We start from the raw sequence: 41,970 nt of genomic DNA on the forward strand, positions 1-41,970 counted from the left end.
GTGGGAGGGTGGGCCAGCGTGAACCGGGGAGCAGCAAAGCTGCGACACGGAACCGCAGCGATGCCGCACTCCCCGGGGACAATCCTTACCGGGCCGCCAGAGGCGAATTTGACCCACACTTGAAAACGTCGACGTTATGGCGCGAACATTCAAGTTCCGGAAACCGCAGCCGCCGCTGCTACGCAACGGGTTGGGCAAAGCTGTGACACCCGACCGCAGCCGATCAACTCTTCACCGATTAGCTCAGGCGCCCCCATCGAGGCGCCGCGGTTACTGCGAGCCGGTGCTCTCTGCCATTACGGCCTGCGTGGCGGCGAGCTTGCTTAGCGCCTGTTGGTCGGCCAGTGCGATCGCCAGCTCGCCCGCGGTGTTCGGGTGCATCGGCGCGCTGTCGTGGAGGCCCTGGACGAAGGGCTGGCCGGTGCACAGTTCGTGCCCGGTGAAGTCGGGCTGCACCGTGCTGAAGCTGAAGGTCTTGGCGCCGTCGGCGAGGACCTGGTTGAGGGTGGCGAGCCGGGAGAGCAGGATGTCGGACTTGGCTGCGGTTATCCCCTCGGAGGCCAGGCAGCTCACGTTCGCGCCGAACGGCTTGAAGTACTCGTTAATCAGCACGTGCGGATGGGCCGGGAGCGCGGCCAGGTCGTGCAGCAGTTGGAAGTAGTTCTGGGTGAAGGTCGCGAGGTTCGCCTGGAACATGGCGCCGGTGGCCTGGTCGTCGCACGACGGGCCCATCGCACACATTGCGGCCATCGCCTGCCACTGCAGGTCGTTGGCGCCGATGCTGACGATCACGACCGAGGCGTGCGAGGCCTGCTCCAGCACGCCGAACTGCGGCGCGGCGATCGCGGTGCTGAGGGTCTGCGCGCCGAGGATTCCGTCTGCCACGGTCGCTCCGCTGCATGCCAGGTTCAGCACGTTCCAGCCGTTGACCGCCGCCAGGTCCGCAGCGTAGGCATCGCCGCTGCGCCCGCAGGCCCGGTCGAGCGCGCTCGGGTTCTTCACCAGCGGATTGCCGAGCCCCGCCGCCGTTGAGTCGCCGAGGACGACGGCCTGCACACCGGGCAGGCTGGCGCCGACGGGCTTCGGTGCGGCGCCGACCGGGCTGCTGCCGACGAGGTCCTCGAGCGAGTGCACCCGGCGCAGCGTTCCCGGGGCGCCGGCAGCGAACGCGACGACGAATCCGACGTTGATCGCGACTGCGGCCATCGTGCCGAACGCGACGATCTTGATCGTCGTCCGGTGCGGATACCGGCGCACGCCCGCGACCGCGAGCAGCAGCACGACGGCGAAGGCCCCGGCGATAAGCGTCTGCCAGGCGAAGTAGTGCTCCCAGCCGTTGACCAGTACCGAGCTCAGGTCGCCGGTTGCGTTGTGCTTGCTCGCGGAAACCTGGACAAATTGGGCCAATTGGTTGTCGAGCGAAATGTGCGTCAGTTCGAGCTTGGGCCGAATGAGGCCGTTGAACTGCAGGACCGTCGGCATGCTCTGCCCGAACAGGTCCAGTTCTCCGGGCCCGGAGAGCGCCAGGGTCGGCTGCGCGGCGCCGACCTGGATCGTCTGACCCGCCGTCGAAACGCTCTGCGCGGGCGTGACGAGCAGCGCCAGCCACGAGGCGACCGTGGCCAGCGCTAGCAGGGCGACCCCGCCGAGCAGCAACCGGCGGACGCGGCGGCGCCGTCGCTGATCGAGGAACGGAAGATGCAGGTGCGGATAGGGGAGTCGCTTCACGCGGCTACCTCCCGGTCAAGCAGGGCCCGGAAGTCCGGCAGGGCAGCTCATCATCTCATAGACCGGGAGGTATCCGAACAATCGGACTGATGTGGTGTGAGCCGCCGGGCTGGCCCCTCGTGGACCGGGAAGTATCTGGGCTATTGGGCTGATGCGCTGGGGGCAGTCGGGCTGGCCCCTCGTGGACCGGGAAGTATCTGGGCTATCGGGCTGATGCGCTGGGGGCAGTCGGGCTGGCCCCTCGTGGACCGGGAGGTATCCGGACTATCGGGCTGATGTGGTGTGGGCAGTCGGGCTGGCCCCTCGTGGGCCGGGAGGTATCCGAACTATCGGGCTGATGTGGTGTGGGCAGTCGGGCTGGCCTCTCGTGGGCCGGGAGGTATCCGAACGATCGGACTGATGTGCTGTGAGGCCGTCCGGCCGGGCTCGCTGAGCGGCCGTCGGACGGAATCCATCCGAACCATGGCTCTGATTCACCGGCCGGCGCTACCGTGCGAGGTGCGGACCCACCGCATCTCCACCCACCACACGGGAGATGACATGCGCTTGTACGCCTTCGCCCGGAACCGGTTCCGGACCGGCGTCGCCGCCTTCGCGACCGTCCTGCTGACCGTCGCCTTGGGCCTGACCGCGGCCGGACCGGCCCGGGCCCTGGACTACGGCTCGCTCCAGCTGGACCAGGCCACGTCGGTCGGCATTCACAACACCTACGACAACTCCTCCTACCCCTACCTGGCCGACGCCCTGGACTCCGGCGCCACGCTGATCGAGCTTGACGCCTGGGTCAACCCGTTCACCCACCAGTGGGACGTGAGCCACTCGGACCCGCTCGGCAGCTCCAATAACTGCAACTACGCCCCCGTCCCGGCCGACCTCTACACCGGCAAGACCAGCCAGGACCTCGACAGCTGCCTCGGCGACATCGCGACCTGGCTGAGCGTGCACCCGAACGCCAACCCGATCATGGTCAAGCTGGAGATGAAGGACGGCTTCGACGCGACGATCGGGATGGGCCCGGCCGAGCTCGACTCCTATGTCGCAGCGCACATCGGCAACTATGTCTACAAGCCCGTCGACCTGCTGACGAAGTCCGACGGGACGCAGTACGCGAACCTCGACGCCGCCGCGAAGGCGGACAACTGGCCGACTCGGCAGCAGCTGCAGGGCAAGGTGATCATCGAGGCCATCCCGGGCACTTTCGAGCAGGCCAACCCCTTCGACCACCTGTGGACGGACACCGAGTACGCCGACTACCTCTCCGGCCTCGAGTCCTCCGGGCAGATCGCGAACGCCGAGATCTTCCCGAGCGTCCTCGGCGCGCAGACCGGGGACCCGCGCACCCGGTACGCGGCTGCGATCCAGCCCTGGTTCGTGGTTTTCGACGGCGACGCCGCCACGTACGTCGCCGACGGGAACACCGAGTGGTACAACGCGAACCACTACCTGGTCGTCGCCACGGATGCCGAGAACGTCTCGCCGGCCCTGTCCGATACCGCTCCCTCGCTCTCCGACGCCCAGGCCCGGGTCGCTCTGCTCGCTGCCGACTCGGTCTCGTTCGTCTCGACGGACTGGAGTAATTCGCCCGGCGACGGGGTCCTGTCCGAGGTGCTGCCGCGCGGCTAGCCAGAAGCGCGGTGTGCCAGGCCGGTCAGGCGCGCCGGATGAGTCCGGTGCGCTTGGCCGTGGCCAGCAGCGGCGTGATCTCGACCCCGGTGACCTGGCTCAGCGGGCCGATCGTCGCGGTCAGGAACGCGTACAGGGCGTTGAGGTCGGCCGCGGCGACCGCGATCAGCAGGTTCGCCGATCCCGTGGTTGCCGCGGTGAACCGCACCTGCGGATGGCCGCTGAGGATCTGCGCCGTCTCCTCCAGCGCCCCGGGCTGCACGGTGATCCAGAGGAGCGCCTCGGCGTGGATGCCGAGCAGCGCCAGATCGACCTCCGTGGCCAGCCGGACGACCTGCCCGCGCACGATTGCTTCGAGGCGGCGGCGGGCCGTCAGCGGTGTGATGCCCGCGCGGCGGCCGAGATCTGTGTACGTGGCGCGGCCGTCCTCCGTCAGCGCTGTGATCAGCGGCTCGTCGATCGGCAGCGGCGCCGGTGCGCCGGCCGGCGGTGGCGGCATGAGCCGGGCCGTCTCCTCGGCTGTAAGAAGTCCGGCGGTCCAGCGGAAGGAACTGGGGAACACGCGCAGCAGCGTGTAGGCACTCCATGATCTGACGGCGTCCGTCGCGGGCAGGTCGCGCAGCAGCAGATTGTTGCGCGCCTCGGCGCCCTCGAGGAAGAAGATCGCCGAGATTTCGTCGCCCGAGCCGAGGACGTCGACCCAGGTGGTGTCGGGCCTGCGTGCCAGCGCCCGCGCGACCTGCTGGATCTTCGTCGGACGGCAGTCGATGCGCAGGGCCAGCGGGATCACGTCCGGAACGTGCGCGGGATTCAGCACCGCCGTCGCGCGCAGTGTGCCGTCGGCGTACAGGGGAGCGGCGCGGCGGACGACGGTGCGTTCCGACAGCTCGAGGCTCGCGGCGACCTCTCGCCAGCTCGCACGCGGAGAGGCGAGCAGCGCGGCCGCGATCCGACGGTCCGTTTCGTCGAGGGTTTGGCGCATGATCTGCCTTCAGGAGTGCTGTACTGGCGCACTATCTGCATATCGTGGCCAGAAGAGTGCGTCAATCGGCACGCGGTCCTATCACTGAGTCATGACTCACAACGGTGCTGATCTGATCATCCGGGCCGCAGCGATCCACACGCAGGTGCCGGGCCTACCCGTACAGCGGGCGCTCGCCGTGCGCGGCGATCGCGTGATCGCGCTCTCCGCGGACCCGAACGGCCTCGACGACCTGTTGACCGCGCGGACCACGGTCCACGACCTGGCCGGGGCCGCGGTCCTTCCCGCGTTCGACGACACGCACACGCACCTGATCTTCGCCGGCCACAGCGCGCACGACGTGCCGGTGCATCGGGCCCGCACGATCCCGGAGTTCCTCGACCTGATCCGGCAGCGCGCCGCCGCCACGCCCGAGGGGGAGTGGATCCGCACGACGACGAACTGGCAGGAGCTCAACCTCGCCGAGCGCCGCATGCCGACCGCCGACGAGCTCGACCAGGCCACGGACCGGCACCCCGTGCTGGTCAAGCGCGGCGGCCACAACGACGTCGTCAACCACTTCGCGCTGCGCCTCGCGGGCATCACCGAGGACACCCCGACCCCGCCCGGCGGCTCGATCGGCCGCGACGAGAACGGCCGCCTGAACGGTCGACTTATCGACAATGCGCTCGCCCTGCTGGAGCGCAACGTGCCCGCGCCGGACCGTGCGCGGCGCATAGACGGCCTGCGCATCGCCACCGCTCAGTACGCTGCGACGGGCATCGGGACCGTCCGGGACTGCGCGGTCACCCTCGACGACTACGCGAGCCTGCGCGCGGCACACGGGGAGGGCGCGCTCTCGACCCGAGTCCGCGCGCTCATCTCGGCGCTCGGTCTGACCAGTGCGGACGAAGTCGAGCACCTGCTCGACGCGATGGAGGACCTGCGCTACGGCGCCGACCCGTGGCTCGGGGTCTGGGGCGTGAAGTTCGGCATGGACGGCGGACTCGAGGCCGGGGCCACCGAGGAGCCCTACGCCTGCGACCACGCCTACTCCGGCATGCTGATCTGGGAGCCGGACGAGATGGTGAGGGCGATCGGCGCCGTGGTTCGCCGCGGCTGGCGTGTGGGTACTCACGCGTACGGCGATCGTGCCGTGCGGATCCTGCTCGATGTCTACGAGCGGGTTCTCGCCGAGAACCCCGGACTGCCCGCGGGCGCCCTCGTCATGGAGCACGGCGGCCTGGCCGGCGCCGAGCAGCGGGCCCGTGCGGTCAGGCTCGGCGTCCCGGTGACCATCCAGCAGCCGCTGCTGCACGACACCGCCGAGGTCGAGGAGGGGTTCTGGGGCCCGGAGCGGGTCGCCGCGCTCTTCCCGGCACGTTCCTGGATCGACCTCGGCGCCCAGGTCAGCGCGGGATCCGACTTCCCGGTCGGGCAGTTCGGCGCGATGCGCTCGGTGTGGGGGATGACCACCCGGCAGACCGTGATCGGCGTGAAGGGTCCGGAGCACGCCATCGGCTACGAGGAGGCTGTCACCCTGCACACCGTGAACGCCGCCTGGCTCACTGGCGAGGCGCACCTGCGCGGCTCGCTCGCCCCCGGCCGCCTGGCCGACCTAACCGTCTGGGACCGCGATCCCGCCGACCTGCCGACCGAGGCCCGGCGCGACCTGAACCCGACCCGCACGATGCTCGGCGGCCGGTTCGTCACCGGCCCCGACGCGCACTGAGCCGATCGCCGCCGCGCCGGACCGCTGCACGCAACAGTTACACGTCGGACCGCTGGGCGTTGAACGTCGGACCGCTACACGCCGGACCTGTGCGCGCCGGACCGCTGTGCGCAACCGTTACTACACGTCGGACGGCTACACGTCGGACCGCTGGGCGCCCGACCGCTACCCGCCGGGCCGCTACACGTCGGGCCGCTACACGCCGGGCCGCTACACGCCGGGCCGCTACACGTCGGACCGATGTGCGTCGGACTGCTGCCCGTCGGACCGCTGCCCGCCGGACCGCAACACGCCGAACCGCTGCGCGCCCAACCCCCGCGCGCCCGACTGCTTATTACTTGTTCACCAGCGTCGTCTCGAACGCGTAGAGGTCCGGCCGGTAGCAGTGATGCCCGTACTCGATGGCCTTGCCGTTGTTGCTGAAGGCGGTGCGGTCCATGGTCAGCACGGGGCCGCGCGCCCTGATGTCCAGCAACTTGCTTTCCTCGAGCGTGGCCGAGCGGGCGCCGATCCGCTGCCGGGCCACGCTCATCGTCGTGCCCCGGGCGCGAAGCAGCTGGTAGAGGCCGCGGGAGCGCAGGTCCTCGGCCGAGATGTCGACGAACTCGGCCGGCAGGAAGTTCTCCAGCACGGCGAGCGGCACCTCGTCGGCCGAGCGCAGCCGGCGGATGTGCAGGATCGGCGAGCCCGGCTCCACGGACAGGATCTCCGCGATCCGCTCGTCGGCGCCGATCTCCGCGCGCGAGAGCAGCTCCGTCGCCGGGTGCCGGCTGCCCTGCTGCAGGTCGTCGTACAGGCTGGTGAGCTCGACCTTCCGGGTCAGCGGCCGCTGCACCACCTGGGTGCCGAGCCCGCGGCGGCGCACCAGCAGGCCCTTGGCCACCAGCTCCTGGATCGCCCGGCGCACGGTCGGCCGGGACAGCCCCAGCCGGTCCCCGAGCGCGATCTCGTTCTCCAGCCGCGCGCCCGGGCGCAGCGTGCCGTCGCCGATCGCCTGCTCGATCCGGCTGGCGAGCTGGAAGTACAGCGGGACCGGGCTGGCGCGGTCGATGTCCATGAACAGCTCCACGGGCAGGCTCGCCGCCTCGGCTGCGCTCTCGGCCACCGTGGCCCCCTTCGTTCTATCGATCTGACATGGCTCGACGCTTGTCACAAGATTATGACAACCTGACCGCCCTCCGCCGCCGCATGCCCCGGCCGCCCCGCGGGCATCACATCGATCATGCGACGCGGCGCTCCGGCCCTGGGTCTTGACCTGGCCCCGACTTGTTAGTTTGATAGAACAAATGCCCGGCGCGGACGAAGGAGTGGCGACGGCATGACGACGCGGCCCCCGGACCCTCCGTTCGACCTGATCACGATCGGCCGGATCGGAGTGGACCTCTACCCGCTGCAGGACGGCGTGCGCCTGGAGGACGCCGCGACCTTCGGCAAGTACCTCGGCGGCAGCGCCACCAACGTGGCGATCGCCGCGGCCCGGCACGGGCTGCGCGCCGCCGTCGTCACCGCGACCGGGGCCGACCCCTTCGGCCGCTACGCCCGCCGCGAACTGGCCCGGCTCGGCGTCGACGACCGCTTCGTCGGCACCGTGCCGCGGCTCAAGACCCCGGTCACCTTCTGCGAGATCTTCCCGCCGGACGACTTCCCGCTCTACTTCTACCGGGACCCGCTGGCCCCGGACCTGGCGATCACCCCGGGCGACCTGGACCTGGACGCGATCCGCGGCGCCCGGATCTTCTGGGCGACGGTCACCGGCCTGTCCCGGGAGCCGAGCCGCGCCGCGCACCTGGCCGCCTGGGAGGCCCGCGGCCGCGCGCCGCTGACGATCCTCGACCTCGACTACCGGCCGATGTTCTGGCCCTCGCCCGAAGCGGCCACCGCAGCGGTCGACAAGGCGCTCGGGCAGGTGACCGTCGCCGTCGGCAACCGCGAGGAGTGCGAGATCGCGGTCGGCGAGACCGAGCCGGCGCGCGCGGCCGACGCCCTGCTGGAGCGCGGCGTGGAACTCGCCGTCGTCAAGCAGGGGCCGCGCGGGGTGCTGGCCAAGACCCGCGAGCGGACCGTCGAGGTGCCGCCGTACCGGGTCGAGGTGGTCAACGGGCTCGGTGCCGGCGACGGCTTCGGCGGCGCGCTGTGCCACGGACTGCTGCGCGGCTGGCCGCTGGAACGCACCCTGTGCTTCGCGAACGTCGCCGGCGCGATCGTCGCCACCCGCCGCGAATGCTCGACCGCCATGCCGGCCACCGCCGAGGTCGAAGACATCATGAAGGAGCTCGAACGTGTACACCCCTGACGTCGTCGACGTGGGATCCCCGCTGATCAGCGAGGAGGCCTTCGCGAGGCTGCGCGCCGCGCGGCACGGCGACCCCGACTCGATCCCCGCCGCGCTCGCCACCCGGACCCGCCGTCCGCTGGTGCGCGGCGACGGCCGGCTGTTCATCGTCGCGGCGGACCACCCGGCCCGCGGCGCCCTGGGCGTGCGCAAGGACCCGATGGCCATGGCCAGCCGCTACGAGCTGCTGCAGCGGCTCGCGCTCGCGCTCTCCCGGCCCGGCGTGGACGGAGTGCTCGGCACGCCCGACGTCATCGAGGACCTCGCGCTGCTCGGCCTGCTCGACGACCGGATCGCCGTCGGCTCGATGAACCGCGGCGGCCTGCGCGGCGCCGTCTTCGAGATGGACGACCGCTACACCGGCTACGACGTGGAGTCCATGGTGGACTCCCGGCTCGACGCCGCCAAGCTGCTGGTCCGGATCAACCTGAAGGACCCGGCCACCGCCGCGACGATGGAGGCCACGGCCAGGGCGGTGACCGCGTCGGCGAAGGCCCGGCTGCCGATCATGCTCGAACCGTTCATCAGCGAGTGGGTCGACGGAAGGGTCGTCAACGACCTGTCGACCGAGGCCGTGATCAGCTCTGTCGCGATCGCCTCCGGCCTCGGCGCGGCCTCCGCGTACAGCTGGATGAAGCTCCCGGTCGTCCCGGACATGGCACGCGTCATGGAGGCGACGACGCTGCCCACGCTGCTGCTCGGCGGCGACTCCGAGGGCGATCCAGAAGCGATGTACGTCTCGTGGGCGAACGCGCTCCAGCTGCCCGGCGTACACGGCCTGATCGTCGGCCGCACGCTGCTCTACCCCCAGGACGACGACGTGGCCAAGGCCGTCGACATCGCCGCGTCGCTCGTCCACGGCAACTGACCAGGAGAGAGGGCGGCCGAACCATGGCAGTGCGCAACGAGTGGTTCCACCCGCGCGGCACCCTGGCCCGGGAGGGCTGGGAGTCGGTGGTGGACTCCGCCATCCCGGGCTGGCGGCACACCGGCATCCGCGTCGCGGCCCTCGGCGGCGGCACCGTCGCCCTGCCCGCCGGGGACGTCGAGCGGATCGTGGTCCCGCTGGCCGGTTCCTTCCGGGTCGAGCACGAGGGCGCGACCACGAAGCTGGAGGGCCGCGCGAGCGTCTTCGACGGGCCGACCGACGTGGTCTACGTCGGCGCGGGGCAGGCGCTCGCGGTCTCCGGCTCCGGCCGGGTCGCGGTCGCCGAGGCGGCGACCGCCGCGCGCAAGCCGAGCCGGTACCTGGCCAAGGACGAGATCCCGGTGGAGATCCGCGGCGCGGGCCGGGACACCCGGCAGGTGCACAACTTCGGCACGCCGGACGCGCTGGACGCGGCCGCCTTCATCGTGTGCGAGGTGATCACCCCCGGCGGAAACTGGTCCTCGCACCCGGCGCACAAGCACGACGAGCACGTCCCCGGGCACGAGTCCCGGCTCGAGGAGATCTACTACTTCGAGGCGGCGCCGGTGCGCGGCTCGCACGCTCCCGCGGAGGCCGAAGCCTTCGGCGGTTTCGCCACGTACACCTCGGCGGCCGGCGAGATCGAGACCAACGCGCTGGTGCGCACCGGCGATATCGCGCTGGTCCCGTTCGGCTACCACGGCCCGGCCGTCGCCGCTCCCGAGTACGACCTCTACTACCTCAACGTGATGGCCGGCCCCGACCCCGAGCGGGTCTGGCTGGTCTCCGACGACCCGCGGCAGGCCTGGATCCGCTCGACCTGGCCGCGGCAGGCCCTCGACGCCCGGCTGCCCTATCTGCCCCCGAACGGAGGAGCCCGGTCATGACGACGCGCAGGATGACGGTCGGGCAGGCGCTCGTGGAGTTCCTGGCCAGGCAGTACACCGTGGACGGCCCGATCCGCGAGCGCACGGTCCCGGGAATGTTCGGCATCTTCGGCCACGGAAACGTCGCCGGACTCGGGCAGGCGCTCAAGCAGTACAACGTGACCGACCCGGAACTGATGCCGTATCACCAGGCGCGCAACGAGCAGGCGATGGTGCATCAGGCTGTCGGCTACGCCCGGATGCGCCGCCGCCGCGCCACGCTCGCGTCGACCGCCTCGGTCGGCCCCGGCGCGGCGAACATGCTCACCGGCGCCGCGCTCGCCACGGCGAACCGGATGCCCGCGCTGCTGCTGCCCTCGGACACCTTCGCGACCCGCGTCGCGGATCCGGTGCTCCAGCAGCTCGAACTCCCGCACGACATCGGCATCCAGGTCACGGACGCGTTCCGGCCGCTGTCCCGGTTCTTCGACCGCGTCCAGCGGCCCGAGCAGCTGTACTCGATCGCGCTCGCCGCGATGCGCGTGCTGACCGACCCGGGTGAGACCGGCGCCGTGACGATCGCGCTGCCGGAGGACGTGCAGGCCGAGGCCGTGGACGTGCCTGTGGAGTTCCTCCAGGAGCGCGATTGGCACATCCGCCGCCCCGCGCCGGAGAGGTGGGCGCTGGAGGCGGCGATCGCCGCGATCCGCAACGCCCGCAAGCCTTTCATCGTCGCGGGCGGCGGCGTGATCTACTCCGGCGCGGAGGAGTCTCTGCGGCGCCTCGTCGAGGCCGCCGGCATCCCGGTCGGCACCAGCCAGGCCGGCGGCGGCTCGCTGAACTGGGACCACCCGCAGTACGTCGGGGGCGTGGGCGCGACCGGCACCACCGCGGCGAACCGGCTCGCCGCCGAGGCGGACGTCGTCATCGGCATCGGCACCCGGTACAGCGACTTCACCACCGCCAGCCGCACCGCGTTCCAGAACCCCGACGTGACCTTCGTCAACGTCAACATCGCGTCCTTCGACGCCTACAAGCACGGGTCGCGGCTCCCGGTGATCGCCGACGCGCGCGAGACCCTGGACGCCCTCCGCGCCGGGCTGGAGCGCTTCCGCGTCTCCGACGAGTACGCGGGCCGGATCGCCGCCGAGAAGCGCGGCTGGGACGCGGTCGCGGAGGCCGCCCTCGCGCCGACCGGGGCCGAACTGCCCGGCCAGGCGGAGATCATCGGCGCGGTGCAGGCCGCGAGCGATCCGAAGGACGTCGTCGTGCAGGCCGCCGGCTCCCTCCCGGGCGACCTGCACAAGCTGTGGCGGGTCCGCGACCCGCTCGGCTACCACGTCGAGTACGCGTTCTCCTGCATGGGCTACGAGATTGCCGGCGGCCTCGGCGCCAAGCGCGCCCTCGACGCGCTCGGCGACGACCGCGACGTGATCGTCATGGTCGGCGACGGCTCGTACCTCATGCTGCACAGCGAACTCGCCACCGCCGCCGCCGAGGGCATCAAGCTCATCCTGGTGCTGATCCAGAACGAGGGCTACGCCTCGATCGGCCACCTGTCCGAGACCATCGGCTCCGAGCGCTACGGCACCCGCTACCCGGCAGGCCCGGACCTCGCGGCCAACGCGCGCAGCTACGGGCTCGACGTCGTCGAGATCCGCCCGGGCAAGGCCGCGACCGAGCAGCTCGCCGCCGCGGTCAAGGCCGCCAAGGCGAGTACCGCCTCGACGCTGATCCACATCGACTCGGACCCCTTGCGCTACGCCCCCGACGGCGAGGGCTGGTGGGACGTCCCGGTCGCGCAGGTCTCCGAACTCGGCAGCACGCGGCAGGCCCGCGCCGAGTACATCGAGCAGCGCAGGAGGCAGCGCCCCCTCCTCGGCTGAACCCCCGGGCATCCGAACGCTCAGGGATCTTAATCCCAGGAGCCCGAACGCTCCGGAATCCGAACCCTCAGGAATCAAGGTAAGGACGAAGATGACCGACACCACGGCCGCCGCCCCGCAGGGGCTGCGCATCGGCAGCGCCCCCGACTCCTGGGGCGTGTGGTTCCCCGACCACCCCCGGCAGACCCCCTGGGAGCGCTTCCTCGACGAGGTCGCCGAGGCCGGCTACCACTGGATCGAGCTCGGCCCCTACGGCTATCTGCCCACCGACCCGGAGCGGCTGCGCGACGAGCTCGGCAAGCGCGACCTCGAACTGTCCGCCGGCACCGTGTTCACCGGCTTCCACAAGGGCCAGGACGAATGGCAGCGGGCCTGGGACCAGGCTGTGAGGGTCGCCGGACTCGCGAGCGCGATGGGCGCGGAGCACATCGTCGTCATTCCGGACCTGTGGCGCTCCGACGAGACCGGCGAGGCGCTCGAAGCCCGCACCCTGACGGACGAGCAGTGGGACCGGCTCGCCGCCGGCCACGACCGGCTCGGCAAGGCGCTGCTGGAGGAATTCGGCGTGCACCAGCAGTTCCACTCGCACGCCGACAGCCACATCGGCACGTACCGCGAGGTGGAGCGGCTGCTCGAAACGACCGACCCCCGGTACCTCAACCTGTGCCTGGACACCGGCCACTTCGCCTACTACGGCGGCGACAACCTCAAGATGATCAAGGCCCACCCGGACCGGATCGGCTACCTGCACCTGAAGCAGATCGACCCCGAGTACCGCTTCGAAGTGCTCAAGAACGACATCGCCTTCGCGGACTGCGCGGGCGAGGTGATGATCGAGCCGCCGAACGGCGTGCCCGATTTCGCGCCCATCATCGAGGCCGTCTCGGCGATCGACCCGCAGACCTTCGCCATCGTCGAGCAGGACATGCCCGGCGTGGACATCGAGATCCCGCTCGGCATCGCCACCCGCACCCGGCGGCACATCTTCGGCTGCACGCCGCTGACCCGCGTCCGCTGATCCCGGTCCCGCCGACCGGTCAACCCGCGTCCGCCGATCCCGGTCCCGCCGGCCGGCCAGCGATCAGCACGCTTCGACGACGAAGGAAGAGGACTCCGACTCCATGAGCACCAGCAACACCACCGAGCTGCGCGTCGGCGTCGTCGGCGCCGGCATCATGGGCGCCGACCACGTGGCCCGGCTGACCGGCACCACCACCGGCGCGCACGTCTCGGCGATCGTCGAGCCGGACGCCGCGCGCGCCGCCGCGGCCGCCCGGCTCGCCCCCGGCGCCAAGCTCTTCAGCCGTGTCGAGGACGCGCTCGCCGCCGACGCCGCGGACGCGGTCGTCATCGCCACCCCCGGCCGATTCCACGAGCCGGTCCTGCTGCCGGTGCTCGAGGCGGGGCTGCCGATCCTCTGCGAGAAGCCGCTGACCCAGGACCCCGAGTCCTCCTGGCGGATCGTCGAGGCCGAGCAGAAAGCGGGTCGGAAGCTCATCCAGGTCGGGTTCATGCGTCGCTTCGACCCGCAGTACCGCCAGTTGCGCGACCTGATCGCCTCCGGCCGCGCCGGCGAGCTGCTGATGCTGCACGGCGTGCACCGCAATCCGTCCGTGCCCGACGGCTACACGCAGCCGATGCTCATCAACGACTCGGTCGTGCACGAGTTCGACGTCGTGCCCTGGCTGGCCGGCGCCTCGATCACCTCGGTCGAGGTCAAGTACGCCAAGCGCAACGCCCTGAGCCCCGCGCACCTGCGCGAGCCGATCCTCGTGCTGATGGAGCTCGACAACGGCGTGCTCGTGGACGTCGAGATGAACGTGAGCGTCCAGTTCGGCTACCAGGTCGCCACCGAGGCCGTCTTCCAGCGCGGCGTCGCCCGCATCGGCCAGCCGGAGGGCCTGCAGCTGTGGCAGGACGCGCGCTTCGCGCTGAACGAGCACACCAGCTACGTGACCCGGTTCAAGCAGGCCTATGACATCGAGGTGCAGGACTGGGTCGACGCGGCCAGGCGCGGGGCGATCGCCGGCCCGTCGGCGTGGGACGGCTTCAAGGTCGCGGTCGCGTGCGCCGCCGGGGTGAAGGCCCTCGACACCGCTGGCCCGGTCCCGGTCGAGCTGCCCGAGACCCCCGAGTTCTACGCCGTCTGACGAGGAATCACCGGGACGGGGAATGCCTGGAATTCCGCCCCTGACCCCACGTCGTGGCACGAACCCTGCATCACCGATCGGGTCGCATCCGCGTCCCTATCGGCGTCAACCTCACATGTTAGAATGTAAGTACAAACTCATTCAAGGAAGGGGGCTCCATGTCGCTCGTCCGAGTCGACCCGGCCGAAGGGCGGTCGGCCGCCTCGCCTGCCTCGCCGTCCCCCGTCGAAAGCGTCGATTCCCCCCTGAATCGCGCCACCCGCCAGTTCCCGCAGACCGCCCTGTGGAACGACTCCGCCGACCCCGACGAGCTCGCCCGCTCCATCGCCTTCGGCGCAGTCGGCGCGACCTGCAACCCGGTGATCGCCTACACCGCCATCAGCAAGCGCCTCGACGTCTGGGCGCCGCGCATCTCGCGGATCGCCGCCGAGAACCCCACCTGGGGCGAGTCGCGGATCGGCTGGCGCGCCGTCGAAGAACTCTCCATCGAGGCCGCGCGCCTGCTCGAGCCCGCGTTCCGCGCCTCGGGCGGCCGCAACGGTCGCCTGTCAGTGCAGACCGACCCGCGCCACCACCGCGACGCCGACGCGCTCGTCGAGCAGGCCGTGCGCTTCTCCGGGCTCGCCGAGAACATCATCGTGAAGATCCCGGCGACCGCCGTTGGCATTCGCGCGATCGAGGAGGCCACGTACCGCGGCGTGAGCATCAACGTCACGGTCTCATTCACCGTCCCTCAGGCGGTGGCGGCGGCCGAGGCGATCGAGCGCGGCCTCGACAGGCGCAGCGCGGAGGGGCTGCCCGAGCACGAGTTCGGCTCCGTCGTCACCATCATGGGCGGCCGCCTTGACGACTGGCTCAAGCAGGTCGCGGCCCAGCAGCGCAGGCTCATCACGCCCGGCGCCCTCGACTGGGCCGGCGTGGCCGCCCTCAAGCGCGCATACGCGATCTTCCAGGCCCGCGGCTACCGCGCCCGCGTCCTGTCCGCCGCGTTCCGCAACGGTCTGCAATGGTCCGAACTGCTCGGCGGCGACCTCGTCGTCTCCCCGCCGTTCGACTGGCAGCTGCGCATCGACGAGAACAATCTCCCCGTCGCCCGCCGCATCGACATTCCCGTCGACGAGCGCGTCATCGCCGAACTCGAGACGCTCGAGGACTTCCGCCGCGCGTACGAGCCCGACGGAATGACGGTCGCGGAGTTCGATGACTTCGGCGCCACCCGGGCCACCCTCCGGCAGTTCCTCGACGCCGATGCCCAGCTGGACGCCCTCGTCCGCGACATCCTCGTCCCCGCCCCCTAGTCATCGTGCTCGTCAGGGCTCGAAGCCGCAGTAGTCAAGGACGAGCTCGCAGAAGGTCGCCTCGGCCCAGGAGAACCACTTGCGCGTCCACTTCCGCGGCCGGTCCACGTGGAAGGACTCGTGGATCCGGTCCGTGCCGCCGCGGGTGTCCAGCAGGGTCCTGATGGTTGCGCGCTTCACGTCGCTGTCGGGGTCGGTGAGTGCGGCCATGGCGATCGCGATGGGCCAGACGTGGTGGGGCGGCGTGTGGGGGCTGCCGATGCCGGCGGCGGCGCTGCCGGAGTAGAAGTACGGGTTGCGGGTGCTGAGGATGAACTTGCGGGTGGCGACGTAGAGCGGGTCGTCGGGGCGGCAGTAGCCGAGGCGGGGGAGGGAGAGAAGGCTGGGGACGTTCGCGTCGTCGATTTCGAGGACGCCGCCCAATCCGTCCACCTCGTACGCCCAGCGTGGGCCGAGGACGGGGTCGGCGACGATGGCGTGCTCGCGTAGGCCCCCGTCGATGGCCAGGTGAAGCCGCGTCGCGCGATCGACGAGGTCCTCGTGTCGGGGCGGGGGCGGCGCGGCTTCCGCGATCTCCGGGATCCCGCGGAGGACTACGTCGGCGAACATGTTGCCGGGGACGTTGTAGCCGTGGACGCAGGCGTCGTCGCTGGGGCGGAACCCGCTCCACGTCATGCCGGTCACGGCTACGGGGGCGCCCAGGCCTCGGCGGGGAAGCGTTCCGCGGCGCCCGGCGAAGCGGCGTTGGAAGCGGTAGGTCGAGCGCGCTTCGTGGTCTTGCTCGGTCTCCCAGGTATCGAGGACGCGGTGCACTGCCTGCCAGTACAGGGTGTCGAAGACGTCCGTTCGGCCAGTTCGGCGCCAGAAGCGCTCGGCCAGGTGGAGGGGGTAGCACAGGGAATCGACCTCGTATTTGCGCTCCCAGATGTGCGGGGTCATCGCGGTCTTGTCGCGGTGATGGCCGGCGCCGGTCGGGCCGGCGTTGAACGCGTTGGCGTAGGGGTCGACGGTGACGAACGCCAGTTGGCGGCGCAGGACGTCGGCCGCGAATTCCTCGGCGCCGGGGCAGTACGTGCCCAGGCGCAGCAGGGGGAGCACCTGGGCCGCGGAGTCGCGCAGCCACATGGCCGGGATGTCTCCGGTGACGAGGTGCATCGTGCCGTCGGCCATCCGTCTGGCGGCCCTGTCCATCGTCTCGACGGTGAAGCGCATGACCACGCCGGCCGCTTCCCGGCCGACGTCGGCGGATACCCGCTCGTGCAGCGGGGCCAGGGCCGACGGATCAAATGTCACCCTGGAAATGTAAGGGCTGCACCGGCTACGCGCACCCCGGACCACGCCGGAAACGGTTCCGGAACCTACTCAGGCCCTTGACTCTCCGGGGCGTAGCCGGTTCACTTCTCGCCATGAGAGCGCTCTCTGTGCTGCATTCGTCCTGGACGCGATCGCTGGCCGTCGTGGTGACGGTCGCGGGCCTCGCGGTTATGCCCCTGACGGCTTCCGCCGCGACGGCCGGGAAGGCCGTCACCTCGGTGGGTTCGGCCGCCACCCAGGCCAAGACAACGTCGTCTTCCACCGTTGCCGCCTCCACCACGGGCGGCGTCCTCGGGTCGAACGTGTACATCTTCGACCCGTCCATGTCGCAGGCCTCGATCCAGAGCACGCTGGACGCGATCGCCGCGCAGCAGGTGCCCAACCAGTTCGGGACCCAGCGGTACGCGCTGCTGTTCGAGCCGGGCACCTACGGCTCGGCCGCGGACCCGCTGGTCTTCCAGGTCGGCTACTACACGAGCGTGGCGGGGCTCGGGAAGAACCCGGGCGACACCACGATCGTCGGGCAGGTGGACACCTTCAACCAGTGCACCGACGGCGACCAGTCCCAGTGCTACGCGCTGGAGAATTTCTGGCGCTCGATGTCGAACCTGACCATCGACGCCGCGGGCGGTTCCGGCTGCACGGCGAACACCGAGTTCTGGGCGGTCTCGCAAGCCGCGCCGATGCGCCGGGTCGCCGTGAACGGCAACGTCACGCTGATGGACTACTGCGACGGCTCGCCCGACTACGCCAGCGGCGGGTTCATCGCCGACTCGTCGTTCACCGGCGGCACCGTGATCAACGGCTCGCAACAGCAGTACATCACGCGCAACAGCAGCCTGGACGGCTGGACCAACGGCGTGTGGAACCAGGTGTTCTGCGGCGACTCCGGCGCCCCGGCGCAGAGCTTCTCCGCCACCTCGGGCCTGAGCAACGGCACCGCGCCGTACACGACGCTCGCCACCTGCCCGACGACGCGCGAGGAGCCGTACCTCTACACGGATTCGTCCGGCAACCTCGAGGTCTTCATCCCGTCCGCGCAGACGAACTCCAGCGGGACGACCTGGTCGAACGGTGGCACGGCCGGCTACTCGCTGCCGCTGAGCCGGTTCTTCATCGTGCAGCAGTCGACGACCGTGCACCAGATGAACGCGGCCCTCGCGCGCGGCCTGAACCTGCTGTTCACGCCGGGCGTCTACGACGTGCCGAGCACCATCCACATCCTGTACCCGGACACGAAGGTCATCGGCCTCGGCTTCCCGACGCTGATCCCGACCAACGGCAACGTCACGATGGACGCGACCGCGGTGCCGGGCGTCAACATCTCGGGTCTGATCTTCGACGCGGGCACCGAGAGTTCGCCGACGCTGCTCGACCTGCACGGCATCCGGGGCCTCGCGGGCCTGTCCGTGTACAAGACCGACCCGACGAGCGTCGACGACGTCTTCTTCCGCGTCGGCGGCGCGACGGCCGGCACCGCCAAGACCGCCTTCGCGGACGACGCGAGCGACTCGATCATCGACGACGTGTGGGCCTGGCGCGCCGACCACGGCGCGGGCGCCGGCACGTGGACCGGCGATCAGGCGGACACCGGCGTCACGGTCGGCGGCGACGACGTCACCGCGTACGGCCTCGCGGTGGAGCACTTCCAGAAGTACGAGACGGTCTGGTCCGGCCAGAACGGCACGGTGATCTTCTTCCAGAACGAGAACCCCTACGAGGTGCCGAACCAGGCCTCGTGGATGGCCACGCCGACCCAGAACGGCTACCCGGGCTTCTACGTCACGAACCGGGTGACCTCCTTCCAGGGCTACGGCATGGGCGTCTACTCGTACTTCGACCAGGGCGTCGCGATCGAGAGTTCGATGGCCTTCGAGGCGCCCGACACCCCCGGGGTGCAGTTCCACGACATCCTGACCCGGTTCCTGAACGGCTCCGGCGGCATCCAGTCGGTGATCAACGGCACCGGCGCGGCGGTCGACTCGGACTTCAACGGCCCGGCCGACCTGGTCTCCTATCCGTGATCTGAACCCCGGTCCCCGTAACGGCCCCGGCCCCCGCGTTGTCCGCAAGCGACGACGCGGGGGCCGAACATTGTCGGCGCGGCCCTTGGCAGGCCCGTCCTGCGGATCGAGACTCACAGCAGGACGAAATCACGAACCTACGTTCAGGTAACAAGCCCGAGGACCGCCCATGCCCCGTAAGCGCTTGATCACCACCGCCTCCCTGTCCGCCTTCCTCGCCGCCGCCTTCGTCGCCGGACCCACCGCTCAGACACCGGCCAGCGCGGCCGACAGTCGCGGCGTCCTGGTCGTCGGCAACGCCGTCGCCGGAACGCTCAGCTTCATCGACGCCGCCACCTACGCCAACCTCGGCTCCTTCAGCGTCATCCCCGACCTGGCGAGCCTCCAGGCGAGCTGGACCCCCGCGCAGTGGATCGACTACGGCATCGCCACCGCCGACGAGGCGAGCGTCGATCCGGCCGTCGGCGGGACCCGCTACGTCGACGACTTCGCCATCTCACCCGACGGGACGACCGTCTACGTATCCCGCGGCAACCTCGACGACCTCGCCGCCTTCAACCTGGTGACCCATCAGGAGCTGTGGACCGCGCAGATCGACGGCATCCATTCGGACCACCTCGCGCTCTCACCGGACGGCACGAAGGTGGTGGTCTCCGCGACCACCGCTGCCGACGCCGAGGTGTTCAACGCGTCCGACGGCTCGCTGATCGGCAAGTTCTCCACCGGCACCTATCCGCATCAGAACCTGTTCACCGCGGACGGCAGGTACATCTACAACGAGAGCATCGGCGTCACGGCGCTGCCGTACGCGCTGAACGCGCTCAAGGGAAACCTGCAGCTTGAGAAGGTGGACGCCAGCACCCTGCAGGTCGTGAAGGTGTGGAAGTTCCCCTACGGCCTGCGGCCGTTCGCGATCGATCCGGACGGGACGACCATGTTCGCCGACATGTCCTACCTCAACGGCTTCATCAAGTACGACCTGAACACGAGCACGACCCTCGCCACGGTCCAGCAGCCCTACAGCACGACGGCGGCGAGCGAGTCGTACGACAACTACCCGCAGAACTCCGCACACCACGGGCTCGCGCTGTCCGGGGACGACACGAAGCTCTGCGACGTCGGCACGATCGACGACTATGCGAAGATCGTGAACACCGGCAGCCTGAGCACGACGGCCACGGTCACGTACCCGGCCGGCAGCATCCCGTACTGGGCGCTGACCAGCACCGACGGCGACTACTGCTACGTCTCGCTGAGCGCGGGCAACGCGGTCTCCGTCATCGACTACGCGACCGGCACCGAGGTCGCCCGCGTCACGGTCGGCGAGTTCCCGCAGCGGGAGCGCACCGCCGTCGTGCCGAACACGGTCATCGCCGGGCTCTCCTCGTCGGATGGGTGATCCCGCGGGCCGCGCGGTCCTCGTCGAGATCGTCGAAGCGATGTGCGGCGAGCAGAACGCGCTCGACGCCGTGGTCCGCGCGGCCCGCGACCGGTCGCCGTCCGTGGCGGCGCTGCCGGAGTGCGAGGTGCGGCGTAACGTCGCGGCCCTGCTTCAGGGCGTCGCTCGCGGCTTCGCCGACGCGGCGGCCGGCCCGGACCTCGCGGCCGCGGACGCGCTGGCCGCCGACCGCGTCGCGCAGGGCGTGCCGCTCGACGGGCTGCTCGACGGCTTCCAGGCCGGACGCGCGCACCTGCTGCTCGTGCTCACCGAGCAGGCGCGGGTGCGCGGCGTGGCCTCGGAAACGCTCATCGACGCGCTCGTCGAGCTCGATGGCTTCACGACCGCGCTGCAGAACCGGCTCATTCACGCCTACCGGAACCACGAACTCAGCCTCGCGCGCACCGGCTATGCGTTGCGGCTCCAGGCCCTGCGCGGCCTATTGCACGGCGACCAAGGTGTGCACGCGGCGGAGGCTGGCCTGGATCCGGCCAAGCGCTATCACTGCCTGATCGCCGACGTGACCGAGCCGCGCGAGGCGCCGAGGGCGGAGGCCGCGCTGTCCGGCGGCATCGCAGGCTTCGTGGACGGCTACCTCTGCTGCGTCACCCGGCGTCTGCCCGCACCCGGCTCCCTGGACCACGTGGCCGTGATCGCCTCGCCCGCCCAGCCCACGAACCGGCTCGCCGCGGTCTACCCGCTTTGCCAATCCGCACTCGCCTCCGCCCGGCTACGCGGCCTGCGCGGTCTACGCTCGCTCACTGCGCTGTCAGCGTTCGTCGCGGTGGACGCGCACCCTGAGCTCGGTCTGGTTCTCGCCGCCGACCTGCTGCCGCGCCTCGACCCGGCGAAAAGCTTCCACCGACTGCTCGCGCAGACGGCGTGCACCTATCTGGAGCACGGCCGCCAACTCACTCCGACGGCCGCGGAACTGCACGTTCACTCGAACACCGTCAAGCATCGGCTGCGCCGGATGAACGAACTGACCGGCTTCGGCGCACCCGACGAGCCGATCACCGACACGCTGCACTGGTGGTGGGCCCTCGACGCCTGGCTCCGCCGAGTGACCGACTGACTGTCAGGTAGGAGGCGGGCTATCGGTTCAACGCGGGTTGCTGGGCGGCGCCGGGGTCGGCGGCCTCGGGTTCGCAGGCGTCGATGGGCAGGATCAGGCGAACCTCGAAGCCGCCGGCTTCGGTACGGCCGGCGGAGATCTCGCCGTTGTAGAGGGCGGCGCGCTCGCGCATGCCGGCGAGGCCCACGCCGGAGCCGGTGTGCGCGGTGGCCTGGGCGACGGCGGAGCGGGGATGCTCGGTGCGGGCCGCGGCGTGGCCGTCGGGGCCGGTGTCGGAGACGGTGAGGCGGATGTGTTCGGGCTCGTATTCGAGGCGGACGTCCACGGAGGAGCCAGGGGCGTGCTTGAGCGAGTTGGTCAGGGACTCCTGGACCACGCGGTAGACGCAGAGCTCGATGCCGGCCGGAAGCGGGCGCGGGCGGCCGGCGATGGCGTAGCGGGAAGGGGTGCCGGACAGGCCCACCCGCTCGACCAGCACCGGCAGCTGCGCGATGCCGGGAGCGGGGCGGTCGTCGGCGCCGGCGCCGCTGTCGTCCTCCTCGGGGCGCAGCAGGCTGATGAGGCGGCGCAGTTCGGCCAGGCCCTCGCTGCCGACCTCGGAGATCGTGCGCAGGGCCTGGTCGGCGGTCTTCGGGTCGGTTTCGAGCACGAACCGTGCCAGGCCCGCCTGGACCGCGATGACCGAGAGATGGTGGGCGGTCACGTCGTGCAGTTCGCGGGCGATCCTTATCCGCTCGAGAAGCACCGCGCGCTGCTCGCGATCGCGTTGCTTGAGCAGGAGCTGGCCGTTGTAGTCGGCGGTCAGCGCGTGGTTCTCGGTCAGTCTTCGGGCTCCGTCGCCGATCACGCCGATCGCTACGACGCGGACCGCCGTGCCGAGGTAGATGTTGAACGCGGAGCCGACCCACTCGTGGATGTTGCTGTACATCAGCTCCGGGTAGACGACGGCCGCCGCCAGTGCCGTCCAGCCGCGGCCCCGGCGGGAGGCGACCGTGAAGAAGGCGAGCTGGAGGGCCAGCTGGTTCAGGCTCAGCCAGTAGCCGCGGGCTTCGAAGACCGCCACCAGGGCGGCGCAGGCGGCCATCGTCGCGAGGGGCCACGACCTGCGGGCGACGAGGGCGAGGCCGGTCGCGGACGTGAGCAGCACGGCCAAGGCGTCGAACGGGCGCGAGCCCGAGGGCGGGTAGGAACCCGCCGCGGTACTCAGCGACAGCCAGGTGACCGCGGCGGCTATCGCGAGGTCGACGACGGTGGGGGGAATCGCGGCCAGGGCCCTGGCCGTGTCGCGCAAGCGGAGCATCGGGCCAAACTAGCCAGCTCCCGCGCCGGCTGTCCTCAGCACACGGCAGGACCCGGCGAGCTTTTTGACCTGCGTTGGTAAACCTTTGCGGTAGCGCCGCCTGCCGCGCGCGGTAGACCCCCGCGGCCGATTGTGAACCCTCGGGTAACGCGGCATACCCGCCCGGATTGAAATGCTGATCTCGCGCGGACCGCGGTCATCGCGCCCGGGGCCGTGCCCCGGAGAAGAGCGTGCGGAACAGAGCGGGTGGCACATTGAGATTCGTCCATCGGGACGTCGCCGGCAGCGAACGCGAATGGGAGGCGCGGCTCGGCCGCCCGGATGCGGTGGTCGCCGATCTGGCCGCCGCGCTCGGCGCCCCCGGCAGCGGGCTCGTCATCGACGGCAGATCCGCTCCTCCCGGGGCCCCGCTGTCCGGCTCGGGGCTCGTCATGGGCTCGGAGGTGAGCCTGCCCGCGCCCGACGGCCTCGGCTTCGGCGCGGGCCGGGTACCGGACGGCGACGCCACCGCCGCGATCGGTCCCGGGGTCGTGCTGCGCGTGGTGGGCGGCCTGGACGCCGGCCTGTCGGTGCGGCTGGAGCCGGGGCGGCTGCGGCTCGGGCGCGGCGAGGAGGCGGAGATCCGCATCAACTCCCGCGACGTCTCCCGGCTGCACTGCGAGATCGACGTCGCCGAGGACGGCCGGGTCACGGTGACGGACCTCGGCTCGCGCAACGGCACGGACGTCAACGGCGTGCGGCTGACCGGGACCGCGCGGATCGGGCCGGACGACGTCGTGTGCGCGGCCGGGCGGGTGCCGTTCCGGGTGCTGCCGATCACCTCGGTCAGCCCCGTGGCGTACGTGAATCCGGCGCGGGAGGCCGGGCCGGGCGGCACCCTGCCGTTCAACCGGGCCCCGCGCGTGGCCACCCCGCCGGCCGAGCCCCCGATCCGGCTTCCCGAGCCGCCGGGGCGTTCCCAGGGCGCGCCGATGCGGGTGAGCACGATCCTGTTCCCGGTGCTGCTCGCCGGCGTCATGGTGCTGCTGCTCAAGAACGCCACGTACGCGCTGATCGCGCTGTTCAGCCCGCTGATCATGATCGGCACGCAGGTCGAGGACCGGATCCGCGGGCGCTCCGGCTCGCGCCGCGGCAAGCGCGCCTACGCCGCCGACATCGCGACGGCCTGCCGCCGGCTCGCCGAGCGCCGCGCCGAGCAGCAGGCCAGGCTGCACGCCGACTTCCCGGACGTCGCCGAGTTCCACGACCGCGCCACCGCGCCCGGCCTGCGGCTGTGGGAGCGGCGGCGCGGCGCGGCCGACTTCCTCCAGGTCTCCGCCGGATACGCCGACCGGCCCTGGGACCCGCCGGTGGAGCGGCCGCGCCGCAACGACCAGGAACTCGACTCCCGGCTGGCGGCCGCGATCCGGGAGGCCTCGAAGCTCACGCAGGTCCCGGTGCCGGTGAACCTGGACGCGGGCGGCGTGCTCGGCCTGGAGGGCGAGCGCGCGGGCGCCCTGGCCGCGGCCCGCGCACTGCTGTGCCAGGCCGTGGCCGGCAGCGGCCCGGCCGACGTCGCGGTCGCGGTCTTCGCGGACGAGGACCGGATCGCGGACTGGGAGTGGACCAAGTGGCTCCCGCACGGCACCGATCCGCGCGACGGGACCGGACGGCTGGTCGCCGTCGGCTCGGAACGCGCCGAGGCCCTGGCCCGCACGCTGCTCACCGACCTCGGCGCGACCGGCACGCCCTCCGCGCGCCCCGCGGACGAGGCCGCGGGCGGATCGCCCGTGCTGCTCGTCGTGGTCGACGGCGCGACGCTGCTCGAAGGACGCCCGTGCTACCTGCGCGACCTGCTCGGCGGCCGCGTCGGGTCCGTCTCCGGGATCGTGCTGACGCGCCGTCTGCCCGCGCTGTGCACCGAGGTCCTGTCCGTATCGGGCGACGGCTCGGCCCGGCTGCGGCGGGTCGCCACCGGAGAGCAGGTCGACGACATCCTGCTCGCCGGGATGACCAAGCGCCGCGCCAACGGGCTCGCCCGCGCGCTGGCCCGGTTCGAGGACCCCGAGCTCAAGAGCGAGGGATCCGGCCTGCCGGACAGCGTCGGCCTGCTCCCGCTGCTCGACCTCCACGGCGAACTGGACTCGGCGGTCGGCGCGCGCTGGCGCGCGACGCTGGAGACGCTGCGGGTCCGCGCCGTGCTCGGCGTGACCGAACGCGAGCTGTTCGAGATCGACCTCGACGACGACGGCCCGCACGGCCTGATCGCCGGCACCACCGGCTCCGGCAAGAGCGAGCTGCTCAGAACCCTGATCATCAGTCTCGCCGTCGGGGCCGACCCCGAGCACCTCACCTTCGCGCTCGTCGACTACAAGGGCGGCGGCGCGCTGGACGAGTGCGCGCAGCTGCCGCACGTCGTCGGGCTCGTGACAGACCTCGACGAACAGCTCGGCGAACGCGCGCTGCGCTGCCTGGAGGCCGAACTGCGCTACCGGGAGCACGCGCTGCGCGGCGTCGGGCTCAGCCACGTTCGCGACTACCAGCGGCTGCGCGACCTGCAACGGCCCGACCTCGAGCCGATGCCGCGCCTGGTCGTGGTCATCGACGAGTTCGCCACACTGGTCAAGGCGCTGCCCGCGTTCGTCGACTCGCTGGTCAGCATCGCGCAGCGAGGCCGCAGCCTCGGCATGCACCTGATCATGGCCACGCAGCGGCCCTCCGGCTCGGTGAGCGACGCGATCAAGAACAATGTGAAACTGCGCCTCGCCCTGCGGCTGGAGAGCGCGACCGACTCGCAGGACGTCATCGACTCGCCCGCCGCCGCCGGAATCGGCAGCAGGCAGTGGGGACGCGGCTTCTACCGGCTCAGCGCCAACGAAGTGCTGCCGGTGCAGACGGCGCTGTCCACGGGCGTGACCGCGGCCGCCGCCGTGTTCGGCGGCGTCAGCCTCCGGCCGTTCCGGTTGACGTCCGGCGAGCAGCCCGCATCCGTCTCGGCCGACACCGGCACGATGGCCGGCGACACGCCGACCGACCTGGCCCGGCTCGTCGAGGCCGCGCGGTGGGCGAGCGCCAAGGCCGGGATCGGGGCGCCGCGCAGACCGTGGCCGGACCCGCTGCCCGATTCCGTGCCGATCTTCGAGCTCGGGCTCGCCGTGCGCGGCATCCAGTCCGACGCCGCCGACCTGGCCGCGTACGCGCTGGCCGACGACCCGGACCGGCAGGCGCAGTACCCGGTCGGCTGGGATCCGGCGGCGGGCAACCTGCTGGTCTACGGCGTCGTCGGCTCGGGGACCACCAGCGCGCTGCTGTCCCTCGCGTTGACGGTCGCCGCGACGCAGCCGCCGGACCGGCAGCACGTCTACGCCCTCGACATGGGCTCCGGCGACCTCGCGCCGCTGGCCGGGCTGCCGCACACCGGCGCGTACATCGGCCCCACCGAGCGGGCCCGGCAGATCCGGCTCATCAGGATGCTGCGAGCCGAGCTGAACGCCCGCAAGGAGGGCGGCGCCGGCGGCCCGCGCGGCGGCCACGCGGCCACCCCGGCGAACTGGCTGGTGCTGATCGACAACGTCGGCGCGCTGCGGGCGGAGCTCGAGAAGGACTACGGCGGCATCAGCGTCCTGGACGACCTGGAGCGGGTCTTCGCGGACGGACCGGCCGTCGGCCTGCACATCGCCGCCACGGCGGACCGGGCGGGCGCCGTGCCGAGCGCCTGGTCCGCGCTGTGCCGGCAGAAACTGCTGCTGCGCCTGGCCGACTCGGGCGACTACGCGCCGTTCGACGTGCCGCGCACCGCCGTCCCCGCGGGCCTTCCCGGGCGCGCCCTGGTCGCCGCCACCCGGCAGATCGTGCAGATCGGCCACCCCGGCGACGACCCGGCCTCGACCGTGACCGCCGTCGCCCACCGCTGGGGCGACGCACGACGCACCGCGTACCCGGTCCGGCTGCTGCCCGAGCGGATCGACGTGCTTCAGCTGCAGGCCGCGGGCGCCCTGCCGCACACCGGGATCGAGCCGTGGTCGGTGCCGGTCGGATTCGCCGACAGCAACCTCGCCCCCGTCGCGCTGAAGCTGTACGAGCACGAACACGCCCTCGTCGCCGGGCCGCCGCGCTCCGGCCGCAGCAGCGCGCTGGTCTCGATCGCCGCGACCGTGCTCGCCGGCCCCGAGCCGCCCGCCGTCGTCGCCTTCGCGCCGCGCCGCTCGCCGCTGCGCGATCTGCCCGAGCCGGTCGTGGTCTGCACGGACTACGCGATGCTGGACGCCGCCCTGGCCCCGCACGAGGGCCGGACTCTGCTCCTGGTTGACGACGCGGACACCGTCCCCGACGGCCTCGGCGTCATCGACCGCTTCATCGCCAAGGCCGGACCGGGCCGCCACGTCATCGCGGCGGGCCGCAACGACGGAATCCGCCGCCAGTACGGCCTGTGGACCCAGAAGGTGCGCGAAGGGCGCTGCGGCGTGCTCCTCGTGCCCGACCACGAGCTCGACGGCGACCTGCTCGGCACCCCGCTGCCGCGCCAGCACCGGATGGCCCCGGTGCCCGGCCGCGGCTACCTGGTGACCGACGGCCGGATCGAGGGCGTGCAACTCGTGCTGGCCGCCTCCATGCAGGTGGAGGGCGTGGGTTGACGTGATCTACAACGACCGCGGTAGTCCCGATTTCCATCTTTCGGTAGACGACCACTGAGTCGCCGCCCCCGTAACGTTCTTACCCGTACGGCCGGTCAAGACGAACACCAGCGTCCCGGCACCTCACACAGATTTGGAGCGACACCATGTCCGACGTTTCCGGGACCGTGAAGGTTACCGCCGAGGCCCACCTGCACATCAACCAGCTGCTCAGCCTGCTCAACGGCCCGCTCGGCGACGTCCTGTCGCAGATCACCTCGCACGGCCTCGCGCTGACCGACCCGAACGTGTGGGCCGGCCCGGCCGCCACCAACTTCGCGTCCTCGGTGTGGCCGGAGGTCCAGTCGCAGCTGGGCACCGTCACCAGCGCGCTGAACGGCCTGCAGAGCCAGGTCTCCGGCATCCTGAACAACATCACCTCGGCCGGCGCCTCCCCGCTGAGCAGCCTGCCTGTCGTCAGCAGCCTGCCGCTCGGCAGCCTGTAGGCAGCAGAGTTCCCCGATAGCTTGACCAGCTGGCACTGAACCGGCGACGGCGGTGGCGCAGCGGCACGAATCTAGCGTGCCGCTGCGCCACCGCCTAGCCGAGGTTGCACGGATACGGACGGAAACGCAAGGGCAATGACAGTCCGAAGTGACTCGCAGGGCGGCGACGTGGAATCCACCTCGACGGCCGAGGCGGCCGAGTCCGTCTCCGGCTACCGGGATCTGGCCCGGATCGGGCACGGCGGCTTCAGCGTCGTGTACCGGGCGGTGCAGGAGTCCTTCGAGCGCGACGTGGCGCTGAAGGTGCTCACCGTCGGCACCGACGAGGACGCGCAGCGGCGCTTCCTGCGCGAGGTCCGGCTGGCCAGCAAGCTCAGCGGGCACCCGCACGTGGTGACCGTGCTGGACACCGGGACCACCGCCTCGGGCCGCCCCTACCTGGCGATGGACCTGTACGACGGCGGCTCGATGAAGGAGCGGCTCAGACGGAGCGGCCCGCTGCCCGCCGCCGACGTCGCCCTGCTCGGCGCGAAGGTGGCCGACGCGCTCGCGGCGGCGCACTCGCTCGGCGTGCTGCACCGCGACGTCAAGCCCAACAACATCCTCGTCTCCCGCTTCGGCGAGCCCGCGCTCGCCGATTTCGGCGTTTCCTGCCTGCTGGACTCGAACGCGTCGGCCTCCGTGCTCGACGTGTTCTCTCCGCAGCACGCGGCACCCGAGCTGATGGCCCGCGGCGTGCCGAGCGTCTCCTCGGACGTCTACGCCCTCGGCTCCACGCTCTACGAGCTGCTGACCGGCAAGCCGCCGTTCGGCGCGGACAGCCGGGACGTGCGCGCGATCATGTGGCGGGCGATGACCGAGCCCGCGCCGCGGCCGGACTGCCCGGAGCTGCCCGGGCTCGCCGACGCCATCGTGCGCGCGATGGCGAAGGAGCCGGCCGACCGCTTCCCGGACGCCGCCGACTTCGCGAAGACCCTCCGAGCCCTGATCCCGGACGGCGGCGGCTCCGCCACCCTGGCGATGACCGTCGTGGCGCCGGCCGCCGGTGCCAGTGCTGGCGCCGACGCCGCGTCGCCGACCTCGATCCTGTCCGCGGAGCCCGAGGCCGACACCGGCACCGGCCCGGGCGAGAGGTCGGCCACATACACCGGACGGCACACGGGTCCGCAGGCCGAGCCCGCTCCCGTGCTCGGCCTCGACCCGGACGACACGTTCAGCGGCCGGGTGCGCGGCGGCGTCGACGAGACGATGGTGCGTCCGGACCGCGTCGGCCCCGAGCCGGACCCGAAGGCCAGGAAGAAGCGCGGCGCAGCGGCGGGCGGGGCCGCCGGAGGCATCGGAGCCGGAACCCCCGCCGTCGAGGGCGAGGAGGGCCGGCATCGTGGGCGCACGCCGCTGATCGTGCTCGTCGCGCTCTGCCTGCTCGGCGGAGCCGTCTGGGTGGTGCTCGATTCGCAGAACTCTTCGACCGGCGCCAAGGCGGAGGCCTCCGCGCACACGCCGATCCCGACGAAGGCCGCCGCCGGACGCGCCAGCGAATCGGCGTCCGCCAAGCCCAAGGCCAGCGCCAGCCACACCGCGACGCACAGCGCCGAGCCCACGGTCGCCAAGACCACGCACTCGGCCGCGGCCTCCGCGACGGCGACCGCCAGCGCGTCGTCCACGAGCTCGTCCGGCGGCCTGCTCGGGCTCGGCACCTACTACCAGTTCAAGAGCGCGCTGAGCGGCAACTGCCTGACCGCGTCCGGCTCATCCGCCGGGCAGCAGTCGTGCGGCGGCGGCGCCTCGCAGAGCTGGGAGTTCACCGAGCCGGTGACCGGCATCCTCAACTCGCTGGCCGGCGACTTCGAACTCGTCAACAAGGCGACCGGCGAATGCCTCGACGCCTCCGGCGGCTCCGTCGGCACGGCTTCCTGCGACGGCGGGACCGAGCAGCTGTGGTCGACCGTGAGCGGCTCCTCGGGCGAGGAGATCCACAACGCCGGTGACAGCCTGTGCCTGACGTCCTCCGGTTCCGGAGTCGTCGCCGGTGCCTGCAGCACCAGCGAGTCCGCCGATCTGTGGGCGCAGAGCTGAATTCCGTGAACATCGAAGACTCCCCGGGCGTGTCACCGACGCCTGCGTACGGCGCGCCGGTAGCGTGCCGGAAGACCGGCTGCTCCTGATGCCGGGACGCGAGGGAGACGACGAGCCGATGGTCCGGGTACTGATCGTCGATGATCAAGTTCTGATCCGCGCCGGCATAGCCGCGATACTGCGCGCCGCGCCGGGCTACGAGGTGGTCGGCGAGGCGTGCGACGGCGAGGAGGCCGTCAGGACCGCCGCGGCCACCGAGCCCGACGTGGTGCTGATGGACATCCGGATGCCGGAGGTGGACGGCATAGCCGCCACCCGCCGCATCCTCGCCTCCGGCGCGCCCAACCCGCCGCGCATCCTCATCCTGACCACGTTCGACCTGGATGAGTACGTCTACAAGGCGCTGCGGGCCGGAGCCAGCGGCTTCGTCCTCAAGGACACGCCGCCGGAGCGGCTGCTGGCCGCGCTCAAGGCCGTCGCGGACGGCGACACGCTCTTCTCGCCCACGGTCACCGCGCGGCTCGTCCAGGCCTTCTGCGCCGTGGCCGACGGCACCGGGCCGGACGGCGCACCGCCGGTGCCCGGCGCCCCGGCCCGTCCGAGCCTCGGCTCCGCCGACCGCGCGGCTTTGGCCACGCTCACGGCCCGCGAGACCGACGTGCTGCGGCTGGTCGCCACCGGCCTGTCCAACAGCGAGATCGCCGAGCGCCTCGTGGTCAGCGAGGGCACGGTGAAGACGCACCTGAACCGCTCGATGGCGAAGCTGAACCTCTCCTCGCGCGCGCAGGTCGTCGTCCTCGCCTACGAATCAGGGCTCGTCGTCCCCGGCCAGTCGGGGCCGTCGCGTCCCGCCGCCCCGGCGCAGCCGCCCTCCGTCCCCGCGCAGCACTCCGGCCCCCGCATCCCGACCGCCGCGCTGCGTCGTTAGGCCGTGGTCCGAGAGAAACGGCTCAGTCCTCGACCAGCGCCGGGTGGCGCGGGTCGTCGCAGAGCACTGCGATATCCGCCAGGCTGACCGGATCCATCTCCTCCGCGTACCGCCGATACGCGGGCAGCGTCCACGCGAGCTCGTCCTCGGTGCGCCTGGCCAAGGCCGCCGGGGACATCGACAGGTGCACGATCAGGTCGAAGGCCAGTCCGGAGCCGATCAGGAACGAGCCTTCGAGCACGACGACGCCGCCCGCCTCCAGGTTCACGTGCTCGGCGCGGTACGCCCGGTCCGCCGCCGGATCCCACAGCCGCGGCAGCACCCGGCCGCTGCCGTCCGGCGCGATGGGGGAGAGGACCTCGCGCTCGATCGCCTTGAGATCCAGCCAGTCCGTGTAGAACAGGTCCGGGTCCTCGCGTCCGAATTCGAAGCGCAGCGAGGCCGGCCTCAGGAAGTCGCGCGCCGCCACGTGCACCGCAGGCCTGCCGCGCAGCCGGAGTTCCTCGACGAGCCGGGCCGCGAGGTCGTCCGGGCGCGTCGGCGGGGCGCCGTCGACCGCCACCGCGAGGCGGCGATCCGGCGGCAGGGCGAGCACCGCGTCGGCCGTCCGCGCGAGGAGAAGTTCCGGCGAGATCGGTGCGGCGCGCATCCGCCGATCCTCCCATAGGCTGGTCAAAACCGGCATCCGCCCTCTTGACAGCACCGGTCGACCGGAGTTGTCTATACCACTGCGACCTCTGGTTCAGACCAATTTCACCCACGGTCCGAATCGCGCCCGCGTACCCCGACGCGTCCGTCACCCCCGCGGACGCGGGCCCCACCACGCCTATCCGGGAGCACCCCAGCATGCAGAAGAAAGCACTCGTCCGCTCCACCCTCGCGGTCGTCGGCGCCGGCGGGATCGCCGCGGGCCTCGCCCTGAGCCTCGCGTCGCCCGCGCAGGCGGCGACCTCCTGGCCGAGCCACGTCTTCGCCCCCTACGTGGACACCGGCCTGAGCAACACGACCCTGACCACCGTCGCCGCGGACTACGGCACGAAGTACTTCACCCTCGCGTTCGTCAACGGCTCCGGCTGCAGCTGGTCGCTGCCGAGCCAGAGCAGCTGGCAGTCGCAGATCTCCTCGCTGCAGTCCGAGGGCGGCGACGTGAGCATCTCGTTCGGCGGCTACACCGTCGACACCGACGCCACCGACCTCGGCGCCACCTGCTCCTCCGCCGGCGCCATGGCCACCCAGGTCGAGTCCGTCGTCACCACGATGGGCGTGACCCACCTCGACTTCGACATCGAGTCCAGCGAGATGACCGACTCGACGGACTACACCCGGACCGCCCAGGCGCTCGCGCTGGTCCGCTCGTGGGCCTCGTCGAGCGGCCGGTCGCTCTCGATCGCCTACACCCTGCCGGTACTCTCCAGCGGCCTGACCTCGTCCGGCATCGCGGTGATCGACGCGGCCGCCTCCGCCGGCTTCACCCCCGACGTCGTCAACATCATGACGATGGACTACGGGACCTCGGGCACCGAGATGGGCTCCGCCGCCGACTCGGCGATCGACGCCTCGGCGTCGCAGGTGGCCAGCGCGTTCGGTGTCTCCTCGGCCGCCGCGTACGGCATGCTCGGCGTCACCCCGATGATCGGCCAGAACGACAGCTCCGGCGAGATCTTCACGCTCGCCGACGCCTCCACCGTCGAGTCGTACGCCGCCTCCAAGGGCCTCGCGCTGACCTCGTTCTGGTCCGAGGGCCGCGACAACGGCGGCTGCCCCGGCCAGACCTCGGCCAGCTCGACGTGCAGCGGCGTGAGCCAGAGCACGGGACAGTTCACGACGATCTTCCAGGCCTTCACCGGCGGCACGTCGTCCACCGGCAGCAGCTCCCCGACCGCCACCGCGACCGCGAGCGCCAGCCCGACGGCCACCTCCACCGGCGGCTCGGGCGGTTCGTGCGCGACGGCGTGGAACTCCTCCACGGCCTACACGTCCGGCCAGGAAGTCTCCTACGGCGGCTACAACTGGACCGCCAACCAGTGGAACTACAACGAGGTGCCGGGCGGCGCCTCGGGTGCGTGGAACAAGGACGCGGCCTGCTGATAGCGGTCCGCGGGAGTTCCATCCGCGCCGCCGGGGTTCAACGGCCCCGGCGGCGCGGCTTTCCGCTTCTGGCCGCGGGAGCGGCCTTGCGCGCCGCGGGCGTCGCCTTCTTGCCCCGCGGCTGCTCGCGCTCCTTCTTCCGATCCGGTTCCTGCCGCGGCTGCTGCCGGCCGCGCGAGCTGTTCGCGGTCCGGCCGCGCACGATCCCGATGAACTCCTCCATCAGGTCCGTCGAGCGCTCCTCCAGCCACACCAGCGCGACCCCCGACTGCGGGGCGTCCAGCAGCGTCCGGTACGTCAGATCCTTGCGATGGTGCAGCCGCGCCACGGACTGCGGCACGGCGAGCAGACCGACGCCCGCCGCCACCAGCTCGATCGCCTCCGCCGTCGTCGCCGGCCGCTCCTTCGCGGCCCTGCCCGGCGGCGTCCGCCAGTCGAGGCAGTCGTCCAGCGGGTGCAGCACGACGTAGTCGGCCAGGTCCTCGCCCGAGACCTCGTCCACCGCCGCGACCTCGTGGTCCTTCGGCACGACGAGCACCGTCGTCTCGGTGTACAGCGCAATGGCGTGCTTACCCGAACGGTCGATCGGCAGCCGCAGCAGCGCCGCCTCCGCGGCCTCGTCCGCCACCGCCCGCTCCGCCTCGGCGTTCTCCAGCGCGAGCAGCTCGATCGGCACGTCCGGAAGACGTTCCTCCCAGGTCCTGACCCATTTCCCCGGCGTCACCCCGGGGACGTACGCGAGGCGGAAGGGGGCGGGTGCTTCGGTGCCGGTCACGACGCCAGGTTACCGGCGTTGGCCGGAGGCGCCGTGCGCGGTCGGTAATGTTGGACCATGAAGTCGCAGAAGACCACCCAGACGATGAAGCCCGCGACCGCGGCGAAGAAGCTGGGCATCCACCTCCAGGCCGCCCCCGCCGAGTTCCAGGAAGGTGCCGTCTCGCGCGACGAGCTCGCCTCGCTCCAGGCCGATCCGCCCGAATGGCTGCGCGAGCTGCGCGCCAACGGCCCGCACCCGCGCCAGGAGTCCGCCGCCCGCCTCGGCGTGTCCATCGCCGGCCTCGCCCGCGGCGGCGTCACCGAGCCGCTGACCACCGCGCAGATCGAGGAGCTGAAGGCCGAGATGCCCGAGTGGCTGCGGCGCGAGCGGGCGACGCAGGCCGAGGTGCGCCGGGAGAACGTGCGCATCAAGGAGAAGCACAAGCAGGAGGCGGCAGCGGCGGCCGCCCGACCCGCCCCGAAGCGCGGTCGGTGACGGCCGATCCGGCGCGGGCATCCGCTCCTGGCCGTGATCCCGCAACGGCGTGACGGGCGCAGCGGCTCGCGGCGGCCCCGCCTGGCGTGATTCCGAAGCGGGGCCGGTGACGGCCGATCTGGCGCGGGCGACCCGGCGTGCCGCGATCCGGCCACGGAGGCGGGGTCGGCCGCTGTGACTCGCGGCGGCCCCGCCTGCCGTGATTCCGAAGCGGGGTCGGCGGCGGCGCCCGGCTTGCGCGAAGCCGTTCCGCTGACAAGTCAGATGCCGCATAATCGTCGGTGCGGGCGGCAGCGCCCGCGGGTGGCGCCCAGCGTCTCGCGGACGGTCCGACCGGTCTGGTGGGTGTGGGACGGCTGACACGCCGGGCGCCGGTCACCGTCGGCGGGCGGCGGCGCGCGGGAAGTGGGCGACTTCCGCGCTGCTTCGCGCGCCGTCGCGGTCGGGCATCCGTGCCGGACGGGCGGTCGAGCTCCCTCCTGCACCGAGTGGATGTCCATGTGCGTGCGTGCAAACGGCTGCTAGGGGCAGGGAGGCGCGGGGCATGGCGGAGCGGGCGGGGCCGGCGGGGTTACTCGAAGTACTCGAATCACTGGCGCACGAGACGGTCACCGGCGAACCGGTGGCGCGGGCGGCCTCGCCCGGCGCGACGGGGCGCGAACGGTACGCGGACGAATCCGAGTACGCCGGTGAGCTCTACGCCCGCATACACGCGAACTTCGCGCGGCTGCGCCGTGGCGAGGCGATGCTGCTGTCTCTGTTCGATTATATCAGGGAGCTGTCCAAAGCGGGCGGCATCGGCGAGCTGCTGGCCACCGCCGCCCGGCAGGCGCGGCACCTGCTGCTGCTCGACACCGTGTTCATCAGCGTGCCGGACGACGAGCCGGGCCGCTACCGCATCGTCGCCGCCGACGGGCAGGTGACCACGGCCACCGTCGGGACCCGGCTGCCCGGCGGCAGCACCGGCTTCGGCGGGGACCGGGGTCTCGGACGTACGCCGGTATGGACGCCGGACTACCTCGCCGACAACGGTTTCGAGCACACCAGCGACACCGACCGGATGATCGCCGAGGAGGGCCTGCGCGGCCTGATCGCCGCGCCTCTCTACGCCGACGGCCGGCGCTTCGCAGTGCTCTACGGCGGCAGCCGCGGCATGCGGCGGTTCACCGCCGCCGAGGTCTCCCTGATCGAGCGGTACGCCGAGCTCGTCGCCGCCTTCGTCCGTTCCGCCGCCGAACTCGCGCGCAACGCGGACGCCATCGCCGCCGCCGAGCGATCGCTGGATCGCGCGGACGCAGATCTCGCCGACCTGCGCAACATCATCGAGCTCTGCCACAGCACCCTCGACGAGCCGCCCAACGGCGAGACGGTCTCGGCGCACGTCGAACTCTGGGCCAAAGCTCTCGGCTTCGACATCGCCGTCTACGGCCGCGACGACCGCCTTGTCACCGCATCCGGCGTCGCGCGGCCGGCCGTTCCCGCCGACCAGACCGTGCTCCCCGCCGCAGAAGCCGCCGTCGCCCGCGCCGCCGCCGACCTGGTCCAGCTCGGCGACGGCCGCAGCGTGGTCTCCGTGGACTTCGGCGGCGAGCACCTCGGCACGCTCGTCGCGCGGCCCGAGCGTGCGCTGACCGAGCGCGACACGATGGTCCTGCGGCTGGCCGTCCGCGTCATCGCCGCGTGCCTGAGCAAGGGCCCAGGGCAGACCTCCGCAGCGGGCGGACGCCAGCGCGACGGCCTGCTCGCCCAACTCCTCCGCTCCGACGCGCCGACGCCCTCGCGCGCCGTCCTGGCCAGGCTGCGCGAGCTCGGCGCCGACCTCGAAGCGCCGCACCTCGTCGTCATCGCGCGCACCGAGCCGGGCCTGCGCGCGAAGGCGGAGCAGTGGGCCGAGGCCTACGCCCGCAGGCTCAACGGCCTCTACCTGGCACGCGCCGAGGATGTCACCCTGCTCGTCCCCGGCAGCGACCCGTCGGCCGCCTCCAACGCGGTACGCGAGGAGCTGGCGAGTGCGCTGCGAGCCCCGGTCACGGTCGGTGCGGGCGGCCCGGCGCACATGCTCGGCCAGCAGGTCCGCGCGGCGTACGCCGAGGCCCGCCGCTGCCTGTCCGCGATGCTCACGCTCGGCATGGTCGGCCGGTCCGCCGCCCCCGACGAACTCGGCTTCCTCGGCCTCCTGCTGGCCGGAGGCCGCGACGTCCCCCAGCTTGTGGGTTCAGTCGTCGGCCCGGTATTCGAATACGACGACCAGCGCTCCGGCGCCCTCGTCGAGACCCTCGACGCCTACTTCGAGTCCGGTAGCAACGCCACCGCCGCCGCCAAGGCCCTGCACGTCCACCCCAACACCGTCTCCCGCCGCCTCGAGCGCATCAGCGAACTGCTCGGACCCGACTGGCAGCACCCGCAGCGGGTACTTGAGATCCAGGTCGCCCTGCAACTGGCCCGGATGCGCGGCGGCCTGTCCGAAGACGCCGGCACCGCCCCGAGCGCGTGAAACGGGGCGGTGCCGGAAGCCGAACGTGGGGCGGCGAGGTCAGCTGAGGGCGCGATCGACGAGCGCGGGGGCGGCGGCGATGTAGGTGGCGGGGTCGCAGACGAGGTCGAGCTCCGCGGCATCCATCACGTCGGCCTCGGCGAGCACCGTGCTCAGCGGCGCGCCGGTGCGGCGGACCTCGGCGGTGGCGGCGTTGAGGAGCTTGCGGGCCTCGGGCTTGCCGAGGAGCGGTGTGAGCACGGCGACGAGGCGTTCGGCGACGATCTGGCCGCCCGTCCGCCGCAGGTTCTCGCGCATGCGGTCGGGGTTCACGCGCAGGCCGGCGGTGAGTTCGACGGCGGTGTGAGCGGCGCCGCCGACCAGGCGGAGGGCCTCGCGCAGCAGCAGCCACTCGGACTGCCAGCCGCCGCCGGAGCGCTCGTCCTCGGCCAGAAGCGCCTGGGTGAGCGCCGTCGTCAGGGCCGGGACCTGGAGCGCGGCCGAGCGTATGAGGGTGCTGAGTACGGGGTTCCGCTTCTGCGGCATGGCCGAGGAGGCGCCGCGCGTGGCGGGCCCGGGCTCGGCAACCTCGCCGACCTCGGTGCGGGAGAGGATCTGCACGTCCACGGCAAGCTTTCCGAGCGCGCCTGCGGTGAACGCGAGCGCGGCGCCCAGGTCGGCGATCGGTGTGCGCAGCGTGTGCCAGGGGAGTGGCGCGACGGCGAGGCCGCACTCCTGCGCGAAGGCTTCGGCGAGTGCTGATGCGTAGTCGGGGCGTTCGGCCCCGTCGATGCGGGCGAACTCCAGGTAGCCGGAAAGCGTGCCCGCCGCGCCGCCCAGGGAGACCGGGAGGCCTTCGGCGACGATGCTGAGGCGGGCGTGGGCGTCCTGGAGAAGCTTGCGCCAGCCCGCGGCCTTCAGACCGAAGGTGGTGGGGACGGCGTGGAGCGCCAGGGTGCGGCCGGGCATGACGGTCTCGCGGTGCTGCTCCGCGAGCTCCGCCAACGCGGCGATGGAACGCATCAGGTCGCTGAGGATGAGGGGAGTCGCGCGGGCGGCGATGAGCATGGCGGCGGTGTCGAATATGTCCTGGCTCGTGGACCCGCGGTGGACGTACTCGGCCGCCGATGGGTCATCCTTCGCGACGAGCCCGGTGAAGTCGCGGATCAGCGCGACGACCGGGTTCGCGGTCTCGCGGGCGGCCAGCGCGATGCCGCGGGCGTCGAGATTCTTCGCGTCGGCAGCGCGCGTGATCGATTCAGCGGCCGATTCGGGTACGACGCCGAGACGGCACTGCGCACGGGACAGCGCGGCTTCGGCATCGAGCATGGCCTGGAGGTAGGCCGCGTCGGATGTCGCGTCCTCTACAGGCGTGCCGGCGCGCACCGGAGAGAGCAGGCCGAAATCGAGACCGTCGATCATACGATCAGCTCCTTGAGGTCGGTCTCGTCGGTCGGGGCGACGACGTTGCCGGGCGGGGTGCTGGCCGGGGGGAGCGCGAGCACCGCGCGGGCGATGGAGTCGGAGTCGCCGAGGGTGACGGAGTCGACGCCGGGACGGATGCCCGCGGCCGTGGCCCAGTGCACCGCCTCGGTCGGCACGCCGAAGGCGAACCGGCGCGGGTGGGCGCGGCCGCGCGCGTCGAGCAGATGGTACGGCCGCTCGCTGACGGCCAGGCCGCCGGTCTCGTGTTCGCCGCCCGCGGCGGACGGGATGCGGAAGGGGGAAGCCTGCTCCGTGTGCAGCAGGTGCAGCAGCAGCGGATCGGCGGTCCGCCGCAGGTCCGGCTCGGGCAGCCGCGCCTCGATCAGCGCGTTGGCACGGATCGGCGGGCCGGGCACGGCGCGGGACTCGGCGACGAACGACGGGTTCACGGCGTCGAACCGGATCTGCGTGCCCGGGCCGGTCAGCTCGAGTACGCCGGCCTCGATGAGCGCGATCATCTCGCGGATGCGGGAGACCGGCGGCCCGATGGAGAGGAAGGCGTTGAGCGGCGTGTACCAGCCTTCGAGGTCGTCGCGGTGCGAGCCGCCGTCCAGACCGCCGTGGTCCACGGCCAGCCGCACCTCGTTGCGCATGTCGCGCAGCACATCGAGCGCCGCCTTGAGCGGGCCCTCGACGTTGCCGGACTCGGCGTGCCGGACGTCCTGCTCGAGGTAGCCGAGGATCCAGCGGCGGAACTCGTCGCGGTCGGCGAACTGCCGGCCGCGGCACGGGTCCATGATCCGCTTCCAGTCCCACAGCTCGCCGTCATCGATCCCGAAGCCGCGTGCCACGTCGATGGGCTCGATGCCCGCAGGCGCGTTCAGGATCGCCGACCCGAGGCGTTCGGCATCCTCAGCCTGGGAGCGGGACCGAAGCAGGGTCTCGTAGTAGACGCTTTCCACCTCCCGACACAGCAGCGGCCACAGATCGGACGCGAAATCAAGCCGATCGCCGCCCGTCGTGGACCGCTCCCGCAGGCCCGCGACGTACTCGCTGGTGAGCAGCCGAGGGGTGTAGCGGCCGTACGCGCCCTTCTGGTTCTCACCGCGCGCGTGGTACGGAACACCGCGCCGGGAGCTGGCGTAGAGCACGGGCTCGGCGCCGGAGGGGCGGTAGCGCAGGCGATCGCCCTCGGCGATGAACCGGCCGCCGCGGCCGAGCGTGAGCAGCGCCATGTAGTCGAAGAAGTTCAGGCCGAGCCCGCGCATCAGCACGGTCGCTCCCGGCTCGATGACCTCGAGGTCCACGTCGGCCGGGTTGGACGGCGTGATGTATGTCAGGAAGTGGATACGCGCGAGCGCGGCGGTGCGCTCCTGGCGCGGCGTGAGCCGGGCGCCGACGTGGCCCTGAGCCATCACGATCGCGTCGAGCTCGTTCAGGCGGGTGCCGTTCTCCAAGCGCACGCCCTGGTGGCCGTTGGACACACCGTGCACGTCGGACATCGCGACCGCCTGCGAGCGGTGAACATGCACCGTCACATGCTGCGGCGCGCGGGCCACGATGCGCTGGAAGCAGTAGATCAGATACCTGCCGTAGAGCGCGCGGGTCGGATAGGTGTCCGGCCCGAGCCGGGTCACCTCCTCGGCGACCCAGTCCTCGTACTCCTCGAAGCCGCCGAGCAGCGTGAGCTCGGCGGCCCAGTCGTACAGGCTCGGCCCCGGCTCGATCGGCCCGTCGATTCGCGCACTGGCGTCGGTGAACACCGTCACCTGCGAGGAGACGGTGTTCATCAGCAGGTGCTTCGACTGGTCCACCCGCCAGACGCCGCCCGCCCCGGGGCGGCCCGGATCCACCACGTGCACCACGAGGCGGCGGTTGCCGCCGGGCCGGGCCCGCTCGTTCGCGCAGAGCCGTTCGAGCACCGACAGCCCGCGCGGGCCGGCGCCGATGACGCAGACCGTGGTGACCATTCCATCGTCGACCATCCGACGCTCCCTCCTGGGTCCTCGCCCTCCACCTTCGGCGCGCCCGGCCCGCACCGCCATGCTCCGCCGCAGTGTTCGTCAGGTCTCTGCCACGGACTTGACGGAGCCGGACCGCGCCGCTGGTGGGCGGCGCGCGGGCGAATCGATACTGGGCGGCATGCGAGCGGCCTACATCGAGGAACTCGGCCCACCCGACGCGATCCGGCACGGCGAGCTGCCCGACCCGGAGCCCGGACCCACCGACGTGCTCGTGCGGGTCTGGGCCACGACGGTGAACCCGGTGGACACCTTCGTGCGCTCGGGCGTGTTCCGCACCCCGATCCCCTTCCCCTTCGTCATCGCCCGCGACCTGGTCGGCACCGTCGTCCGGGCCGGCTCCGCCGTCACCGGCTTCGCGCCGGGAGAGCGGGTGTGGAGCAACAGCCTCGGCCACGGCGGCCGGCAGGGCGCCGCCGCCGAACTCGCGGTCGTGCCCGCGGACCGGCTCTACCGCGTGCCGCCGGGCGTGGACCCGCAGGACCTACTAGGCGTCGCGCATCCGGCGGCCACGGCGCACCTCGCGCTGTTCCCGCACGGACGGCTGCGCCCCGGCGAGACGGTCTTCGTCGCGGGCGCGGCCGGAAACGTAGGCGCCGCACTGGTCGCGATGGCTGTGCAGGCCGGCGCCGAGGTCGTGGCGACGTGCTCCGCACGCGACATCGAGTACTGCCAAGGTCTAGGCGCCAAAGACGTATTCGACTACGCCGACCCCGAAATGCCAGGCCGGGTCCGCGAGGCGCGCCCGGGTGGCATCGACCTCTGGATCGACTCCTTCGGCACGAACGACCTGACCACGGCGGTAGACCTTCTGGCAGCCCGCGGCCGGATCGTGCTCCTGGCCGGCGTCACCGCCCGGCCGATCCTGCCGGTAGGTCCCTTCTACATGAAAGACGCCGAGATTCACGGCTTCGTCATCTCCCACGCCTCCACGGCCGAACTCGCCACCGCGGCGGCCGGCATCAACCGCCTGGTCTCCCGCGGCCTACTGCGCCCCCGCTCCGTGGACCTGTGCGCCCTAGAGCAGGCGGCCGAAGCCCACCGGCGGATGGAAGCCGGGCAGCTGCGCGGCCGCCGCCTGATCATCGCGACCGACGTCGAGCGATGGACCACCCAACGGAAGGAAACGCCGAGATGAGCATCGACCTGAGCCCCCACCAGTCCGAGCCGGGCACCACATTCCGCGCCCGCGCCGAAATCCTCCTCAACACCACCCCCGAGCACGCCTACGCCGTGGTCACCGACCTAGCACGCAGCGGCGAGTGGAGCGCCGAGTGCACCGGCGGCCAGTGGGTACTAGGCGAGCCGGCAAAGGTAGGCTCGATCTTCCGCGGCGACAACCTGCGCGGTACGGACGTAGTCGCCTGGGCCCCGGTGATCCGCGGCCGCTGGAACACCGAAGCCGAGGTGATCGAAGCCGAGCCCGCCCGCGTATTCCGCTGGGTGATCCTCAACAGCGAGCGCGGCCGCCAGGAGAGCACCTGGACCTACGAGTTCGAGCCCGCCAACGACGGCGCCGCCTGCCGCCTCGTGCACTCCTACCGCCTAGGCCGGCTCACCGAGGGCCTCGAAAAGATCCTCACCCCGCTCGACGAGGACGCCCGCGGCCGCTTCGTGCGCGAGTGGAACGCAAAGATCGAGGCCGACATCCGCGCGACAGTCGAGCGGATCAAGACGGCAGTCGAAAAGGACTGAAGTACCGCGGCGAAAGCAACGTCGACATTCAAGACAGGCCAACGCCGCCGTCACCGTCGAATCCGCCTCCGGCGGCCCGCTGAGTTCCCGGTAGGCATCGCTTCGCCCGCGATTGGAATTGCTTCACCCCGCTCTCGCCGCTACAGCCGGTGCGAAATTTCGCACCGGCTATTTACGGTTTCCTAGGGGATTCAACCTAGGCGCACCTTTTGTCAGACCCGCCACATACACTGGAGGTAGTTGATCGGATACGGTGCGGATGGGGGCGGGTGGCATGGAT

Annotated in this window: 30 protein-coding genes; 21 read left to right on the forward strand and 9 right to left on the reverse strand. The window is 71.7% G+C overall.

All coding sequences use genetic code 11. The annotated features are described in order from the left end of the window. Window positions 1-270 precede the first annotated feature (270 nt). A complete protein-coding gene (locus KDK95_RS36025; RefSeq protein WP_212519953.1) occupies window positions 271-1,728 on the reverse strand; it encodes a GDSL-type esterase/lipase family protein in 1,458 nt (485 codons plus the stop codon). Window positions 1,729-2,268: 540 nt separating this feature from the next. On the opposite strand from KDK95_RS36025, the gene KDK95_RS21075 reads away from it, so the two are divergent. Next, entirely contained in the window at window positions 2,269-3,351 is a 1,083-nt protein-coding gene (locus tag KDK95_RS21075; protein WP_212519954.1) for a phosphatidylinositol-specific phospholipase C domain-containing protein, read from the forward strand. Between the two features lie 25 nt (window positions 3,352-3,376). On the opposite strand, the gene KDK95_RS21080 is transcribed toward KDK95_RS21075, so the two are convergent. Next, window positions 3,377-4,333, reverse strand: coding sequence for an Lrp/AsnC family transcriptional regulator (locus KDK95_RS21080; RefSeq protein ID WP_212519955.1), 957 nt, complete (start codon window positions 4,331-4,333; stop codon window positions 3,377-3,379). 91 nt (window positions 4,334-4,424) lie between these two features. On the opposite strand from KDK95_RS21080, the gene KDK95_RS21085 reads away from it, so the two are divergent. Beyond that, window positions 4,425-6,044 carry an amidohydrolase gene (locus KDK95_RS21085; protein WP_212519956.1) on the forward strand — a complete coding sequence of 540 codons (1,620 nt, stop codon included), beginning with the start codon at window positions 4,425-4,427 and terminating at the stop codon, window positions 6,042-6,044. Between the two features lie 334 nt (window positions 6,045-6,378). On the opposite strand, the gene KDK95_RS21090 is transcribed toward KDK95_RS21085, so the two are convergent. Further along, the gene (locus tag KDK95_RS21090; protein WP_212519981.1) at window positions 6,379-7,101 is read right to left on the reverse strand and encodes a GntR family transcriptional regulator; all 723 of its coding nucleotides are present in this window, start codon (window positions 7,099-7,101) and stop codon (window positions 6,379-6,381) included. A gap of 261 nt (window positions 7,102-7,362) precedes the next feature. Between KDK95_RS21090 and iolC the strand changes: the two genes are divergently transcribed. The 7 genes from iolC to KDK95_RS21125 all read left to right on the forward strand — a co-directional run bounded on the left by iolC (window position 7,363) and on the right by KDK95_RS21125 (window position 15,483). After that, window positions 7,363-8,337, forward strand: coding sequence for a 5-dehydro-2-deoxygluconokinase (iolC, locus tag KDK95_RS21095; RefSeq protein WP_212519957.1), 975 nt, complete (start codon window positions 7,363-7,365; stop codon window positions 8,335-8,337). A 10-nt stretch (window positions 8,338-8,347) separates the two neighbouring features. Further along, window positions 8,348-9,244: a Cgl0159 family (beta/alpha)8-fold protein gene (locus KDK95_RS21100; RefSeq protein ID WP_443612923.1), complete on the forward strand. Its 897-nt coding sequence runs from the start codon at window positions 8,348-8,350 to the stop codon at window positions 9,242-9,244. Between the two features lie 23 nt (window positions 9,245-9,267). After that, complete coding sequence (iolB, locus tag KDK95_RS21105; protein WP_212519959.1) at window positions 9,268-10,170, forward strand: 5-deoxy-glucuronate isomerase; 903 nt, start codon at window positions 9,268-9,270, stop codon at window positions 10,168-10,170. Further along, a complete protein-coding gene (gene iolD / locus KDK95_RS21110; RefSeq protein WP_212519960.1) occupies window positions 10,167-12,035 on the forward strand; it encodes a 3D-(3,5/4)-trihydroxycyclohexane-1,2-dione acylhydrolase (decyclizing) in 1,869 nt (622 codons plus the stop codon). Before iolB ends, iolD begins: the two co-directional genes overlap by 4 nt. 91 nt (window positions 12,036-12,126) lie before the next feature. Then, window positions 12,127-13,053, forward strand: a complete 927-nt coding sequence (locus tag KDK95_RS21115) for a sugar phosphate isomerase/epimerase family protein (RefSeq protein ID WP_212519961.1) — start codon at window positions 12,127-12,129, stop codon at window positions 13,051-13,053. Window positions 13,054-13,156: 103 nt separating this feature from the next. Next, the gene (locus KDK95_RS21120; protein ID WP_212519962.1) at window positions 13,157-14,185 is read left to right on the forward strand and encodes a Gfo/Idh/MocA family protein; all 1,029 of its coding nucleotides are present in this window, start codon (window positions 13,157-13,159) and stop codon (window positions 14,183-14,185) included. Between the two features lie 158 nt (window positions 14,186-14,343). Further along, window positions 14,344-15,483 carry a transaldolase family protein gene (locus tag KDK95_RS21125; protein ID WP_212519963.1) on the forward strand — a complete coding sequence of 380 codons (1,140 nt, stop codon included), beginning with the start codon at window positions 14,344-14,346 and terminating at the stop codon, window positions 15,481-15,483. Window positions 15,484-15,495: 12 nt separating this feature from the next. Here KDK95_RS21125 and KDK95_RS21130 read toward each other — a convergent pair whose 3' ends face one another. After that, a complete protein-coding gene (locus KDK95_RS21130) occupies window positions 15,496-16,776 on the reverse strand; it encodes a glycoside hydrolase family 125 protein (RefSeq protein WP_212519964.1) in 1,281 nt (426 codons plus the stop codon). 113 nt (window positions 16,777-16,889) lie between these two features. Between KDK95_RS21130 and KDK95_RS21135 the strand changes: the two genes are divergently transcribed. From KDK95_RS21135 to KDK95_RS21145, 3 genes are all read left to right on the forward strand, one after another. Continuing rightward, a complete protein-coding gene (locus KDK95_RS21135; protein ID WP_249161642.1) occupies window positions 16,890-18,821 on the forward strand; it encodes a pectate lyase-like domain-containing protein in 1,932 nt (643 codons plus the stop codon). Between the two features lie 169 nt (window positions 18,822-18,990). Further along, window positions 18,991-20,220 carry a YncE family protein gene (locus KDK95_RS21140; protein ID WP_212519966.1) on the forward strand — a complete coding sequence of 410 codons (1,230 nt, stop codon included), beginning with the start codon at window positions 18,991-18,993 and terminating at the stop codon, window positions 20,218-20,220. Beyond that, on the forward strand, window positions 20,213-21,334 hold the full coding sequence (locus KDK95_RS21145) for a helix-turn-helix domain-containing protein (RefSeq protein WP_212519967.1): 1,122 nt from the start codon (window positions 20,213-20,215) through the stop codon (window positions 21,332-21,334). The genes KDK95_RS21140 and KDK95_RS21145 overlap by 8 nt, the downstream gene beginning before the upstream one ends. A 19-nt stretch (window positions 21,335-21,353) precedes the next feature. Here the strand turns inward: KDK95_RS21145 and KDK95_RS21150 are convergent, their stop codons facing one another. After that, complete coding sequence (locus KDK95_RS21150) at window positions 21,354-22,634, reverse strand: sensor histidine kinase (protein WP_212519968.1); 1,281 nt, start codon at window positions 22,632-22,634, stop codon at window positions 21,354-21,356. A 254-nt stretch (window positions 22,635-22,888) separates the two neighbouring features. On the opposite strand from KDK95_RS21150, the gene KDK95_RS21155 reads away from it, so the two are divergent. The 4 genes from KDK95_RS21155 to KDK95_RS21170 all read left to right on the forward strand — a co-directional run bounded on the left by KDK95_RS21155 (window position 22,889) and on the right by KDK95_RS21170 (window position 30,736). Beyond that, on the forward strand, window positions 22,889-27,247 hold the full coding sequence (locus KDK95_RS21155; RefSeq protein ID WP_212519969.1) for a type VII secretion EssC family protein: 4,359 nt from the start codon (window positions 22,889-22,891) through the stop codon (window positions 27,245-27,247). 146 nt (window positions 27,248-27,393) lie between these two features. Then, complete coding sequence (locus tag KDK95_RS21160) at window positions 27,394-27,732, forward strand: hypothetical protein (protein WP_212519970.1); 339 nt, start codon at window positions 27,394-27,396, stop codon at window positions 27,730-27,732. A gap of 135 nt (window positions 27,733-27,867) precedes the next feature. After that, a complete protein-coding gene (locus KDK95_RS21165) occupies window positions 27,868-29,808 on the forward strand; it encodes a serine/threonine-protein kinase (RefSeq protein ID WP_212519971.1) in 1,941 nt (646 codons plus the stop codon). Between the two features lie 118 nt (window positions 29,809-29,926). Further along, window positions 29,927-30,736, forward strand: coding sequence for a response regulator (locus KDK95_RS21170; protein WP_212519982.1), 810 nt, complete (start codon window positions 29,927-29,929; stop codon window positions 30,734-30,736). 22 nt (window positions 30,737-30,758) lie between these two features. Here the strand turns inward: KDK95_RS21170 and KDK95_RS21175 are convergent, their stop codons facing one another. Then, window positions 30,759-31,385, reverse strand: coding sequence for a nucleoside/nucleotide kinase family protein (locus KDK95_RS21175; RefSeq protein WP_212519972.1), 627 nt, complete (start codon window positions 31,383-31,385; stop codon window positions 30,759-30,761). Window positions 31,386-31,582: 197 nt separating this feature from the next. On the opposite strand from KDK95_RS21175, the gene KDK95_RS21180 reads away from it, so the two are divergent. Beyond that, window positions 31,583-32,824, forward strand: coding sequence for a glycosyl hydrolase family 18 protein (locus tag KDK95_RS21180; RefSeq protein WP_212519973.1), 1,242 nt, complete (start codon window positions 31,583-31,585; stop codon window positions 32,822-32,824). Between the two features lie 37 nt (window positions 32,825-32,861). Here KDK95_RS21180 and KDK95_RS21185 read toward each other — a convergent pair whose 3' ends face one another. Continuing rightward, entirely contained in the window at window positions 32,862-33,599 is a 738-nt protein-coding gene (locus tag KDK95_RS21185) for a LysR substrate-binding domain-containing protein (RefSeq protein WP_212519974.1), read from the reverse strand. 57 nt (window positions 33,600-33,656) lie between these two features. On the opposite strand from KDK95_RS21185, the gene KDK95_RS21190 reads away from it, so the two are divergent. Further along, window positions 33,657-34,076, forward strand: coding sequence for a DUF5997 family protein (locus KDK95_RS21190; protein WP_212519975.1), 420 nt, complete (start codon window positions 33,657-33,659; stop codon window positions 34,074-34,076). Between the two features lie 544 nt (window positions 34,077-34,620). Continuing rightward, the gene (locus KDK95_RS21195) at window positions 34,621-36,570 is read left to right on the forward strand and encodes a helix-turn-helix domain-containing protein (RefSeq protein WP_212519976.1); all 1,950 of its coding nucleotides are present in this window, start codon (window positions 34,621-34,623) and stop codon (window positions 36,568-36,570) included. A gap of 39 nt (window positions 36,571-36,609) precedes the next feature. Here KDK95_RS21195 and KDK95_RS21200 read toward each other — a convergent pair whose 3' ends face one another. Further along, the gene (locus tag KDK95_RS21200) at window positions 36,610-37,971 is read right to left on the reverse strand and encodes a nitrosuccinate lyase (protein WP_212519977.1); all 1,362 of its coding nucleotides are present in this window, start codon (window positions 37,969-37,971) and stop codon (window positions 36,610-36,612) included. After that, entirely contained in the window at window positions 37,968-39,959 is a 1,992-nt protein-coding gene (locus KDK95_RS21205) for an FAD/NAD(P)-binding protein (RefSeq protein WP_212519978.1), read from the reverse strand. Before KDK95_RS21205 ends, KDK95_RS21200 begins: the two co-directional genes overlap by 4 nt. Before the next feature lie 157 nt (window positions 39,960-40,116). On the opposite strand from KDK95_RS21205, the gene KDK95_RS21210 reads away from it, so the two are divergent. Both KDK95_RS21210 and KDK95_RS21215 read left to right on the forward strand, forming a co-directional pair. After that, a complete protein-coding gene (locus tag KDK95_RS21210) occupies window positions 40,117-41,133 on the forward strand; it encodes an NADPH:quinone reductase (protein ID WP_212519979.1) in 1,017 nt (338 codons plus the stop codon). Next, on the forward strand, window positions 41,130-41,690 hold the full coding sequence (locus KDK95_RS21215) for an SRPBCC family protein (RefSeq protein ID WP_212519980.1): 561 nt from the start codon (window positions 41,130-41,132) through the stop codon (window positions 41,688-41,690). The genes KDK95_RS21210 and KDK95_RS21215 overlap by 4 nt, the downstream gene beginning before the upstream one ends. Window positions 41,691-41,970: the final 280 nt, after the last annotated feature.

Source organism: Actinospica acidithermotolerans, assembly GCF_018139625.1.
Classification (GTDB): Bacteria; Actinomycetota; Actinomycetes; order Streptomycetales; family Catenulisporaceae; genus Actinospica; species Actinospica acidithermotolerans.

Excerpts from the sequence above, each read along its gene's own strand:
- KDK95_RS21075 (WP_212519954.1), top strand. The coding sequence starts at position 2,269 with ATGCGCTTGTACGCCTTCGCCCGGAACCGGTTCCGGACCGGCGTCGCC.
- KDK95_RS21080 (WP_212519955.1), bottom strand. The coding sequence starts at position 4,333 with ATGCGCCAAACCCTCGACGAAACGGACCGTCGGATCGCGGCCGCGCTG.
- KDK95_RS21085 (WP_212519956.1), top strand. The coding sequence starts at position 4,425 with ATGACTCACAACGGTGCTGATCTGATCATCCGGGCCGCAGCGATCCAC.
- KDK95_RS21090 (WP_212519981.1), bottom strand. The coding sequence starts at position 7,101 with ATGGACATCGACCGCGCCAGCCCGGTCCCGCTGTACTTCCAGCTCGCC.
- iolC (WP_212519957.1), top strand. The coding sequence starts at position 7,363 with ATGACGACGCGGCCCCCGGACCCTCCGTTCGACCTGATCACGATCGGC.
- iolB (WP_212519959.1), top strand. The coding sequence starts at position 9,268 with ATGGCAGTGCGCAACGAGTGGTTCCACCCGCGCGGCACCCTGGCCCGG.
- iolD (WP_212519960.1), top strand. The coding sequence starts at position 10,167 with ATGACGACGCGCAGGATGACGGTCGGGCAGGCGCTCGTGGAGTTCCTG.
- KDK95_RS21115 (WP_212519961.1), top strand. The coding sequence starts at position 12,127 with ATGACCGACACCACGGCCGCCGCCCCGCAGGGGCTGCGCATCGGCAGC.
- KDK95_RS21120 (WP_212519962.1), top strand. The coding sequence starts at position 13,157 with ATGAGCACCAGCAACACCACCGAGCTGCGCGTCGGCGTCGTCGGCGCC.
- KDK95_RS21125 (WP_212519963.1), top strand. The coding sequence starts at position 14,344 with ATGTCGCTCGTCCGAGTCGACCCGGCCGAAGGGCGGTCGGCCGCCTCG.
- KDK95_RS21135 (WP_249161642.1), top strand. The coding sequence starts at position 16,890 with ATGAGAGCGCTCTCTGTGCTGCATTCGTCCTGGACGCGATCGCTGGCC.
- KDK95_RS21140 (WP_212519966.1), top strand. The coding sequence starts at position 18,991 with ATGCCCCGTAAGCGCTTGATCACCACCGCCTCCCTGTCCGCCTTCCTC.
- KDK95_RS21145 (WP_212519967.1), top strand. The coding sequence starts at position 20,213 with ATGGGTGATCCCGCGGGCCGCGCGGTCCTCGTCGAGATCGTCGAAGCG.
- KDK95_RS21150 (WP_212519968.1), bottom strand. The coding sequence starts at position 22,634 with ATGCTCCGCTTGCGCGACACGGCCAGGGCCCTGGCCGCGATTCCCCCC.
- KDK95_RS21160 (WP_212519970.1), top strand. The coding sequence starts at position 27,394 with ATGTCCGACGTTTCCGGGACCGTGAAGGTTACCGCCGAGGCCCACCTG.
- KDK95_RS21165 (WP_212519971.1), top strand. The coding sequence starts at position 27,868 with ATGACAGTCCGAAGTGACTCGCAGGGCGGCGACGTGGAATCCACCTCG.
- KDK95_RS21170 (WP_212519982.1), top strand. The coding sequence starts at position 29,927 with ATGGTCCGGGTACTGATCGTCGATGATCAAGTTCTGATCCGCGCCGGC.
- KDK95_RS21175 (WP_212519972.1), bottom strand. The coding sequence starts at position 31,385 with ATGCGCGCCGCACCGATCTCGCCGGAACTTCTCCTCGCGCGGACGGCC.
- KDK95_RS21180 (WP_212519973.1), top strand. The coding sequence starts at position 31,583 with ATGCAGAAGAAAGCACTCGTCCGCTCCACCCTCGCGGTCGTCGGCGCC.
- KDK95_RS21190 (WP_212519975.1), top strand. The coding sequence starts at position 33,657 with ATGAAGTCGCAGAAGACCACCCAGACGATGAAGCCCGCGACCGCGGCG.
- KDK95_RS21195 (WP_212519976.1), top strand. The coding sequence starts at position 34,621 with ATGGCGGAGCGGGCGGGGCCGGCGGGGTTACTCGAAGTACTCGAATCA.
- KDK95_RS21200 (WP_212519977.1), bottom strand. The coding sequence starts at position 37,971 with ATGATCGACGGTCTCGATTTCGGCCTGCTCTCTCCGGTGCGCGCCGGC.
- KDK95_RS21205 (WP_212519978.1), bottom strand. The coding sequence starts at position 39,959 with ATGGTCGACGATGGAATGGTCACCACGGTCTGCGTCATCGGCGCCGGC.
- KDK95_RS21210 (WP_212519979.1), top strand. The coding sequence starts at position 40,117 with ATGCGAGCGGCCTACATCGAGGAACTCGGCCCACCCGACGCGATCCGG.
- KDK95_RS21215 (WP_212519980.1), top strand. The coding sequence starts at position 41,130 with ATGAGCATCGACCTGAGCCCCCACCAGTCCGAGCCGGGCACCACATTC.